Below are 56,753 nucleotides of genomic sequence, written 5' to 3' on the forward strand. Positions count from 1 at the left end.
CCAGTGGCTCGGCGGCGGATACATGAAGGAGATCGGCCCGGACACCGGTTACAACAACCTGACCGTGCTGCTCGGGCTTGCTGGCTGTGCCGCCGTGGTGTGGGGCCTGATGCGCGCCCGGCGGACGGCCGTGCGGATGCAGTCGGAGGTCGACCCGCTATGGGTGACGATCACCAAGATGGTGCTGCTCTGCGCTGTCATCCTCTACCTGACCAACCTCTACGCCACCGGCCGACCAGGCACCTCGTTCCCGATTCCTGGGCTGATCCTGCTGGCCCTCGTCCTGATCTACGCCTTCATCACGTCGCGCACCGTCCTTGGCCGACACGTGTACGCCATCGGCGGCAACCGACAGGCCGCCGAGCTCTCCGGGGTGAAGAGTCGCAAGGTCAACTTCCTGGTCATCATGAACATGGGTCTGCTCGCCGCTGTTGCCGCGATCATGTTCATCGGTCGTTCCACGGCATCCGGACCTGCCGACGGTAACCAGTGGGAGCTCGACGCGATCGCTGCGGTCTTCATCGGCGGCGCTGCAGTCAGTGGTGGCGTCGGGACGGTGACGGGGAGCATGGTCGGCGGCCTGGTCATGGCGACGATGAACAACGGCCTTCAGCTGAAGGGAATCGGCGCTGACGCCACCCAGATCATCAAGGGTCTCGTCCTCTTGATCGCGGTCGCGCTCGACGTGTGGAACAAGAACCAGGGCCGCTTCTCGATCATCGGGCTCCTGACCAAAAGAAGTTCTGGGCAACAACCCGCCCAGGACACCAGCAGCACCACCAGTCCGACCGGCTAGTCATCAACCAGCCGGTCTGTCGTCGACGAATCGGCCTCAAGGAGAAGGAAACTCATACATGCGCACTCACAAGCACCTGAGCGCGGCTGCGGCGGGCGCCGTCGTCCTCGCGCTCTCCCTGTCGGCCTGCGGGGGTCGCGACGACTCCGACGGCGACAAGACCGGATCGGCCCCAGCACCGGGCGCGTCCGGCTCCGGCTCCGCAGCGGCCGGCGGGTTCGCCAAGGACTCGGTCATCGGCGTCTCGCTGCCGCAGAAGACCAGCGAGAACTGGGTCCTCGCCGAGAACCTCTTTAAGACCGACCTCAAGGCCGCCGGCTACAAGCCCAACGTCCAGTTCGCCAACGGTGGGGTGAGCGAACAGCAGAACCAGATCAGCTCGATGGTCACCAACGGCGCCAAGGTCATCGTCATCGGCGCGATCGACGGCTCGCAGCTCAACACCCAGATCAAGCAGGCGCACGACGCCGGCGCCATCGTGATCGCGTACGACCGCCTGCTACTGAACACGCCCAACGTCGACTACTACGTCGCCTACGACAACTTCAAGGTCGGCGAGCTGCAGGGCCAGGCCCTGCTCGATGGCATGAAGGCGAAGAAGCCGAACGGCCCGTACAACATCGAGCTGTTCGCCGGATCGCCCGACGATGCCAACGCGAAGGTCTTCTTCGACGGCGCCATGAAGGTGCTGCAGCCGAAGATCGCCGACGGCACGGTCAACGTGGTGTCCGGTCAGAAGTCGTTCAACCAGGCCGTCACCCAGGGCTGGAAGCCGGAGAACGCGCAGAAGCGTATGGACACCCTGCTGTCGGCCAACTACGGCGGCAGCAAGACCATCGACGGTGTGCTGTCCCCCAACGACACGCTCGCCCGCGCGATCCTGACGTCCACCAAGTCGGCCGGCAAGCCCAACCCGATCGTCACTGGTCAGGACTCCGAGGTCGAGTCGATCAAGTCGATCATGGCTGGGGTGCAGTACTCCACCATCAACAAGGACACCCGCAACCTGGTGAAGCAGGCCGTCAAGATGGTCGGCCAGCTGCAGGCCGGCCAGAAGGTCGACGTCAACGACACCAAGAGCTACAACAACAAGGTGAAGATCGTTCCGTCCTTCCTGCTCCCGCCGCAGATCGTGACGAAGGCCAACGCCAAGGAGGCCTACGCCAACGACCCGACGCTGTCGAAGATCGTCAACGCCGGAGGCTGATCAACCAACCGCACGACACGACGGCCCGGCACCCCGCAGGGGTGCCGGGCCGACATATATGTCGGGAGGAACACGCTGTTAGCAGCTCGTGGAGATCCCGAGCGCGCTGAGCGTTGCAGTGGACGCGACCCGTCCGGCTGAAGCCCCGGCCGGACCTCCCCACAATCCGACAATGGTCGATACCACCGCCACGCTGCAGCCGAACTCCTTCTTAGTCAACGCTCGACCGCGAGGGATGAGATCCGGATAAATGTGGGCTACGTGATTTCCGGAGATGTACTTGTCGAGGAAGCCGTGACAGGCAAACATAGCCTTGTCGTGCCAGTCCATGAATTGCCCATTGGGCCCCTGGCACGTGATGTCGTACTCGCCCGTGCGGAACGATTCCCCTGAGTGCTGAGCAAGTGCCACAGTCGCACTATCCGACATGAGGTCCGGAGTTTCGAATGCCGATGCCTGGGCGCCAGAGGCGATAACGATCGTGCCGGCGGAAAGTACGGCGAAGGCCGCCTTGCTCATTGTTCGCATTTTGAGATCCCCTACTCTTTCGATGCGACCCGCAGCCCGGTCGGACTGGGTTACGTCTCCGACTCTGTCACGCTCCTCGAAAGATCTGGGCGATCCCGGCCCGAGAAAGTTCCGTACCAGAAGTGCAGTTCAAAGGCAACCGTTTGGTCGGAGAGCGGCCAAGCCACGGGGACTCATCTAGTTCCGACAATCGGAAGCATCTCGTGCCGGGCCGTCGTACGTCATGACCCGCCGATCGTCACCTGCTGATCGTCCTCGCACAGCTCGCGGATCTCGGCCGCCTCGCGCCACTCGCCGCGGCGTTCGTGAATGCGTACGGCGGCCATCCAGTGGGCCTTCGCCTCATCGCGCCGTCCCATCCGGGCGAGCGCCACACCGATCCGCCGCCGCAGACTCGGCTCCTGCTGGCCCGGCCCGCTCTCATCGACCAGCGCGAGACCGTCGTTCAGCACCGTGAGGCCGGCCTGCGGGCTGCCGGCGAGCACGTGCCAGTAGCCCAGCTCGTCCAGCGCCTCGGTCTCCAGCGCGCGGTCGTTGATCGAGCGACTGACCTCGACGCAGTCCTCCAGGTGCTGTCGCGCCTCCGGCAGCTCGCCGTGATCACGCAGCATCGCCCCCAGGTTGACCAGAGCCATCGCTACTCCGCGCGGTTCGTGCAGCCTGCGGTAGTACGCCAGCGCCCGCCGCTCCGCTGCGATCCCGGTCTCCAGGTCGCCCTCCTCGGCGAGTAGCAGGCCGAGGTCTCGCGAGGCCATGGCGACGGCGCGCTCGTCGTCCGCGGCAGTGCCGAGCTCGATGCCGCGGCGGCACATCGCGATGGCCTCCTGGGTACGCCTCATGCGGCCCAGCGGGATGGCGGCCGCGACGCAGGCGATCGCCTCTGCTGACGGGTCCGAGATCTCGCCGGCCAGCTCCAGCGCGCGATACGCCTCGATCAGCGCGCGTTCGTGCTCGGCACGGGCGGAGTACGCCATCACCAGGTCTTGGTGCAGCCAAACCCGATCTTGCACGGCCTCCGTCGGGACGTGCTCCAGTGCGAGCTCGAGCAGCTCGGGCCAGCCGGCCGTCTCGGCGAGAGTGACGAAGTAGGTGATCATGCCCAGCGCGAGTCGCGACACGAGTGCGCCGGCCGCGGGGCCGTACGACACGAGGGCTCGGGCGAGCGCGAGAATCTGGTCGGCCTCCTCGACGATGAACTCGATGCACTCCGCCTGATCGACGAGGCTGCCTGAGGCCGCGACCATCTCGGCCTCGTCGATGCCCTGCGGCGTGGCCCGCGAGATCGGCCGCGTGCGCCAGGCGACCGCGGCGTACATCTCGAGCAGCCGCAGCAGCGTGGCCCGTCGCTCGGACTCCGTGAGCTGCTGCGCGGCCCGTTCGCTCGCCACCGCCTGAATGAGGTCATGGATGCGATAGCGGCCGGGACCGGCGACGTCCAGGAGGCTGACGTCGACCAGACGCTCCAGGCCCTCCTGGACGGCCGACGCAGGCGAGCCCGACATGCAGACCATGGCTTCGGTCGACAGGAACGGCGCCGGCAGAATCCCCGCGAGCAGGAGCAGTCGTACGGCGAGGGCATCGGCCGGGTCGTCGCCGTGCTCCAGCTGTTCGATCGAGACGGCCAAGGTGCTGCGTACGGCCAGGTCACCGGAGCGCAGCTCGCTCAGCCTGCTGCTGGTGGACCCGAGGCGTTCGGCCATGTGGTCGAGTGGCCACGACGGCCGCGCCGCGAGCCGTGCTCCGATGATCCGCAGCGCCAGGGGCAGGCCACCGCAGCGGCAGGACAGCTCAGCGGCGGCATCGAGGTCGTCGGCCAGGCGCTCGGGCCCGATCAGCTGACCGAGCAGCTCGACCGATGCCTCGCCCGACAGCACATCGAGCGGCAGGTGCTGGATGCCGAGACGGCCATCGAGAGCGCGCCGACTCGTGAGCAGCACAGCGCAACCTGCTGACCCGGGAACGAGCGGCTCGACCTGCGCGACGTCGGCCGCGTTGTCCAGGACCAGGAGCAGGCGGAGGTCGGAAGTGATCGATCGATAGAACGCCGCCGCATGATCGAGATCGAGCGGGATGTCGTCGACGCCGACCCCGAGCGAGGTCAGCAGGAAGGTCAGCGCCAGATGGCTGGTGACCGGCGAGTCGAGGTCGTGCCCCTTGAGGTCGACGAACAGCTGACCGTCCGGGTAGTGCTCGGCCAGCGCAGCAGCGGCCTCGAGCGCGAGCGCGGTCTTGCCGACACCGCCCATACCGACGATCGCCAGAGCCTGTGGCGTACGTCGTTCGGTCGGGTCCCCGAGCCGCTGCACGATCTCGGCGAGCTCGCCGCCGCGACCGAACAAGGCCGGCGGCCGGGCCGGGAGCTGACGTGGGACGTTGGCATCGGTCGTACGGGGCGCCGATCGTGACTGCGCCGCGGCGTCGACCAGCTCGGCCTCGTCGGTCGCAGACAGGTCAAGGCCGGTCACGAGAAGCCCGATGGTGTCACTGCGCGGACGGCGTCGCTGCCCACGCTCCAGCGCGCTGATGCCCTCGACACTCAGGCCGGAGCGGTCGGCGAGCTCTTCCTGCGTCAGCCCCGCCGCCTTGCGCAACCGTCGAAGGTTTGTCGCGAAGTCCCTGCTCACGGCACCCCCAAAGATCCGTGCATCAGCCTGCGTTGTTCAACGTACTGTCCTCTGACGTCGTGTGGCGTTGTGCGGGTCCGTTGTCCGGGTTGTCCGTGGTGCGCACCCGGGCCGGGTCGAGATGGTGAAGCCGTGGCTCACCGCCACCGGTCGCCGAAATCGTGCGGCCGTCCGTCACTCGGAGAGGACCGACATCATGCAGGCCACCACTCCCCGCACCCTTCTCAGCATCACCGCCGGTGCCGCCATCGTGTGCTCGACGCTCGCCGCGGCACCGTCCCCGGCGTCCGCGAACGAGCTGAATGAGCCGACCGCCAAGATCGCGATGGCCTCAGCCGGCAGCAAGGTCGTCTCGATCGCGAAGGGCCAGGTCGGCTACAAGGAGTCCGGCAACAACTGCACGAAGTACAGCAGCCAGTGCGTCTCCTGGTGCGCGTTGTTCGCCACCTGGGTCTGGAACAAGGCCGGGATCAAGATTCCGCGGTACGCCTTCACCGGCGACCTCTACAACTGGGGCAAGTCCAAGGGCCGCTCGCACTGGGTCAAGGGCAAGCCGCTGGGCAAGGTCAACGCCGGCGACCTCGTCCTCTACGGCTCCGGCCCGTCCTCGCCCAGCACCTCGACGCACGTCGACATCGTGGTGGGCGTCTACAAGGACCACCTGAAGGTCATCGGCGGCAACGTCAGCAACAAGGTGACGATGCGCAACGTCCCCCGCAAGAACATCTACGCCTGGGTCGACGCCCGCTGAGCACTCTCGACGTACGACGGCCGGTCACCTTCTCGGAGATGACCGGCCGACGTACGTCCCGGTCGTCAGAGCTGGCGCAGGATGATCGACGGTGTCGTCGGGACCGCTGCCTGCTCGATCGAGTGCAGCTCCTCGGCCCCGATGAGGCCGAGCTGGTGCAGCTGCTCAGCAGCCTGCCGCCACTCCACCCGAGCGCGGTCGGTCCCACCGAGCTCGTGCATGGATGTCGCCAGCCCCCAACGGTGCTCGGCCTCGTAGTAGGAGCCGATCAGGTCGGCTGCCGCGTCGGCCTCCAGCGCCCGCTCGAACGACATCACGGCGTCGGTGGTCCTGCCGAGGCGGCGACGGAGGTCGGCGATGTTGCCGAGCACGATCGCTCGCTGCCACCGGAAGTCGCCGCTCTCGGTGAGCGTGAGGGCCTCGACATAGATCTCTGCTGCCTGTTCGAGTCGACCGTTGCGCGAGTGCAGCAGGCCGATCGCGACCATGCTGTCCAGCTCGCCGTGCCGGTCACCGAGCGTGGCAAAGAGGCGCGCCGCCTCCTGCGCGGACTCCAACGACTCGGACGTTCGGTCGAGGTGCGACAGGGCCGATGAGCGCACGCGCAGCGCGACTGCCCGCCCTCGGATACTGCCGGCCTCCGCCCACAGGCGGATCGCCTCACCGACGTGCTCAAGGCTGGCGTCGATCGAGCCCAGCAGGCTGAGCGCCCAGGCCAGGTCGTTGTGGAGCAGCGCTCGGTCGTAGCCGCTAACGTCCGGCGAACACGCCTGCAGCGCAACGTCATTGAGCTTCTCGATCTCGCGCCACTGCCCGCGGCTGTTGAGCGGTGCGAACATCGCGGCGGCGAGCTCGCGGCTCAGCCGCGCACCCTCCGCGCCGGCGCTGCTCACCTGCTGAGCGGTGACCAGCACGTTGTCCATGTCGCTCGAGAGCCAGACGCTGACCTCGGCCTCGGAGGTCAGCTCCACAGCCGGAGCCTCGACGGCGAGCCCGTCCGTACGCCAGGTGATGCGGTCACCGACCGCGGACGCTCCGACCGCCGTAGCGAGATAGTGCTCGGCGACGCGGTGCACGGCTGCCTGTCGCGCGCTCTCCGAGGTCACCAGCTCGCGACCGCACAACCGGACGAGGTCGTGCATGGCAAAACGGTCCGGCCTGCTGACCTGCACCAGCTGGGCGTCGCACAACGTGTCCAGCAGATCGCTGGTCTCGGGCTCACCGAGCGCGGCGGCCGCTGCGGCAGCGCTCAACCCGATGTCGCTGCCATCCAGCAGGGACATCGCGCCCAGCAGTCGTCCGGCATCGGCGTCGATCCCGTCATAGCTGAGCGCGAAGCTCATCCGTACCGCGCGATCGTCCTGCGCCAGGACGTCCAACCGCCGCCCTTGATCGTGCAAGCGATTCGCGAGCGTCCGCAGGTCCCAACGCCGTTGGCGCAGCTTGGCGGCCGCGATGCAGATGGCGAGCGGCAGGTCATCACACAGGTGCGCCACCTCCGCCGCCACGGCCCGCTCGTCCGGACTGGGCACGAGACCGGCACGCGTGAGGAGCAGCTCGATCGCCTCGTCGCGGTCGAGCACGCCGACCTGGTGGTGGGCCGTCCCGTCGAGCGAGGCGAGCATGCTGCGGCTGGTGACCAGGACCGCGCTTCCACCACCGCCCGGCAGCAACGGACGAACCTGTGCGACGTCGCTGACGTCGTCGAGAACGAGTAGCAGCTTGCGGTCTGCCGTCATCGATCGCAGCCGCGCCGATGCTTCTTCGAGGTTCGGGGGGATGTCGCCGTCGGCGAGGCCGAGCGAGCGCAGGAGGCGGGCTACCGCGGCGGCCGGCTCCACCGGATGCGCCCCTGGCGTCGCGCCACGCAGGTGGAGGTAGATCTGACCGTCCGGGAAGTCGGCCGCCACGGCTCGCGCGGCGTGCGCAGCAATGGCCGACTTGCCGACGCCGCCAGGGCCGTACAACGCCACCACACCGACTGATGACGCGCTCTGGTCCCGCAGCTCGCGCTGGACGACCGCCAGCTGCTCCTGCCTGCCGGTGAACAAGGTCACGACGGGCGGCAGCTCCGCCGGCACCTGTCGGTGGAGGGTCTGCGTGTCCTCCGCGGGCTCGGCCCGCTCCGTGGACAGAACGGCCGAAAGTGCTTGCTGCAGCTGGAGACCCGGCTCAAGACCCAGCTCGGTCGACAGGACCCGCCGCGCCTCTGCGTACGCCGCGAGCGCCTCGTCGGTTCGGCCGGCGAGACGATGACACGTCACCAGATGCGCCCAGAAGCCTTCGTGCAACGGGTGATCCGTGACGAGCTGGACGAGCACGGGCGTGAGGTCCTCATACCGACCGCCGGCGAGCTGCGAGGCGACCGATCGCTCGGTGACCTCGACGTGGAGGGCGCTCAGTCGTACCCGCTCGCGCTCGACGGGTGTGCTTGCCCCGACGGCGGCGTACGGCTCGCCGCGCCACAACGCCAACGCGTCACTCGGGCGTCCGTCCTGGACCAGACACTCGAACTCTCGGACGTCGAAGTCGTCCTCGTCGAGGACGAGCCGGTAGCCGTCCGAGGCGTGCTCGACCCGGTCCTTGCCATCCTCGCCAAGCAGCAGACGCAGGCGGTGGATGTGGACGTGCATGCTCGAACGGGCCGACCTCGGAGGCTGCTCGCCCCAGAGCGCGTCGATCACCTGGTCGGCCGAGATCCGGGCGCCGTTGCCGGCCAGCAGTGTGGCGAGCAGCACCGTCTGCTTGCCGGGCGCGAGCGGCACCGTGCGACCGGTGTCGTACCGGATCTCAAGGGGGCCGAGCGCGCCGAAGAACACGTCCCGCACGCTAACGACATCCGTGGGCGTGCACGCCGATCAGGCGTCACCGTTCGGTCCGCCCGGTGAGAGGAGCCAGGCGGACCGACGGTGCGCGGCGGATCAGCAGTTGGGAATCGTCGTCCCGTTGTTGTCCTTCGCCTCGTTGTTGCCCCACTTCGACAGGTAGTACGCCGACACCCACTGGCCGGCCGGACCCTCGTCCAGGTCCGTCTTGAGCCACCAGTGGTTGGTGCCGTCGCTCTTGGTCACGGCCGGACCCTGCTTCTTGCAGAAGACGTAGTTCTTGCCGGCGTACAGCGTCCCGGTCTTGGAGCCGCCGGGACTGCTGGAGCCACTCGCGTTGGCAAAGGTGTCCACCCAGTACTTGCCGGACGGTTTCGGGTTGCCGGGAGGAGGCGGCTGGGTGCCGCCACCACCGCAGTTGGTGCTCACCATGTCGATGGGCACGCCCACCTTCATGACGATCGGACCTCGGCCCTGCAGCTTGGGGTTCACCATGTCCTCGGTGTCACCGTCGGTGGCGCCCGGACCGGCGTACAGCTGCTCGTAGTGCAGGTGAACCGCGTGCGTGCCGACGTCGCCCATCTCGCCGATCTTGTCGCCCGCCTTCACCCGGGTACCCGGCTGCACGTGGGACTGCATGTGCAGGTAGACCGTGAACCAGCCGTTGCCGTGATCGATCTCGACACCGCCCGGGTTGAACTGCTCGTGCACCACACCCGCGGCCGACGCCAGGATCGGCGTGCCACGGCCGCTGCCGTAGACCGTCATGTCGATCTTCTTGTCGTCCGGGTTATGGCCCTTGTACGTCTGCAGCAGTGCCTTGGAGTTGCAGGCGAACGGCAGTCGGAAGTCCGGGTAGCCGTCGCTGGAGCGACCGCCGCTCGGGCCGGGGCCGTCGCCGGGCGGGTACATGTGTGGGGTGATGCCGCGCTGAGCATGGCCGCCGGACCGCTGGTCCGCCGATGCGTGGCTGATCTGGTAACCGCCGAGAGACAGGGCAGTCGCCGCGCTCAACGCCGCGATCGACACGGACAGGGTGCGTGTTCGAGTCCTCATCATTTCCCCCTCAGGAAACAGTGGCGACCCCCCGTGGATCGCACGGCCTCGACCGTCGCAAACCCCTCTTGCACGCCACTTGCGCCGCCCTTGCGCGGTGTTCGGTTCCCTCCACGCCGCCCATTTCTTGTCCATATCTGGACGTACGAAAGCCGCCCACCTCCGGGGAGAGGGGCGGCCGTCGTACGTCTGGCGTCAGGAAGCGGTCGGCGTCTGGTGCACGAGCTCGACCTGCTCGCGGCGCACCGGCTCGGTGACCGTGTGCTGCGCGTCGGTCGTCGTCGTCGTCAGGCGGACCCGCTCGACCTGGACGGTCTGCAGGCTGACCACCGGGCGCTCCTCGTGGAGCACCACCTCGGTCGGCCCGGCCGACTCATCCGCACCGAGGGCCGAGCGACGAGCGCGGCGCGAGGTCGGCTCACCGGCGTCCACGGCGCCTTCGGCCGGCGCCGACGACTCGACGGGGGCGCCGTCCTCTGCGGGCAGCTCTTCGTAGACGAGGATCTCGCGGCGGACCTGCACCGGCACCTGGACAGTCTCGGTGACGACCCGCTTGCCGATGCGTACTCTGCTGGAGGCGACCTTGGCCGTCTGCACGTCGAGCCGCTCCTCATGACGCGTGACGGTCTGACCAGCCGAGTCGACCGCATCAGCACCAAGGGGTACGGCTGCGCGGGTCGCGGTCTGATCGGTCAGGTTTACGTCCTGCTGCGTCACTGCACATCTCCCTGCTGGTGGCCTGTGGCCCGCTGCACGGCTGTGGCCGGCATCCCGCTCTGTGCGGGAAGGCCCAGTACACGAGAGTGACACATCCATCGACGCCGTGCGTGCAGGCGCGGCACCCTACCCGGCAGTCCGCAGTTAGACTCGCCCGCGTGGAGCGATCCGACGAGCGGTTGCTGAGCGAGACCCTCGCCGCAGTAGCCCCAGGCACCGAGCTGCGCGATGCCCTCGAGCGCATCCTGCGCGGACGTACGGGAGCCCTCATCGTGCTGGGTCACGACAAGGTCGTCGAGGGGATCAGCACCGGCGGTTTCCCGATCGACATCGAGTTCTCGGCGACGCGGCTTCGCGAGCTGGCCAAGATGGACGGCGCCATCGTCCTTGACCGCGACATCACCCGCATCATGCACGCGGCCACGCAGCTGGTGCCCGATCCCAGCATCGAGACGCGCGAGTCGGGCACCCGGCACCGCACCGCCGAACGGGTCGCCAAGCAGACCGGCTTCCCCGTGGTCTCGGTGAGCCAGTCGATGCAGATCGTCGCGCTCTACGTCGGCAACACCCGCCACGTGCTCGAGGGCTCCAACGCGATCCTGTCCCGTTCGGCGCAGGCGCTGCAGACGCTCGAGCGCTACAAGTCCCGCCTCGATGAGGTCACCGGGACGCTGTCAGCCCTGGAGATCGAGGACCTCGTCACCGTCCGCGATGTCGCCAATGTGCTGCAGCGCCTGGAGATGGTGCGCCGGATCAGCGCCGAGATCGACCAATACGTTGTGGAGCTCGGCACCGACGGACGGCTGATGTCGCTCCAGCTCGAAGAGCTCGTCGGCGGCCTCGGCAACGACCGCGAGCTGGTCATCCGCGACTACATCGAGAGCACCCGCGAGCACCTGACCGTCGCGCAGGCGATGGAGCGGCTCTCGACCTTGTCCTCGACCGACCTGCTCGACTCAGCCGCCGGCGCACGCGCGATGGGCTTCCCGGTGATGGGTGAGGCCCTGGACGCCTCGATCAGCCCGCACGGTTACCGCCTGCTGACCAAGGTGCCGCGGCTGCCGGGCGCCATCGTCGACCGGCTCGTCGACCACTTCGGCACGCTGCAAAAGCTCCTGGCCGCCAACTTCGACGACCTCACCGCGGTCGAGGGTGTCGGCGAGAGCCGCGCCCGCGCTGTCCGCGAAGGCCTGTCACGACTGGCCGAGTCCAGCATCCTCGAGCGCTACGTCTGAGCTTGGTCGACCTGCAGCGCACGATCATCGACTGGTACGCCGGTGCGCAGCGTGATCTGCCCTGGCGCCGAGCCGACTGCTCGCCGTGGGGCATCTTCGTCTCTGAGGTGATGCTGCAGCAGACGCCCGTCGTGCGCGTCGAACCCGTGTGGCACGAGTGGATGTCGCGCTGGCCGACGCCCACCGCCCTCGCGGCTTCGCCGTCGGGTGAGGCCGTACGCGCGTGGGGACGTCTGGGCTACCCGCGCCGGGCTTTGCGTCTGCATGGCGCAGCGACGGCGATGGTCGATCGGCATGACGGCGAGGTGCCGTCGAATCTTGAGGAGTTGCAGGCACTTCCGGGCGTCGGCACCTATACGGCGGCAGCCGTCGCGGCCTTCGCCTTCGGAGCCCGGGTGCCAGTCGTCGACACCAACGTGAGGCGAGTGCATGCCCGGGCCGTCACCGGTGTCGAGCACGCCGCCCCGTCCCTGTCGCGCGCCGAGAGCGACCTCGCTGCCGAGCTCCTGCCCACCGACCCGGACGCGGCCCGCGTCTGGAACGTCGCGGTCATGGAGCTCGGCGCCCTCATCTGCACCGCCCGCGGCCCACGCTGTGACGAGTGCCCGGTCCGGGAGACGTGCGCCTGGGTGCGGGCCGGGCGGCCGGCGTACGACGGACCGCCTCGACGTGGCCAGGCCTGGGCCGGAACGGACCGTCAGGTCCGAGGGCGCCTGCTCCAGCTGCTGCGCGACAGCGCCGATCCAGTGCCGCGCGAGCAGCTGGAACAGGTCTGGGACGACGAGCTCCAACGCGAACGCTGCCTCGATGGGCTCGTCAGCGACGGTCTCGTAGAACCCTTGCAGGACAACAGGTTTCGGCTGCCCGGCTGACCCGGCAAAAGTTGGTGAGCCGCACACGCATACCTGTGCCCGCCATCAACTTTCGCCGGAGTTGCTCAGCGGCGGTAGAGCAGGTACTGCCGACGCGTCCGGTCGAAGTCACGCAGCTCGGGCTGCCACGCCGCCACGATGTCTCGCGCGCTCGCCTTCGCCGTGAACATCTTCAGGAACCGGTCCGAGCCGGTGAGCAGGTTGATCCACCGGCCCGCATCACCGCGCCAGTCGAAGCCTGGGTAGAGGTCGCGCAGTGTGGTCATCATCGTGGTCGCCGTGAGGATGGCGTCCACGCGCTGCGGGTCCTTGATGTGCACCTGCACGCCTCCGCAGACCTTGCCCTCGTTCTTGGAGAACGTGGGGGTGAAGTACGCCTCGCGGAACTCCACACCAGGCACCCGCGCCTTGGCGAGCAGCTGCGCCCAGCGGTAGTCGACGTACGGCGCACCGATCAGCTCGAAAGGCCTTGTCGTTCCTCGCCCTTCGGACAGATTGGTCGCCTCGAACATGCACGTGCCCGGATAGAGCAGAGCGGTATCCGGGGTCGGCATGTTGGGAGAGGGGAGGATCCATGGCCCGCCCGTGTCGGCGTACAGGCTGGATGGCGACCAGCCCTCGACCTGGACGACGGACAGGTCCTCGACCTTCTTGCCGGCCACTCGCGTCATGAACTCGCCGTTGTAGAACCGGGCGAGCTCTCCGGCTGTCATGCCGTGCTGCTGGGCGATCTTGTCGAGCCCGACGCCGGAGGTGAACCCGTCCTTCAGGACCGGCCCTTTCGCTTGTCCCCCAACAGGATTCGGGCGATCCAGTACGACGAATCGCTTGCCGGTCTTAGCGGCTGCGGCCATCGCGTTGTAGAGCGTCCAGATGTAGGTGTAGAACCGCGCGCCGACGTCCTGGATGTCGAAGACGATGGTGTCGACCTTGGCCGTAGCGAAGTAGCCGGCGAACTTGTCGATGGTCGCGCCGTAGGCGTCGTAGACCGTGACGCCGGTGCGCTCGTCGACGTAGGTCTCTTCCGACCCGCCCGCCTGGGCCGTGCCGCGGAAGCCGTGCTCGGGACCAAAGACGCCGCCGACCTCGACCTTGCCGGACTCGACCATGACGTCGACGATGCTGCGCAGCCCGTCCCGGACGACGCCGGTCGGGTTGGTGATGACGCCGATGCGCTGTCCGGCGAACACCTGCCACGAGGCAGCGGCCGCGACGTCGGCGCCGCACCGGAAGCGTCGTCCGCCGGGCCTGCTGTCACCGGGTTGAGCAGCCGCGCTCGCCGCGGTGCCGAGAGAGAGGGCGCCGGCGCCGACCGCCGCCGCGCCCAGCAGGCCGCGTCGGCCTACTCGCCTGTCCGGGAAATCGTTTTCGTTGCCCATGCCGACAGCGTCCCGCAAACCCGCTCGGATTTGTCCAAGACCAGGAGAAATCCTCAGGCGTCGACGTTCTGCAGTCCGAGTGCCGTGAGTGCTTCTTCGAGGACCTCGTCGGCGTCGCCCTCGGCGTGCACGACGACACCGGGCTCGGCCTTCTGCAGCGGCTCGAGGTCGGCGAGCTGGCTGTCGAGCAGAGACGCCGGCATGTAGTGGCCCTTGCGCTTGGACAGCCGCTCCTCGAGCACCGTCCGGTCGACGTCGACGTGGCAGAACCGCACACCTGGACGTCCGTCACGCAGCAGGTCGCGGTAGGTCTTCTTCAGCGCCGAGCAGGTGATGATCGCGCTCCGGCCGCCGCTCTCGTGCTCATCAATCCACGCGCCGATGGCCTTCAACCACGGCCAGCGGTCCTCGTCGGTGAGCGGGTGGCCGCTCTTCATCTTCTCGACGTTGGCCTTGGAGTGGAACTCATCGCCCTCGGCGAAGATCCAGCCCATCCGCTCGGCGATGCCCTTGGCGACGGTCGTCTTGCCCGACCCGGACACACCCATGACGATGATGAACTGCGGCTGCTGCGACGCATCAGACATGCAGCCCACCCTAGAGCCGCGCCTGGGCCGGCTCCGTCGTACGACTCGGGTTGCGGGAGGCGGCGTACGACGGTAAGTTCCTGCGTTTGTGCGTGCCGGCCTCAGAACGTACTGGCGGCTCCTTGTCGCCGGCTTCCGCCAACAGTCCACCTATCGGCTCGCCGCTCTCGGCGGGCTCATTGCCAATGCCACTTTCGGGTTCCTCAAGGTCGCCGTCCTCTTTGCGACGGTGCGCGCTGCTGGTGGCCAGCTGAACGGTTACGACCAAGCCTCGATGAGTGCCTACATCTGGCTCTCGCAAGGCCTGCTCGGATCCGTCAACCTGCATGGACGTAGCGATATCGCCGACCGCATCAAGGACGGTCAGATCGCCATCGACTTCCTGCGCCCGCTCGACGTGCAAGGGGCCAGTGTCGTGACGGAGGTGGGCAAGGCGTTGTTTGCGCTGATCCCTCGCGGCATCCCCAGCGTGCTGCTGGGTGTCGTCTTCGTCGGCATGTCGATGCCCAGCACTCCCCTGCCGTACGTCCTGGGTCTGCTGAGCGTGATCCTCGGCATCACGATCGGCTGCACGTCGGTGTATCTCGTTGCCACTGCTGGGTTCTGGATGATCGAGACCCGAGGCGTCCAGGTGCTCTACATGATCGTGTCGGGGTTCCTCGCCGGCCTGTTCGTGCCGATCTCACTGTTCCCGACGTGGTTGCGAGTGCTCGCCGAAGCCACCCCGTTCCCGTCGATGATGATGTACCCGATCGACGTCTTGTCGGGTCGCGCTGACACGTTCGAGAGCCTCCAGCTCGTCGGGCTCCAAGTGTTCTGGCTCGCGCTCACCGGTCTCGTCGGGCACTCCCTGACGTCCGCCGGTCGCCAGAAGCTGGAGGTGCAGGGTGGTTGACCTTCTGACGCGGGAAGCGGGCGGCACAACGCGGGGGCGGCTCGCGCCGTACACCGCCGTCCTGGCCTCACGAATGCGCGCGCAGCGCAGCTATCGCGCCAACTTCCGGATCGACCTGGGCAGCTCGATCCTGATCGGGTTCATCGAGCTGGCCGAGGTCTGGGTGCTGTTCCACAACGTGCACAGCCTCGGTGGAGTGACCTTCATCCAGGTGTTGCTGGTCTTCGGGATCGCCGACTTCTGCTTCTCGTTGGCCGATCTGGCGTTCGGACACTGCGACAACCTGCCGACCTACTTGCGCGCCGGCACGCTGGACGTGTTCTACCTGCGACCACAGCCGCTGCTGCTGCAGCTGATCGCGAGCGACATCAGTCTCAAGCGCCTCACCCGGGCCGCGGTCGGACTCACCTGCATCGTCATCGCGTTGATCGCCAACGACATCGACTGGAGCGTGGCCAAGGTCGGGCTGCTCGCACTGTCCGTGGTGAGCGGAATCGGTGTGTGCTCAGCGATGTTCGTGTGGGCGGCCGGGTTGCAGTTCTTCCTGATCAATGGCGCCGAGATGACCAACGCGTTCGTCTACGGCGGCCGCTACGCCGCGACCCAGCCGGCCGCGGTCTGGACTCGCCCGCTCAAGGTGGTCTTCGGGTTCTTCTTCCCGATGGCATTCATCGCGTACCTGCCCGTCCTGCAGCTGCTTGACCTGCCCGGTCCCGAGTGGTTGCCGTCCTGGCTCGGCTGGTGCACACCGGTCGCAGCGATCTGGTCCTGGGCGATGGCCCTGATCTTCTGGCGCTGGGGAGTGCGCCACTACCGAGGAGGTGGAGGATGACCGCAATCATCGAAACACGTGGGCTGACAAGGGAGTTCAGCATCCGCAGCGGGCTCACCCGCAAGAAGCTCACGGCCGTCGACGACCTGACCTTCAGCATCGACGCCGGCGAGGCCGTGGGCTACATCGGGGCCAATGGTGCCGGCAAGTCGACCACCATCAAGATGCTCACCGGCATCCTCGTCCCGACAGCCGGCGAGGTGAAGACGTGTGGACTGCACCCGGTCGATGAGCGCCGCCGGCTCGCCCGTCACGTCGGTGTGGTGTTCGGGCAGCGGTCGCAGCTGTGGTGGGACCTTCCGGTGGCGGAGTCGTTCACCATCCTCGCCGCCATCCACCGCCTCTCACCGGAGCGGGAGCGGGAGCGCACCAGCGAGCTGATCGAGCAGCTCGAGATGGGCGAGTACCTCGAGACGCCCGTCCGTCAGCTCTCGCTCGGCCAGCGGATGCGCGCCGAGCTCGCCGCGGCGCTCCTGCACTCTCCGCAGCTGGTGATCCTGGACGAGCCGACCATCGGTCTGGACGTGCTGTCCAAGCAACGGCTGCGCGAGTTCCTGGTCCAGGAGCGGCGTACGCACGGCACGACCCTCCTGCTCACCACGCACGACATGGGCGATATCGAGCGGCTGTGCGACCGGGTCCTCGTCGTCGATCACGGGTCTCTCGCGTACGACGGCACGCTCGTCGGTCTGTCGCGCACCGTGGGTGCGCAGCGGGTCATGGTCGTGGACCTGGCCGAGGCCACGGCCGACCTGGTCGACGTGCCGGACACCCAGCACCTCGGCAGCGAGAGCCGCGGCCTGCAGCAGCGGCTGGCGTTCGACGCCGAACAGACGACCGCAGCCAAGGTCCTGGCGGCCGTGTCGGAGCGGGTCGAGGTGCTCGACCTGTCCATCGAGGAGCCGGACATCGAGGACGTCGTCCGTCGCGTCTACGCCGCTTCCCGCTGAGCCTCCGCTGGTCGAGTAGCCGCGAGGCGCTAGCCGAGCGGCGTATCGAGACCAGGAGCCTTGGTCTCGATACGGCCCTCCGCTGGCGCTCCGGGCCTACTCGACCAGCGGGGTGCGTCAGTTGACGAGCTTGTCCCAGGTCTTCGGGCCCGGGTAGCCGTCGGCACCGCTACCGGTCCAGCCCTGCGCGAGCTGGAAGTCGCGCACGTTGAGTCGGGTCGACTCGGTGAAGGTCTCGCCGGCCTGATAGCCGTTGCCGTCGTTGTGCTTGGTGTAGCCCTTCTTGATGAGGGCCTTGTCGAGGGTGACCACGGCTGGGTCGGACTTGCCGATCCGGAATGCCTGCTCGCCCGGGTAAGGCTCGACAGTCGTACCGCCCTCGAACGGCGGCGCCGCGAAGTCGGCCTGCGCCTCGCCCTCCAGGCGCGGTCCGTCGTTGTTGACCCAGTCCTCCAGGTCCGGTCCGGGGCACTCGGTGCCGAAGTGGTCCTTGTGGCCGGTGATCTGCAGAGCCTTCTTGATCTGCGAGCCGTCCTTGGAGCGGCTCAGCACGCGGTTGGACTCGAAGTAGAGCCACTCGAGCGCCTTCATCGCGTTCTTGCTGGGCGTCTCGCCCTTGCGGATGTGGATCTGCACCGAGATGGACGGGGTGTTGAACTTCTCCACCGCTCCGGCCAGCAGGTCGAATCCGCGGCCCTCCCAGATCTCGCCGTGCTGGGTGATCACGAAGCTGTACTCGATACCCGGGCCGTCGTCCTCCTTGGCGAGCTTGTGCATCTGCTTCGGAGCGCCGGGGCCGTTCTTGATCTCGTCTTCCTTGAACAGGTCCTTGAACCAGTTGCTCTTGGGGCCCTGCCAGTGGACGACGAAGTGGGTGCGCTCACCGCGCGCGACGCTGTCGACCTGCTTGGCCCAGCCATCGAAGTCCCAGTCGGAGCGGGGACGAATGCGCTGACCGTCCTCAGCGCTCGCACCAGGCGCATCAGTGAGGGAGGCACCGACGGCAGCGGCAGCCACCGCGCCAACGGCCATCCCCATCACCGTTCGACGGCTCGGGGTGAATCGGTGTGCTGATGTGCTGGCCTCGGTCGGATGTGCCACGAGGATCTCCTCCTTCTAGGGCGACCCTGCCGCCGCCCTCGCTGGTGTGTTCCAGGTCTACGACTTGGCCAGCAGTGGAGAGGTTCCTTATATCAACGACGAAAAGTCCATAGCACCAACGGATTCAGCCGGACCATCCGGGTGAGTGCCGTCAGTACGGGATCGGTGCCCAGGCGTCGTTCTTGCCGGCCGCGGGATCGCCGATGACCTCATCCGGCATGTCCCGCAGCGACAGGCCAGCCGCCGACGCTGCGTGACGTGACTCCTCGTCGTACGGTCGTTGGCGCCAGGCGTCGACGATGTAGGAGCGGGTCTTGAGGTAGTCGCCGTAACGCTGCGCGTGCTCGTCGTTGGCGCCGAGGTGGACGAAGATCGCGACCCGGTCCCCATCGGCCGGGGCCACCGACCAGCTCGGGTAGCGCGGCTGACGCGACGGCAGCGGGTAGTGCGCGAAGGGCAGCTTGAGCAGCATCCCGTTGCCGCTGTGGGTGATTCGCATGCTCCACACCGCCAGGTCGCCGGGGCGCACCTTGACGTAATGGTTGCGCCCGTCGACCGTGTTGGGGACCTCGTGTGAGCCGACCCGCAGGTTGAGCCCGCCGGTGTGCCGGGTGTGGTCCTGGCAGTAGATCCCGAAGCGCAGCTGCGTATATCTGCCGCGCCAGTCGGGGGCGGCCGGGTCGTCGCGGTCGGCGTTGTCCTTGTGGAACCCGCGCTGCGTGCAGTTGATGGTGAACGAGCTGTCACCGCCGTAGTGGATGTCGCTCGTGCCGAGCAACGTGCTGGCCACCTCGGCCAGCCGTCCGTCGGTGAGTACGTGGCGCAGCCGAGGATTGACCAGCAGGTCTCCCCCGGAGCCGTGCGAGTCGTACGCCGCCTGCCGCAGCTGCGCGATCTCCTCCCCCGAGTAGATCCGCGGCAGAACCTGAAAACCGTTGTGCCAGAACGAATTCACATCAATTGGGCTGGTCCTCATCCCTGCCCCCTGTATCAACCAACTCACTCACTGTAAGCGCTGGCGCCGAAATCAGAGGTCGATCAGCATGCGGGTGTTGCCGAGGGTGTTGGGCTTGACCCGGTCCAGGTCAAGGAACTCCGCAACACCTTCGTCGTACGACTGCAGCAGCTCGGCGTAGACCGTCGGCTCGACGGCCTGCCCCTCGATCTCGTGAAAACCGTGCCGCCCGAAGAATCGGACCTCGAAGGTCAGACAGAACACCCGTCGTACGCCGATCTCCCTCGCCTCGTCGAGCAAGGTCTGCAGGAGCAGGCCGCCGACACCGTGCCCCTTGGCCTCCTCCGCGACGGCCAGCGTGCGTACCTCGGCGACGTCGTCCCACATCACGTGCAGGGCGCCGCAGCCGGCCAGCCGACCGTCGAGCTCGACCAGCCGGAACTCCTGCAGCGACTCGTAGTACGCGACCGCCGGCTTGGGCACGATCGCGCGCCGGTCGACGTACGGCTGCAGGAGCTCGCGGATCCGACGCACGTCGGCGGCGCGCGCCCGGCGTACGACGATGTGCGGCTGCTCCGGGGAGGCTGGGGTCGGGCGCGTGGTCGCCTGGGTGTCGTCCATGTCTTAGAGGTTGCCGTCGCGGAAGGCCGCGAAGTCGGCGCGGGCCCTGCTGGTGAGACGGACGATCGACGCTCCGCCCGGACCGGGGCCGGACTGCCCGTCCGCCACCGTGCGGCCGAGCCGCGATGGGTTGACCTGGTAGGCACTCGCGAGCAGCGTCAGCACCTGCGCGGTGTCGAGGTTGGTCGACAGGTGCGGAGATATCGCGGTCATCAGGGCGGGCAGCTTGGCCGGCCCTTGGCTGCGGACCTTGGCGTAGCCGCTCATCAGGACGAGCCCCTGGTTGGCTGACCGTTCGAAGTCGCCGCCGGGCAGCGACTTGCGCTCGCGAGCCACGGTCAGCGCCTGCGGGCCGGTGAGGTTGTGCGTGCCGGCGGGCACGTCCTTGATCGGGCGCTTGAGGGTGACCGGGATGCCGCCGATCGCGTACACAGCCCGCTCGAAGCCGACGAAGTCGGTCAGCAGGTAGCCCTGCAGCGGGATGCCTATGGTCGACGACACGGTCTTCGCCATCGCGGTCGGGCCGCCGCCGGACATCGCGCCGTTGATCTTGCCGCTGCGACCGCTCGGCAGCCGGACGAAGGAGTCGCGCGGCACCCCGAGGATCCCGCCACCACCGTGTCCGTCGAGGCCGATCACCTGGATGGTGTCCGCCCGGCTGTGCTGGATGTCCTGCCCCTGTCGGGCGTCCGAACCGAGGGCGACGACGTGCCGCTTGCCTCCGAGGTAGGGACCGGGCAGTCCCTTCGATGGCCACCAGCCGCCGACGATCTTCCAGCCCTGCGCATCCTTGACCGTCAGCGAGACGTCCGCACCCTGAGTGAGCGTGCCGATCTGGGTGCCCTTCCAGGTGCCCTTCGCGCCGGCCGCCATCTCCGCGTCGGTCAGGTGCGTCTTGCCGAGCCGAGCGATGACCTGCGGTGTGAGAGTGCCGTTGCCCACCGGCAGCACCGGACCGCTCGAGCCGCTGCTCGAGGCAGCGGCCGAGGCGCTACCGGGGCTGGACGCGCCGGGAGTGCCTGCGGTTGGCGTACGACTGCCCTTGGCGCCGTCGTCGGAGTCCGAGCACGCGACCATCGTCGTCGCCACCAGGAGGGCTGCGACGGTCGTACGGAAAACGACGCGAGACATGGTCACACCGTAAGCGCTGGGCATGGCCACGGGCCGGGTGCGTGGTGCACCCGGCCCGTGTCCTGTCGTACGAGTTGTTGCTCAGCTGTCCTGAACGTCGCTCGGCGCAGCGGTGGCGCCGCCACCGGCTCCGGCCGCCTCAGCGGTCTCGACCGTCTCGACCGGGATCGAGTCCGGAGCGGTGGCCCGCGGCGTGCCCTCGAAGGTGAACTCCGCGGTCTTGCCCTCGCCCTTGACGCCGACCAGCACGATCTCGCCGGCACCGAGCTCGCCGTAGAGGATCTTCTCGGACAGCACGTCCTCGATGTCACGCTGGATCGTGCGACGCAGCGGACGGGCACCCAGCGCCGGGTCGTAACCCCGCTTGGCCAGCAGCTCCTTCGCCGGCTGGGTGAGCTCGATCGCCATGTCCTTGTCCTTGAGCCGCTCGTCGAGGCGCCCGATCATGTTGTCGACGATCTGGACGATCTCGTCCTGGCTCAGCTGCGGGAACACGATGGTGTCGTCGACACGGTTGAGGAACTCAGGCCGGAAGTGCTGCTTGAGCTCGTCGATGACCTTGGACTTCATCTTCTCGTAGCCCGTGCCGGCCTGGTTGCCCGACGAGAAGCCGAGCGAGACGCCCTTGGCGATATCACGCGTACCGAGGTTGGTCGTCATGATGATCACGGTGTTCTTGAAGTCGACCACCCGGCCCTGGGAGTCGGTCAGGCGACCGTCCTCCAGGATCTGCAGCAGCGTGTTGAAGATGTCGGCGTGAGCCTTCTCGACCTCGTCGAACAGCACGACCGAGAACGGCTTGCGGCGCACCTTCTCGGTGAGCTGCCCGCCCTCCTCGTAGCCGACGTAGCCGGGAGGCGAGCCGAACAGCCGCGACACGGTGTGCTTCTCGGAGAACTCCGACATGTCGAGGGTGATCAGGCTGTCCTCGTCGCCGAACAGGAACTCCGCGAGCGTCTTGGCCAACTCGGTCTTACCGACACCGGTCGGACCGGCGAAGATGAACGAGCCGCCGGGACGACGCGGGTCCTTCAGACCAGCGCGGGTACGACGGATGGCCTGGGAGAGCGCCTTGATCGCGTCGTCGTTGCCGACGATGCGCTTGTGCAGCTCTTCCTCCATGTTGAGCAGCCGCGAGGACTCCTCCTCGGTCAGCTTGAACACCGGGATGCCGGTGCTCGCCGCCAGGACCTCGGCAATGAGCTCTTCGTCGACCTCGGCCACGACATCGATGTCGCCGGCCTTCCACTCGCCCTCACGGCGCGCCTTGGCGTCGATGAGCTTCTTCTCGTCGTCGCGCAGGGACGCGGCCTTCTCGAAGTCCTGCCCGTCGATCGCCGACTCCTTCTCGCGCCGCACGGACGCGATCTTGTCGTCGAACTCGCGCAGGTCCGGCGGAGCGGTCATCCGGCGGATGCGCAACCGGGCGCCGGCCTCGTCGATCAGGTCGATCGCCTTGTCCGGCAGGTGCCGGTCGTTGATGTAGCGGTCGGCCATGTTGACCGCGCCCACCAGCGCAGCGTCAGTGATCGTCACGCGGTGGTGCGCCTCGTAGCGGTCGCGCAGACCCTTGAGGATCTCGATCGCGTGGCTGATCGTCGGCTCGGCCACCTGGATCGGCTGGAAACGACGCTCCAGCGCGGCGTCCTTCTCGATGTGCTTGCGGTACTCATCGAGCGTGGTCGCACCGATCGTCTGCAGCTCGCCACGAGCCAGCATCGGCTTGAGGATCGAGGCTGCGTCGATGGCACCCTCGGCGGCACCCGCACCCACAAGGGTGTGGATCTCGTCGATGAACAGGATGATGTCGCCGCGCGTGCGGATCTCCTTGAGGACCTTCTTCAGGCGCTCCTCGAAGTCACCGCGGTAGCGGCTGCCAGCGACCAGCGAGCCGAGGTCGAGCGTGTAGAGCTGCTTGTCCTTCAGCGTCTCGGGCACGTCGCCGCGCACGATGTCCGCGGCCAGGCCCTCGACCACGGCGGTCTTACCGACGCCGGGCTCGCCGATGAGGACAGGGTTGTTCTTGGTGCGTCGGCTCAGCACCTGCATCACGCGCTCGATCTCCTTCTCGCGCATGATGACCGGATCGAGCTTGCCCTCGCGGGCAGCCTGCGTCAGGTTGCGGCCGAACTGGTCCAGGACCAGCGACCCAGCGGGCGAACCCTCCTGGGAGCTCTGGCCACCGACGCCGGCGCCCGCGGGCTCCTTGCCCTGGTAGCCCGACAGCAGCTGAATGACCTGCTGCCGCACGCTGGACAGGTCGGCGCCAAGCTTGACCAGGACCTGGGCGGCAACGCCCTCGCCCTCGCGGATCAGGCCCAGCAAGATGTGCTCGGTGCCGATGTAGCTGTGGCCGAGCTGCAGACCCTCGCGCAGGGAAAGCTCGAGCACCTTCTTGGCACGCGGCGTGAAGGGAATGTGGCCGGACTGGGTCTGCTGACCCTGGCCGATGATCTCCTGAACCTGCTCACGCACGGACTCCAGCGAGATGCCGAGGCTCTCCAGAGCCTTTGCAGCAACGCCTTCGCCCTCGTGGATCAGGCCGAGCAGAATGTGCTCGGTGCCGATGTAGTTGTGGTTGAGCATGCGCGCCTCTTCTTGGGCGAGCACCACCACTCGCCGGGCGCGGTCGGTGAACCGTTCGAACATGTCGTCTCCTCGCGTACCGGGGTCGCACCCACGATGCTACTTGCGCAGCCTGGGCGGCTGAGCATTCCCCAGGTCCTTGCTTCTTGAGCGTGCCAACGCGGCGCCTGATCACAGTGTTCCTACAGGGCGTTCAGCCCAGGGCGAAATCGACGCGTTCGCCGTACGAGACGGGCGGCCGGGCCGCTTCCCCTGAGACCCGGACAAACGGCCCAGCGCCTAGGTTGGGCCGCGTGAGCGAGGTCGTACGGCTGGAAGTCCTGGAAGTGTCGGTCGACGTCCTCGCGTCGCCCGAGCTGGCATCGAGGCTGCAGCGCCAGTGGTCGCGCTGCCTGAGAGGCCGGCCGGCGTACGACGTTCCCGCCGTGACCATCGACCTCACCGGCCGTCTGGTCGCCGAAGACGGAGCCGACCAGACGGAGTACCGCGTCACCACGAGGGTCACGCAGGCCGGGATCGAGGCCCAGTCCGGCCATCGGCTCCTGCTGCACGCCGCCGGCGCCGCCGACCCGCAGACTGGTCGGACGATGGTGCTGGTCGCCGAGTCCGGCACGGGTAAGACCACCGCCGCGGCACGGCTGTGCCGCACGCTCGGCTATGTCACCGACGAGACCGTCGCACTCAGCGAGGATCTGGTCGCGCTGCCCTACGCCAAGCCGTTGTCCGTGGTCATCGACGCCAGCGATCCCTACGACAAGAGCCAGCACGGACCCGACGAGCTCGGCCTCGTGCCCTGCCCGACCCAGCCGGAGGTCGCGCTGCTCGTCCTCCTCGAACGCGTCCCGGACCGCAACGAACCGCCGCACCTCGAGCCCGTGCGCCTGCTCGACGCCCTCGTCGCGCTCATCCCGCAGACGTCCGCGTTGCCCCGCCTGACTCGCCCCCTGCAACGGCTGGCCGCGCTCGCAGAGGCGACCGGCGGCGTACGACGTCTGCACTACCGCGACATCGAGGACGCCACCCAGCTGCTCGTCGACACGCTCCAGACGTCGGAGCCGATGGCAGTCGATCGCACCGCCCACCCGCCGACGGCCAGCCAGGCCCTCGACGAGACGTATGCGGAGGCGCAACCGACCGACGTACGGATCGATCCGACTGCCCTGCTGACGCGTGGGGCGTACACCGACGCGGTCGAGGCCGATGGCGAGGTGCTGGTGCTCATCGGCGCGTCGCCCATCCGGCTCTCGGGGCTGGGTGCCACGATCTGGCTGGCCACGGCCGAGCCGGTCGGGATCGAGGACCTCATACGCCGGTGCGTGTCTGACCACGGATCGCACCCCGACGCCCGCCGACTCATCGAGGACGCGATCGGCGAGCTGGCGGCGTACGGCCTCCTGGTGTCGGCCGCGCCAGGCGTCGGCTAGCTGGCCTTCTTCTTCGCCGTCTTCTTGGCGGGTGCCTTCTTGGCGGCAGCCTTCTTGGCAGGCGCCTTCTTGGCGGGCTTGGCGTCGTCGGTGGCCTCGCCGCGCGACTCCTTGGCGCGGTTGACGCTCTGCTGCAGCGCGGCCAGCAGGTCGACGACCTCGCCACCGGTGTCGGCCTCCTCGGGTGCGGCCTTGACCTCGCCGCCTTCGACCTTGGCCTTCACGAGAGCCTTGACCGCCGCCTCGTAGTCGTCCTCGTACTCATCCGGCTCGTAGTCACCGGCAAGCGAGTCGACCAGCATCTGGGCCATCGCCTGCTCGGCGGGCTTGACCTCGTCACCGGCCTCCTTGAGGACGCCGAAGTCGGGCTGCCGCACCTCGTCGGGCCACAGCAGCGTCTGCAGAGTGATGACGTCGTCGCGGACACGCAGCACGGCGACCGTCATCCGCGTACGCAGCGAAACCGTAACTAGCGCAACGCGATCCGCCTGCGTCAACGCCTCGCGGAGGAGGACGTACGGCTTGACCGCGGCCTTGTCCGGCTCGAGGTAGTAGCACTTGTCGTAGTACATCGGGTCGATCTGGTCGATCGGCACGAACTTGTCGACCGCGATCTCCCGGCTCGTGCTGATCGGCAGGTCGGCCAGGTCCTCGTCGGTGAGGACGACCATCTGGCCATCCTCCGTCTCGTAGCCCTTGGCGATGTCGTCGTACGCGACTTCCGCGCCATCGACACTGCAGGTCCGCTTGTACTTGATCCGCCCTCCGTCCTCCCGATGCACCTGACGGAATGACACGTCATGGTTCTCGGTCGCGGAGTACAACCGCACCGGCACGTTGACAAGGCCGAAGGAGACAGCGCCCTTCCAGATCGCACGCATGTTGCAAGGATGGCCCCATGCGCCCCATGCTCGCCACCCCATCCGACAGGGTGCCCACCGGCGAAGGCTGGTGCCACGAGGTCAAGTGGGACGGATTCCGCGTCCTGGTCGAGGTCAAGGCCGGCTCCGTACGAGTTGCGTCGCGTACCGACCGGGACGTCACGATCGCCTTCCCAGAGCTCGCCCGCGAGGCTGCGGGGCTCACCGCGTACGACGACCTGCTCCTCGACGGCGAGCTCGTCGTCATGCGCGAGGGTCTGCCGTCGTTCAAGCCCCTCGCCGAGCGCTTCAACGTCACCAACCCTCGGGTCGCGGACGAGCTCGCTGTCACGTCGCCAGTGACACTGATGGTCTTCGACGTGCTGCGCGTCATGGGTACGCCGGTGACATCGCGGCCGTTGCGCGAGCGTCGGCAGCTGCTCGAGGGCGCCGGGCTTGGCAGTCCATGGGTGCAGGTTCCGCCCACGTTCGACGACGGCGCGACCCTGCTGGCGGCGACTGGCGAGCAGGGCATGGAAGGCGTGGTCTCCAAGCGATGGACGTCGACCTACACCCCTGGCCGCCGCTCCGCTGACTGGCTCAAGATCGTCAACCGGCACACCGGGTCGTACGTCATCGGCGGGTGGCGCTACGAGAGGGAGAGCCGCGACCGGTTGGGTGCGGTGCTGCTCGGCACGCCGACTCCGGCCGGTGTCATCTTCCGGGGCCGGATGGGCAGCGGCCTGGCCGGCAAGACCGGCGCGAACCTCTTGCCGCAGCTGCAAGAGCTGCCCGACGGTGGCAACCCGTTCGTCGACGAGGTCCCCCGCGAGGACCAGGTCGGCACCACCTGGGTCGAGCCCACCCTCGTGGTCGACGTCGAGCACCACGGCCATGCCGACACCGGTCGGCTACGGCAGCCGAGCTGGCGCGGCGTACGACATGACCTGACCGTCGAGGAACTCATGCGAACGGACACGACGGATGCCTGACACCCAACACGTCACGGTCGAGGTCGAGGGGCGGCGCCTCAAGCTGAGCAGCCTCGACAAGATCATGTTCCCGGGCACGGAGACCACCAAGGGTGAAGTGCTGAACTACTACGCCCAGGTCGCGCCGGTGCTGTTCCCGGTCATCGAGGAGCGGCCGCTGACCCGAATCCGTTGGCCCCATGGGGTTTCGGACATCATGTTCTTCGAGAAGAACATGCCGTCCGGCGCGCCGTCCTGGCTCGACCGGGTGACGATCGAAGGCCACGGCTCACGCGGCGGGGGCGAGGTGACCTACCCGCTGGTGAGCGACCTCGCCTCGCTGACCTACTTGATCAACCTCAACTCCATCGAGCTGCATGTCCCGCAGTGGCGCGTCGCCGATGGCGAGCCGGTCAACCCTGACCGGCTCGTCATCGATCTCGATCCGGGCTCCCCCGCAGGGCTGCACGAGTGCGCCAAGGTGGCCATCGACGTACGCGATCGCCTTGCGACAGAAGGTTATTCGGCCGTTCCAGTCACCTCAGGCAGCAAGGGCATGCAGCTGTACGCCGCCCTCGACGGCACGCGAACGTCGGACGACGTGCGCGAGTGGGCCAAGGGCATCGCCCAGGAGCTGACCAAGGAACAGCCCGGCAGTGTGGTGTGGAAGATGACCAAGTCGTTGCGGCCCGGCAAGGTGCTGCTCGACTGGTCGCAGAACGTCGCCGCCAAGACCACGATTGCTCCCTACTCAGTGCGTGGCAAGGAGCGACCCACCGTCGCAGCTCCGCGCACCTGGGACGAGATCGAGGAGGGCGCCGAAGACCGAGATGCGTTGCGCCAGCTGGACATTGACGATGTGCTCGAGCGCCTCAACGAGCACGGTGACCTCTTCGCCGACCAACTGAACGCCTAGCGGTCCGCGTCGTCCGGCGCAGCGGTCGGGTCGATGCCTGCCAGGAAGTCCCGAGCCCGGGCCGCCACGCGAAGGGCCCCCATCGCGGTCGCCCAGCGCTCGATCTCGGTCGCCAGCGCGACGGCGCCCGCCTCATCGCCCTTGTCGCGGGCCAGCACCGCGAGCAGCATCTGCTGCGACAGGGTTCCGGATGTGTAGCCCGCCCGAGCACCCAGCGCGGTCGCCCGACCCCATCGCTCGAGGGCAAGCTCGTCCCTGCCGTCGTCGTGGTCATGGTCACCGAGGTGCCGCAGCGCCTCTCGAGTCAGCAGGTCGTCGCCGCTCTCGCCCGCGACCAGCGCACGCTCGTAATGCGTTGGTGCCACGTCCCGTTCGCCGTACAGGTTGTCGGCGATGAAGCCGAGGTACTGCTCTCCCCACCCAGTTCGTACGACGTCCGGCGCTCGATCCCGAAGGCTCGCTCCCCGAGACCTGAGCTCGGCGAGCACAGCAGGATCCTTGCCCACCGGACCCGGGCGGAAGGCGCCGCCGTTGAAGATCAGCGTGCTGTAGTCGTACTGAAGGACGAGAAAGTCCAGGTCCCAACGCGACTCGGCGTCTGGGCCAACGGCTGCGGCCGCACGCTCAGCCTCGCGAAGGCGGTCCTGGAAGGTGGCGCTACCCGTGGCGTAGTCCCGCTCGTAAGCGACGGCAGCGCTGGCGAGCGCAAGAGCTGCGGCAGCCTCGGGCGTCGTCGTACGGACCTGGTCGAGCTGGGTCTGTGCGGTCGTCCAGCGTCCTGCTCGGGACAGCTCGCGAGCCGACGCGATACAGGTGTCGAGCGGGACGGTCACTTCGGTGGCGGTCGTCGTAGTCGTCATATCTGCGACGGTAGTAATCTCCAAAACTATCTACAAGGAAACTACTTTGAGGAGGGCATCGTGGAGGACTCCGTCGACCAGCATGTCGCCCGATGGACCCGCGAGCTGCCATGGCTCGATCCGGTCAACGAGGCAGTCCTAGCGCGTATCAGCATCCTCAGCCGGCGGATGACCGCCTCGCGACGGACCGTGCTCGACGAGGACGGCCTGCGTCACGGCCAGTTCAAGCTGTTGCTGATGCTGCGCCGCGGCGGGCCGCCCTATGAAGCGAGTCCGTCCCAGCTGGCCGATCTGCTCGGCCTCACGCGCGGCGCGTTGTCCGCCCGGCTCGGGCCGCTCGAGGACGCTGGGTTGATCGCCCGCTCCCACGGTGACGGTGACCGGCGGCGGGTCCGCGTGCGGCTCACGACGGCCGGGTCGGCGGCGTTCGAGCAGCACGCCAGGAGCGAGGAGAGACACGACACCGATCTGCTGTCCGCGCTCACTGCCGACGAGAAGGTCGCCCTCGCGGACCTGCTGCGCAAGCTCGTCATCGGCGTCGAGTCCGAGCCTCAGCGCTCCTGACGCAGACGAGGGCAGCGCGCGCACTCGTGCGCGCCGGGCAGCGCATAGATGAAGCAGCACGACGCGCGCCACCGATCCGTGGTCGGCCAGCCAAGAGCAGCTCGAGTCGCGGCCGCCCACGCGCTCTGCCAGGCATCCTCGACCGAACCGGCTCGGTGCTGACTGCTCATCTTCACGTCAGCCGCGTAGGTCTCGGCGAACTCGCCCACGTGGAGGTCGTACGCCCTCCGCAGCATCGCTTCGCGGTCGCGCAGCCGCGGCTCGAGCGACACCGGCCCGGGCTGGACACCGACCTCGGTCGGATAGCCACCAGGGGCGCTCAGACCCAGCGAGAGGCGTTCAGGCGACATGTCGAGCAGGTAGCGCGACGCCACGGCGAGGTGCGCCATCGCGGAAGCCACGGCACCGGCGTACCACTGGAGCACGAACGTTGCGCTGACGGCCGGGGACACGCGGGCGCCGTACTGGCGCTGCAGGTCTCGCGCACAGCCGTCCCGCCAGGCGCCGGTCGGGTCGAGGCCGCGTCGCTGCTCCTCGACCACGGTGCTGCAGCGAATCTCCAGCGGTCCGTCCACGGCAACAACGGAGAGCCAGCCGCTGGTGCGGCTGGCTCTCGTGCAGGCGCGCTGGATGATCACGCGCGTTGGTGCAGGCTGTGGGGTCAGTCCTGCGCCTTGTCATAGGCCTCTTGGAGCTCGCGCGAGACGCGACCTCGATCGCTCACGGTGTAGCCGTTGTCACGGCCCCACTCGCGGACCTTGTTGAGGTCCTGACGTGCGCCGGCGGCGGGGCGGCCGCCCGTGGAACGGCGACCACCGGTGCGGCGCGAGTGGCCGATCCACGTGGCGAGCTGGTCGCGTAGACGAGCCGAATTGCCTGTCGACAAGTCGATCTCGTAGTTCACCCCATCCAGGCCAAACGTGACCGTTTCGGTCGCTTCCCCACCGTCGACATCGTCGACGAGCAGAACCTGAATCTTCTGAGCCATAAGTGTGATCTCCTCCGAGAGATGGTGTCTGATCACACTAACGAACGAATGGGCACATTTTATTCGTTCCGCTCAAATTGCTTTGAGGAATTTGACAGAGAATCTTGGTCTGCTTCCCACTGCGCGTGTGCTATTCGCTCGCGCCGGTCGCCCTCCATGATGTGTTTCATCACCAGATAGAAGAGATAGAGCAGTCCGCAGGTGGGTAGGAGCGCGGCAACATAAGGCCAGAGACTGCTCCACAGGTCAGACACTGCACACCTCGAACTGTCGGGAAGGGCGAGGATCAGGATACCCGCGGCCCCGAAGGGCTCGCGGGCGGTCAGACCAGCGTGGCCGCGGCGTGCTCACGTTCAAGCTCGAGCAGGGCCTGCTTGCGCTCCAGACCGCCGCCGTAGCCCGTCAGGCTGCCGTCCGCCCCGATCACCCGGTGGCACGGGACGATCACTGAGATCGGGTTGCGGCCGTTGGCGAGACCGACCGCGCGGCTCGCCGCCGGTGACCCGATCCGGGCCGCCAGCTCGCCGTACGTCACCGTCTCCCCGTAGGGGATCTGCAGCAGCGCCTGCCACACCTTCTGCTGGAACGGCGTGCCGTGCGGCGCAAGGGGCAGATCGAAGTCGTCGCGCTCGCCGGCGAGGTAGGCGCGCAGCTGGATCTCGACCGTCTCGGCGAGGGCGTCATCCTCCACCACGGGCCCGAAGGTCGACCGATCAGGTGCGTGGCGATGTTCGGTCATATAGACCGCGACGAGTCCGTCGCCCTCGAGAACGATCGTGACATCTCCGATCAGCGTGCCCTTGATGAGGTGATGTCTCTTGTTCATGGCCTTCATCACTGCTCCTTCGGCATGCGATTGATCTCGTGGTCGGAGGTCGCCCACAGGTGTTGGGCTGCATATGCCCTCCACGGACGCCAGACGAGGGACTCCTCGAGGATGGACGCAATTTTGTCCGACACGCCTATTTCCTTTATCCCGGCTCTAATGCCGAGGTCGCTCACCGGAAAGGCATCCGGGTCTCCGAGGGCACGCATCGCGATGGACTCCACCGACCACGGGCCGATTCCGGGGAGGGCAAGCAGGGCAGCCTTTGTCACTTCTCGATCGGCGCCGGCCGTGAGGTCGATCGCGTCCTCGGCAAGCGCCTCGGCCATCGCGAGCAGCGTGCGCTGCCGAGACGCCGGCATCGCCAGGTGCTCCGGGGTCGTACGACGGAGCGTGGCCGGCTCCGGGAAGAGGTGCGTCAGACCGCCCACCGGCTCCTTGAGCGGATCGCCGTACGCCTGCACGAGTCGCGCTGCATGTGTCCGTGCCGCTTTGGTCGAGATCTGCTGGCCGAGGACGATGCGGATCGCCATCTCGTCCGCGTCCCCGGACCGAGGTACGCGTCGGCCGGGTGCCGCAGCGACGAGCGGCGCCAGTCGCGGGTCGAGGGAGAGAGCCGCGTCGACAGCCTCCGGATCGGCGTCCAGGTCGAGCAGCCAGCGGCAGCGACTCGTCGCCACCATCAGGTCGCGCAGGTCGGACAGCCACAGCCGGGCGCTGATGTAGTTCGGCTGCGGCGAGAGGGCGATCACCGCCGGGCCGTGGGGCAACCGCAGCGTCCGCCGGTACGCGCCGTCTCGCCACTCCTCCACACCCGGCACGGCCGTCGCGACGAGGTGCCCGAACAGGTTGTCCGGCAGCAGCGGTCGCCGGAAGGGAAGCCGCAGGTGCATCTGATGCCACGTCGCGGACGGCTCGCCGACCGCCGCGGGCGCGCCGCGCCGGACCCGAGCACGCATGTCCCGAGGCGAGCTCGCGAACACTTCACGGACCGTGTCGTTGAAGGCCCGGATGCTGCCGAAGCCGGCGGCGAAGGCGACGTCGGACATCGGCAGGTCCGAGGTCTCGACCAGCAGTCGAGCTGTCTGCGCTCGTTGCGCGCGTGCCAGTGCGAGAGGTCCTGCCCCGAGCTCGCCGCGCACCTGCCGCTCGATCTGGCGAACGCTGTAGCCCAGTCGGCGAGCCAGGCCGACCACTCCCTCGCGATCGACCACGCCATCGGCGATGAGCCGCATCGCCCGAGCGACCAGGTCAGCGCGGCAGTTCCACTCCGGTGAGCCGGGGCTCGTGTCCGGACGGCAGCGCTTGCAGGCGCGGAATCCGCCGGCCTGGGCAGCAGCGGAGCTCGGGTAGAAGACCATGTTGCGCGGCCTGGGGGTGGTGGCCGGACAGCTCGGTCGGCAGTAGATGCCGGTGGTGCGGACGGCGGTGTAGAACCATCCGTCGAAGCGTGCGTCGCGCGAGCTCACCGCTCGGACGCAGGCCTCCGTGTCGAGGTACATGCTGACGAGTCTGACTCACGGCGTGCGAACTTTCTGGCAAAAAAACGACGCGGCGATTTTCTGCCATTCTCGCGGTGAACGGACTCGACGTATGCGCAGGTCAGGGGTTGCCGAGGACGTCCAGGAGAGGCTCGACGAGCTCGGGCGTCAGGGCCTTTCGAGCGATCGCGCGCTCGGCCGTCGCCCGGGCCATCGCGCGGTATGCCGCAGCGACGTCAGGCGTCTCGTCGCGCAGCGCATTGAGGTGCGCCGCCACGGTGCTCACGTCGCCCCGGGCGACCGGCCCGGTGAGCGCGCGGTCGCCGCGCTCGAGGGCGTTGTCGAGGGACGCCTCGAGCAGCAGCCGCAGCACACGAGATGGGTCATCGAAACCGCAGTCACGCAGCACCTGCATCGACTGGCTGACCAGAGTCACCAGATGGTTCGAGCCGTGCGCGAGCGCGGCGTGGTAACGGACGCGGTCCTCCTCGGCGACGTGCACCGGCTCGCCACCGATATCGAGCACGAGCGCCTCGCCCAGCAGGACGGTCTCTGCTGTTGCGGTCACCGCGAAGAGGCAGCCCGCGAGTCGGTCGAGGTCCTTCGCCGTACCCGTGAAAGTCATCGCCGGGTGCAGCGCGAGCGCCACCCCTCCGCGTTCAACGACGGGCTGCAGCGCATCGAGACCCAGCGCGCCCGCGAGATGGACGGCGATCCGCGGCTCGTCCCAGCTGCCGAGCTGCGCGAGTCCGTCGACGACAGAGGCGATCTCGTCGTCGGGCACCGTGATCAGCAGGAGCTCAGCACGGCGTACGACGTCGGGCACCTCGCACACCTCGACGCCCGGCAGCATGGTCGCGGCTCGGTCCCGAGATGCCTCGCTGACGGCCGAGACGGCGACGACGTCATGGCCGGCGGCTCGCAGCGCGGCGCCCATGGTGGCGCCCACGCGGCCGCATCCGATCACGCCGACGCGCAGGGACGGGGGACGGTCTCGCTCTGTCACGCCGCCACGCTACTTCGCCGATCCCGGGACCTACAGTGACGGTCATGCCGAGCCAGCCCTGGGAGAGCGCCTGGCAGCGCGCGTTGTACGGCCCGCACGGGTTCTACCGGCAGGACGCGGGGCCGGCGGCGCACTTCGCCACCTCCGCTCAAGGAGTGCCTGGCGTCGGCAGCCTCCTCGCGCGCGCCGTGAGTCTGCTGGCCCGGCGGTACGACGTCACGCACGTCGTCGAGGTCGGCGCCGGACGGGGCGAGCTGCTCAGCTCACTGCACGCCGTTGACCCTGATCTCCAGCTGCACGGGCTCGATGTCGTCGAGCGGCCGGCGGTGCTCCCGGCCGACATCGCGTGGACGGTCTCGCCGGGCGGCCGCGCTCTCCCAGACACGCCCGCCGATCTCACTGACGTGCTGGTCATCGCGCATGAGTGGCTCGATGTCGTACCGATGGTCGTCGCCGAGGTTGGCGAGAACGGCTCGCTTCGCGAGGTCGACGTCGATGCGGATGGGAACGAGACGCTCGGCTCCTTGGTCGAGGACGCGGATCTGCAGTGGTGCCAACGCTATTGGCCAACCCTCGGCGACGAAACCATCGGACGCCGCGTGGAGGTCGGACGCACGAGAGACGGCGCCTGGGACGACCTCTGCAGTCGCGTCCGACGAGGCGTCGTGATCGGGGTCGACTACGGCCATCGAGAAGGCGACCGGCCGGCGTACGGCACGCTGACCGGGTATCGCGATGGCGGGCAGGTACGACCGGTGCCCGACGGCCGCTGCGACATCACCGCGCACGTCGCGGTCGACTCGTTGGCGACGAGCTGGACGACCACGCAACGCGAGCTCTTCGCCGAGCTCGGCCTCGTTGCAGCGCCGCCCGCGCACGCACTCGCCAGCAGCGACCCGGTCGCCTACCTGATGGCCCTCGCCGAGCGGAGCGCTGCGCTGGCAGCGACCGCGAGTCCCGGACTGGGCGACTTCTGGTGGTTCGCCCGCGAGATCGGGGCCACGCCAACGCTGGTCGAGTAGGGCGAGCCGCTAGGCGAGCCCGTATCGAGACCAAGGTGAGCGCGGTCACCGGGTCTCGATACGCCTCCGCTAGCGCTCCGGCTACTCGACCAGCGGGGCTTCGAACCTGGCTAGGCGTCGGCGAGGACGAGGGACTCGTAACCGCGCAGCACGAAGGTCGGTCGTCGCACCTGGCTGACGACCTCCAGGTGGGACGTACGACCGAGCAGCGTGCTGATGCTGGTCTGCAGCTCAAGACGGGCCAGCGGGGCGCCGAGGCAGAAGTGGATGCCTGCACCAAAACCCAGGTGTGGCGGGCCTGTTCGCGCGCTGCGGAAGGTGTCCGGGTCGTCGTACGCCGCAGGATCATGAGCCGCCGCACCCAGCAGCGCCGCGACCCGCTCGCCCTCGTGGACCGTACGACCGAGGAGCTCGACGTCTTGCGTCGCGGTGCGTTCGAAGTACTGGAGCGGCGGGTCGTGCCGCAGCATCTCCTCGACCAGCAGTGCCGCTTGCGCGGGATCCTGCACGGCGTCGCGTGCAGCCGCTTGCTGACCGGGTGCGGCCAGCAGCGACGCGAGGCCGTTGCCGAAGCCGTTGACCGAAGCCTCATGGCCGGCGTTGAGCAGCAGCACCACAGTCGCCACCAGCTCGGTGCGACTCAGCCGGTCACTGCCGTCGCGGACGCGTACGAGATCGCTCAGCAGGTCTTCGCCGTCACCTCCCACTCGCGAATCAGCAAGCGCCGCAACGTATTCCGCGAACTCCGACGCTGCCTTCCGCGCCTCCTGCTGCTGCTCTTCGGTCGGCGCCAGCTCGTACATCTTGACGATCGCCTGCGACCACGGACGCAGCAGATGGCGGTCGGCCACCGGCCAGTCGAGCAGCTCGGCGATGACGAGAACCGGCAGGGGTTCGGCGTACGACGTCACCACGTCCCAGGTGCCGTCGCCGAGCGCCGGGCCGGCGGGCTCGAGGAGCTCGTCGCACAACGCCTGGATGCGAGGCGCGAGCCGCGCGACGTGGCCCCGCCCGAAGGCGGCAGCGACCAGTCGGCGCAGGCGGGTGTGCTTGGGCGGCTCGGAGTCGAGCACCGAGTCGGCGTGCAGCCAGTTGAAGGTCTCCCACTCCGCCTCGGGCTGCCGCGGCGCGAAGATCCGGCCGAGGCGACGGTCGCGCAGCACCGCGTCGCACGACTCCCGGGTCGTGGCCAGGAGCACGCCGTCGGACGGCACGAGCGGCCCTTCAGCGCGCAGGTCGGCCAGGACCGGATAAGGGTCCGCGAGCGCGGCACCACTCAGGTCGAGACGGTTCACGGGATCGGGCGCGATGAGGCGATGATCTTGGCGAAGACGTCATCGGGGATGGCGTTGGGCGTGCCGACGTCGCGCCCGGCCACCACCGTCGCGGTGTTCGTGCCGCTGGTGAACGAGGTGACGACCAGCTCGAACTTCGGCGGAGGGCACTTCTTCGGATCACGGTTGGTCACGGTGATGGTGGTGCGAGCCTGCACCGCATCGGTCTGGCCGCCGTTGACCTTGATCTGCTTGACCGTCGCCGGGGTGTACTTGTCGAGAGTCTTCTTGTCTTTCTGGAGCGAGAAGGCTTTCGCCCACCGATCGATGTAGTCCGGCACCGCGTCCGCCAGGTCCCGGTTGCTGGAGTTCTGGAACCCGACAAAGCCGGCCGCGTGGTTCTCTCGGTCGAGCAGAAGCCGAGCCGGTAGGTCGCCGTCCTGTCGGATGAGACGACGTGCCCGGGGGCTTCGTCCTCGTTCATCCCGTACGTGTGGTCCCGACCGGTCAGGGTGTTCCAGATCGGATCCCCGCCGTCGCCGACGGTGGAGCCCGGGTTCATCTGCCCGCGAGGCGGTACGTCGACCGCGGCCTTGACGAAGGTGTCGATCGAGTTGACCTGCCATCCGGGCACCAGTGGCGGCGGCCCGCCGAGCGGGTTGGAGCCGCCGGTGGATGTCGGCGCCGACGAGCTCGGCGCCGTGGTCGACGGACTCGGCGCGACGGTCGAGGTCTGGGCCGCGGGCTTTCCGTCACTCTTCAGACCTTGGTACGCCGCGAAGCCGCCTCCGCCGAGCACCACCACAGCCGCGATCCCGGCGGCTGCGAGCATTGTCGTACGACGACTGCCGCCCGACGTCGGCGGCGCAGGTGCGCGGTGGGCAGGCGTCTCAGGCGCCTGCGGCGTCGGCGGGCCTTGCTGCCCGAGGTCGCCGTAGTAGCGCTCCTGACCGTGCCCGAACTCCCGTTCCCGCCACGAGTCGCCGAAGGCTCGGGACGGCTCGTTGCCACTCGAGTCGGGCCGAGGACCTTGGTCGGACATCAGGGCGCGACGGGACGTGCGGAGGCCAAGATCTTCTCCCACGTGGCGTTGTCGAGCGCGTTCGCGATCCCAACCTTGCGTACTCCCACGACGGTCGCGGTCGCATTGCCACTCGTGAAGGAGGTGACGACGAGCTCCATCTTGGGCGCGGAGCACTTCTTGGGATCGGGCTCGGTGTTGGGGATCGTGGTCCGTGTCTGCACGGCCACGGTCTTGCCGCCGTTCACCTTGATCTGCTGGGGAGTCCCCTCGGTGTACTTCTCGTAGGTCTTGTTCTTCTTGTAGGCGATGGCCTTTGCCCATTTCGTTGTTGCGTCGGGAGCAATGTCCACCGGGTCGCGGTCTCCGGAGAACTGGAAGACGAACGTGGCCAGAGACGAGCCCTCGTTGGTCGTGCAGTACCCGTCGCGGTAGTCGGCCGGCTTGCGGCCGGTGGCGGTCGGCACCGACTTGTCGAACAATTCTCCAAAGCCCTCGCTCGTGGTGATCTTCCCGAGCTTCCACTCCGGCTCGGCCGCCTTGCCGACGCCACCGGTCGGCGTGAACGAGCCCGCGGGTGGCACGTCGAATGCCGCGTTGAAGACCAGGTCGCCGTCCTTGTCGGCGTAGTTGGCCTGCCAGCCCGGCACGATCGGCGGGACGTTCTTGGTGCCGATGCCGCCGCCGGAGTCCGAGGTCGGGCTGGGTGCGCTAGTGGGGCTCGACTCAGTGGCAGTCGGGGACGGGGGCTGGGAGCTGGTCTGCGCGGCGGGGTCGGGCTTGTCGTCCTTGCTGCCTTGGTAGAGGGCGTAGCCGCCACCGCCGAGCACCGCGACCGCCGCCACCGCGGCGGCGGCGAGCAGGGCCGTACGACGACCGCCACCACCGACGGAGCCGATCGGACCTGAGGGCGGCGCGCCGTGCTCGACGGGAGCGTCGGCGTACGACTGGGGGCCTTGCTGGCCGATGTCGCCGTAGTAGCGGTCCTGACCGTGCCCGAACTCCTGCTCGCGCCACGACTCACCGAACGAACCACCGAACCGCTGCGCGTCGGTCGGCCCTGCCGTGCCACCGACGTAGCCGTCCTGCCGCTGAGGAGGAGGACCTTGCTGGCCCTGTCCAGGCTGACCCTGTCCAGGCTGGCCCTGCCCGGGCTGGTTCTGGCCACCGCCCTGCGAGGGGGGCCAGCCGTTGCCGTCGTTGTTGCTCATCTCAACTCACCATCACATGTCGGTCGCGCACGAGGCGCGGCTGTGGTCAACTCGCCGGGACACCAGGTGTGGGACGCAGCGAGCGCAGGATTCGGTCCTTGATGTCGTCCGGCAGCTGGTCGGCCACGTCAAGGTCGCGCACCATGACCAGGGTCGCCGTCAGGCCATCTTGCTTCACGGTCGACGTGGTGATTTCGACCCGCGGCGGGATGCAGAGCTCGGCGTTGAGCTCGCTGACCGACACGACCGTGCTGGTCTGTGTGGCCGTCGCGTCGCCCGAGTCGGTCTTGACGGTGCGGCTGACGAACGGCGTGAAGGTGTCGTGGGTCTTGCCGTCCGCACGCAGCGAGACCGCATTGGCCCACGCCGCAGCGGCGGCTCGCGACGTCTCGACGACGCCCGTGGGCGATGCCGAGAAGCCCACCCATGCGCGCGCCACGCCCTTACCGCTCGCGCACGACCCGACCTTGAAGTACGCCGGGTCTTGCGCCTTGGCCAACGCCTTGCCGTGGGCATCGACGTAACCCGCCGTCTCGGCCCCTCCACGGGTCCAACCCTCACGGGCTGCGGGGACGAGGTAGGCGAAGGGCAGCGAACTGGAGGCAATGGTCTGCCAGCGGCCCTCGGCCGGGGTCGCGCTGGAGCCGGGCGAGGACGATGCCGACGACGCGCTCGAAGGCGAGGCGGACGTACTGGATCCGCCGGGCGCTCCCGTTGACTCCGCGGCGCTGGGTGCGTCGTCGTCACGCAGCAGCGCGAACGCTCCGATGGCCACGACCATGACGGCCACGACGGCTGCCACCAGGGCGATTAGACCGCGTCCGCGTCGCCGAGATGGTGGCACCGGTTCGTTCATCACGCGGCCTACCGTACTTAAGGGACGTGCCGCGCTGGTGCCAGCACGGACGGTCAGTCGCGCGCGGACTGACGGGCGCGGTAGGCGGCGACGTTGACCCGGTTGCCGCAGCCGGCATCGCAGTAGCGCCGCGAGCGGTTCTTGGACAGGTCGACGAGTACGTCCTCGCAGTCATCGGCCGCGCACACCTGCAGTCGCGCGACCTCGTCGGCGCGGACGACGTCGGCCAGCGCCATGGCCGCCTCGACGGCCATCCGGGTGGCCAGCGGTGCGTCGGGTGTCGTCGCGTGCAGGTGGTAGTCCCACTCATCGTGCTTGACCAGCTGTGGCAGCGCCTGCGCCTCGGCGAGCAGGCCGTTGACGATGCGGACGACGCCATGGACGTCCGTGCTCCAGACCTCACGCAGCCGTGGTCGCAACGCGCGAACCTGCGCCAGCTCGAGCTCGTCGTGCCGCCGCTCGCCGGTCCAGCCCCACTCATCCACAAGGGCATCGAGCGCGGCGACATCGGGCAGCTCCTCGACACTGCGCGGGCCGTCGGCCTGGGTGTTCACCAGGGCAGCCGCGTAGGCCAGAGCCACCTCGGTGTCATGGGCGAAAAGCATCTTGACTCCTGACCGTGCCCTCTCGTACCGTCATGAGCATAAAGCACTCATGGCCATTACAGGTTCGTTGGTGTCCAGCAACGTCCGAGGAGGTGGTCGCATGACCGACACCCAGCCCATCGCCGTACCCACCGGCCCCGCCGGGGCGACCAGTCCTCGTACGTCCCCGGGGCGCCTTGCGTTGACGCTCGCGCTGGTCTCGGCGGCCGCGTTCGGCACGTCGGGTCCCTTCGGGAAGGCGTTGTTCGAGGGTGGCTGGAGCCCCGCCGCTGCAGTGACCGCCAGGATCGGCATCGCCGCGTTGGTGCTGGCCATCCCGACCGCGTTGGAGCTGCGCGGGCGTTGGCACCTGCTGCGCAAGAACCTCGGTGTCGTGCTGATCTATGGCATGACGGGAGTCGCGGGATGTCAGCTGTTCTACTTCGTTGCAGTCGACCATCTCTCCGTTGGCGTCGCCCTCCTTCTTGAGTATCTCTCGCCCGTGCTGCTGGTGGGCTACGCGTGGGCGACGACTCGGCGCCGCCCCAGCCCCCTGACGATCGCCGGCGCCGGCTGTGCGCTGGCAGGTCTGGCGTTGGTACTCAACGTTTTTGGCGACGTATCGCTCAATCTGATCGGCGTGGCGTTCGGCCTGGCGGCGGCATTCTGCTCGGCCGCCTACTTCGTCGTCGCGTCTCACTCCCACGACGAGTCGCTCCCGCCGCTCGCTCTGGCCGGGGCAGGCATGGCCGCGGGCGTGCTGCCGCTGCTGGCCGTCGGGGCACTCGGACTGCTGCCGATGGACGCCTCGACCGAGGACGTACCGTTCGCCGGCCACCAGGTGAGCTTCCTGGTGCCACTGCTCGGGATCGCTGTGCTGGCAGCGGCTTTTGCGTACGTCACGGGCGTGCTGTCCGCTCGGATGCTCGGCTCGCGGCTCGCGTCGTTCCTCGCGTTGTCAGAGGTGCTCTTCGCGGTGCTGTTCGCGTGGTGGTTCCTGGGTGAGCTGCCCCTGCCCATCCAGCTCTCCGGCGGCGCGCTGATCATCATCGGCGTGCTCCTGGTCCGCGCGTCCGACGACACCGCCGCCGCCTGATCCGCGACTGACGGGTCAGATCTCAGCCCCCATGCCGCGTACGGCAGGATGTCGCCGAGCCATGGAAGGGGCGGCGTGCTGGCACTGACTGGCGTGATGGCTCTGTCAAGCGTCGTGCTATACGGGTGGCTCCGCCGCCTCCGCTACCGCACCGACGACGACGAAGCGACCAGACCGCCGCCACGGCACTGGTGGGTAGTCGTCGCCGTTCCGTTGGGGGCGGCGCTGCTGGCGCACCGGATGGACACCGATCAGCCCGTCGCTGCGACGTGGGTCTACGCGTCGACTCTGATCCCGTTGGCCGCGCTCGTTGCCATCGACGCAGACGTTCAACGTCTTCCTGATGTCATCACGCTGCCCCTGGTGGTCGCTGTGGTCTGCGCGCTGACCACGTGCTCGGCATCGGAAGACCGCTGGAGTTCGCTCACCCGTGCGGCCGTCTGCGGCGGCGGCTGGCTCATCGCCTTTGGAGCGTTGTGGTTCGTCGCCGGCGACCGGGGCGTCGGCCTGGGCGACGTCAAGCTCGCGCCAGCCCTCGGGCTGATGCTGGGCTGGCTGTCGTGGGCGGCTGCCGTCGTCGCGGTCTACGTGATGGTGCTGAGCGCCGCGGCGTACGCGATCACCCTGATCGCAACAGGCAGGGGCGGACGCGGCACGAGGTTCGCCTATGGGCCATTCATGGTGCTGGGTGCCGTGATCGGATTCCTGGTCGGCTGAACCCGATCACGGTCCCCTCAGCGCACGACCAGCGACTGGATCTCGTTGACCTGGACCGTCGTGGTCGCCTGCTTCGTGAAGTTGTTGAGCGGGCTCCAGGTCGAACCACCGTTGGTCGAGTACTCGACGTTCCAGTGCGCCGTGATGCCCGCCTGGTAGCGGTTGTCCGGCTGGCCGTGGGAGGAGTTCTCGTACTCGTACCAGCACGCGTTGGGCTTGGTCGCGCGAGTGTCGGCGGCGGTGACCTGGATGCCGGTCCCCGGACAGCTGATCGATTCGGCTGTCCCCTGTGGGCGAACAGTGATCTTGTCGACTCGAGCGCGGAGCGAGATCGGTCCGGCATCGACGGCGACCTCGCCGTCGGTCCCGTCGAAGAACGCCGCCGCCTGGTTGACCACGGGCGTGGCATCCGGAGACAGTCCCGCAACGGGCGAGGGGATGACCCCGCGCTTCTCCTGGCTGTCGACCAGACGCTTCTGGCGGATCGTCAGGATGGTCGGCCGCGGGTCGCCCTTCTTCGGCGTGTTGGGGAAGACGACGACGCCGTACGTGAACGACACGCCTTCGGGCTTGACCTTCAACGTCTTGGGGTCGATGCCCTTCAGGCACTTGTGCCAGTACCAGGTGTAGCCGCCCGGGCCCGCCACGCTCTGAACTCCCATGGCCTCCTGCTCGTCCGGACCCATCTCCGTGTCCCAGCAGCCCGGCAACGGATCCGGGCCGAGGAGGCCCTTGATCGTGATCGTGCCGCCACCCGAAACGGAGCCGCAGTCGACACCGAGATAGCTCGGACCGGAGATCACGTTGCACGATCCGATCGACCGCTGAACGGTCCCACCGAACAAGCCTGCCTGGCTCGCGGCGAGCCTCGCCTGGTCCTTCGCGCTCTTGTGAGCCACGCCTGGGCCGGGCGTCGGGCCGTCGAACGCGGCCGCGCTGGTCGTACCCGCCGCGCTCAGCACACCAACGAGCGCCACCGTCATCAGACTTCTTTTCACCATGGTCGTCCCTCCACGCGCACCTTGCTACAGGAAGCCTTCATCTCGCCCGCCGTGTCGACCTTCCACTCCCCGTCGACCTTCGACAGCTGGAAGTACATCGGCAGGATGGTCTTCTGCTCCGCAGGAACCCGAGTCTTCGGGTCAACCCCCCAGCCATGGGCCCACACACAGGTATCGACCCAGAGCTTGCCCTTGTGTGAGTGCACCTTGACCGGGGTCAAGGGTAGCGGCCCCGGATAGGACTCCTTGAGCTTGATGTCGTTGGAGACGAACTCAGCCGCCAAGGACTGACCCTGGGCACTCATCGTGTCGAGCCAGGGCTGGTACCGCACCTGCTTCGCATTGACCGCCTTGCCGTACTGCAGGGCGAAGGCTCGAACGGCCTTGACACGAGCGTCGGACTCCAGCGGTGACAACGGCGGCAGAGCGGGTCTGGCGACCGGGCTGCCGGTGCTGTCGGCGGGCGGGTTGCTCGTAGACGTCGCGCTCGGTTCGGTCGGGGCGGCCTCCGGAGTCGAGCTGCCGCTGGACTCCGAGCTGCACCCGGCGACGCTGATGGACAGCGCGACGACCAGTCCGGGCGTACGCCATCTCCTCATCGACCTCTGCACGGTGCTCTCCCCCTAGCGTCGTTCAAGGGCATGCGCCAATGACGCATGCCCTTGAACGTCCCCGTCTGTCAGATCCGCTCGTGCGAACCCGTCGACGCGGCAAGGTCGTTGTGCTGGTTCTTCACATCGCGCTCAGCGTCCCCCAGCGAGGTGTGCAGCTTGTCGAAGACCGGCTTGAACGTGTCCCACGCGCTGCGGAACTTGTCGGCGTTGGGGCCGTCCCACTTTGCGTTGTGGACCACGGTCTCGATGTCCTTCTTAAACTGCGGTGCATCCGCCGCACGCTTCTTGAGCGTGCTGTGCAGGTCCTGCAGGGTCTGGAGATCAGCTCCGACACTGGTCATCTTGGATTCCCTCCTGATCGATCACACTTCGCCTGCTCCCCAGGCAACGCGTCCGACCCTAACCGAGGCCGTTCACACGTGGGGAGTGCACTGGCCGAGAAACTTTGGGATGCCTGCCCACTGCGCCTGGCCGAGCAGTCCTAGCCGCCGAGGAGATCAACGGCGAACGCACCGTACGCACCGGCCTTCTCGCGGGGAGTGCTCGCCAACAGGCTGCTATCGATGGCCGAGCCCAGCACCGCAGCGACAGTGACGTCCAGGGGCGTCGCTGCAGTGCTCCAGCTGAGTCCCACTGCCGCGGACTTGTCCCGCAGAGCGGAGATCACCTTCGGCAACCTGACTCCGGCCAGGGCCTCACCGTCGAGGAGCTTGTCGCCCTCGTGCCACAGATCGATCGTGAGCTCGCCCTCGCGCCGGCCGCGCAGCACGGTCCATTCTCGATCGCGCCAACGCGCAACAACCGAACGCCGCTCGTGAGTTCGGCCTGACCGCAACGGGATTCGACTCCGGGTGATCAGAGTCGCGGTCCCCCTTCGAATCTCGACGCGATCTCCGAGCACGGTGATCTTCGGGAGAGATGTGCTCTCCCACAGTGCGCCTTCACAAGGCTCCAGGCCCGAGGTCGCGGCAACCAGTTCGCCATCCCACATATAGCGCTTGGCCCCTGGCATCTGCTCGTCGCCAACGGTCTGCTCCAGATCGTGTCCGGCAACGGCCCATCGTCGGATCGGCGTGCCGGCTGGAACACCGCCGACTTGCTCATGCCGGACATGCACCGATCCCTCGAGCAGGTTCTCCGCCGCGGCCAGCCCCGGAGAGCCGATCTCGTGCTGATCCATGCGGCGATGATCCCATGCAGGCTTCGCTGTGGCACGATCGCGAGTCGTGAAGGGGACCCTGTATCGCGAGTCTGCCGTCAGCCGTCGCGCCTGGATCGTGCTGGGTGCTGTCTGCGTCGTCGCCTACGTTGGCCTGGTGCTCGTCGTCGGCCACAGACCACTCGATCTGATCCTTGCCCTCGTCCTGATCGGGATGCTCGGCCTGATCGTCGCCAACCTGCTCTACAGCAAGAACCGTTACGGGAGTATCACCATCGCTGACGGCGTCCTGCGGGTGGGGCGCGAGCGGATACCGCTGGGTTCCATTGACCCGCAAAGCATCTCGGCCAACGACCCGCACTCCCCACAGCCGATCGAGCGCCTCGCGGACTCGGCGGGCGCGATCAAGCGGGCCGATGGAACGCTCCTGAATGAAGCCGGCCGGCTCGCCGGCGGCGCATGGGCGATACCGCTCGGGAGCGACTTCATCTCGCTGATCGTGAACGACGAGCGCGTCGCGGTCACGACCAATGATCGGGCAGGACTGCTGGCGGCTCTTCGCGAGGCGTCCGACGCCTAGCCGCTACTTCGTCGGCTGCTTGTGGCCGCTCTGCTTGCGCTTCTCGTCGAGCTCGTGATCGAGCGCTGTCTTCGCCTGCGAGCGGACCGTGCCCGCCTCCAGGCGAATCTGGGTTGCGGCGTTGGTCGCCGACCGGCGATACCCCGCCACTGCCGATCGGATGTCGGTCGCGTTGGGACACTCCCAGAGCGAGCTGGAGGCAGCGGTCGACGCCGCATCCATCGCCTTCTCGATCTTGTTCGCGAGCGCATCAAGGGCTCGAGCCTTCGCGTACAACGTCTCTGAGCTCATCTCGGCCCCCTAGAACCAGTTCGCCGGGTTGACCTTGGACTTCTTGATGTCATCGATCCGGTCCTTCCCCCAGTCACCGACTTCTCCGAGCTTCTTCTTGCCCCAGTCCACGGCCTCACCCATCTTTTCCTTGACCTCCGGCCAGTGCTCGACGAGGCGAGCACCGCCGTACACGAGGCCGGTGATCGCCACGGCACCGAGCGTGTAGGGGTTCGGCGCAACCATCGCTGCGGTCATCGAGGCGTTGAAGCCGACCTCGGCGAAATCGCCGATGACCTTCGCCTTGCCCTGGGTCCCGGAGTTCCAGTTGTCGTCGATCTTGTCCCAGTCGGTGACCAGACCGTGAATGCTGTCGGCGGTCGCAAGGGCTCCTCCGGCAACCCCGAGCACACGGAGACCGCCGGCTGCGCCGGCCATCTTGGTGAACCCACCGGCCCGCGCCATCGTGATCAGGTTGCCGGCATTGCGCCCGTAGGTCACCGTGGTGCCGTTGATGACACCTGTCCACGGCTTGCCGAAGATCACGTTGGTGACCTTCGCGCCCTTGACGAGGAGACTTCCACCCGACGTGCCGAGCGACCGCGTGATCCAGTCCTTGGCGGCCACGCCATAGCGAGACTCGAGGATCCTCGCGAACGCCGTGGGTTGTCCTGGCGGCCCATGTGGCTTGGTCTTGGCGGCCGCGGTGCTGTACCAGGACTCGAAGTCCGTCACCTTGGGCGCCACCATCAGACCGAGCTTCTGGGCGAGGTTGAACTTCCAGGATCCAGGAGCGAGGAACTGGATCTTGCCTCGCACGTAGTAGTCGTTGGCCGCGCCGAGCGCGGTCTGCATCGCGTTAGCGGCGCCCACGCGTCCCGTTTGAACCAGACGGTTCGTCGCGGGGTCGATCAGGTGCTTCGTCGCCATCCAGTTGAGCAGCGCGGGGCCGCCCTTGGTCATGATCTGGGTGAAGGCAGCCACCGAAGCGGCTCCGTAGGTCACCAGGTTGCGGAACTCGCCGATGCCGTGGAGCGCCGCCTGGATCTGAGCCTGCCGGTCCGGCGAACCGATAGCAGTCGCACCGGCTTTGGCGGTGATCCGCTCAAGATAGGAGCTGAAGTTCTCGTTGCCCGGATCCCACTGCCAGGACGTGTCGACCGTCCCGTCCTTCTTGTACTTCAGGACATCGGCGACGGACACCGCCGCCATCTGATCGGAGACCGGCATCGAGGCGGCAGCGATCTGCTGCACGAGAGCCTCGGGCAGCTTCATGCCTCCGAAGTCCAGCTTGCCCTCGGTGAGGCGCTGTACGAGGCCGACTCGGGCGCGCAGATCCGTGGCATTGGTCTGGGCCCAAGCAGGCGCACCGCGAAGGCCGCCAACCAGGTCTCCGACGCCGAGGCCGTTGGCCTCCGTCAACATGCCCGGGAGCTGCTTGTGGACTGTGTCCAGGGCAGCTGCGGTAGCAGCCAGGACTTCCTGGTCAACCTTGACCATCGGAGCCCTCCGGCACGGTGATGGAGGCGCGCAACTCATCGCTGCTCGGCAGCAGGTCGGCGAACGCCTCCCACAGCTGTCCCGCGTCACGAGGCTCGTAGGTCGCCACAACGTCCTTGCCCAAGTCCTCGACGCTCAACGGCTCGGCAGGCGTCGTACGAACCCAGTAACCTGCGGCCCCGCAGTCCCAGACCGCGAAACCGCGAACGTGACCTTTGGCCAGCGGATCCGCGCCCCACCCGCACGTCACTCGCCAGGTCGCTTGGATCGACCCGATCACACCGATGAGCAGTGCGCGGTCCTCGTCGGGCATGTCCGGAAAGGTCTCGTCGAGGCCCGTGAGGGCGGCGGCACGTAGGTCATCCCAGCCCGACCCCGTCTGCCCGCCCATCAGCAGCAAGATGTCGCTCAACGCCCCGAACGGCACCTGGAACGGACGAGCCACACTCGGCACCTCCCGACGGCGAAGACCGGTGAGGGCCTTGAGGATCCACAGCAGCTGCGGCAGCTCCTCGCGCTGATAGACCAGCTCGTCGGTCTCCGGATCGGTGCCCGGCCAAGGGTCGGTGAACCAGATGTCTTCCTCGTGGAGGGCGAGGGTTGAGTACGTCGGTCCGTGGGCGCTCGTCGTCTCGATCGTGATCTGCATCATGGGTTGCGTCATCACGCGAGCGAGATCCAGCACCAGCGGATGCGGAACCTCGCCTTCGACGAAGAGCTCGCTCTTGACCAGGGTGGTCAGCACCCGCTTGTCGGCATCGACCAGCTCTCCGGTGGTCGATCGCCGCAGGACGTCGAGCTGGGTCGGGCTCAGCCGTACCCGCTGACGCAGCGCATCGATGCTCGGCACACCTACCTCCATCACATGAGTTGGTTCAGGTTCTACACATGGTGCGGCCGCATGCCCGCACCCCTCACCGGACGGAGCGAGCCGTCCTCGGCGTTCCCTTGGCGGTCAAGATCGTGCGACAGCGGTCGAGGACGTCGTCATCGCTGACGCTGACATATCGCACCGCTGCACCTCCGTCGGCATCCTCAGACACCACCACGCGCTGCTCAGACACGAACGCCGCCAGGTCCGCCACACCCGTACCGCCGATGGACGAGGCCACCACCGCATCAGAGAGGGGTACAAGGACCTCGTCGTCCTCCGCGATCTGCGCACGGGTCAAGGTGAGATCCAGAGAACCGCTGTGGTCGCTGGGGATCGGGACGAGCCAGTCGGCAAGACGCAGCGCTGTCTCCTCGGTCGGGGCGAGGGTGAAGGTGTGCATGCCGTCCGGACCGATCTCCTCGGCCAACCACACGCCGCCGGGCTGCTCGAACAGCACCAGCCAGTCGCCGTCCGACTGAGTGTGTCGCTCACCCGTCCGCAGGGACTCAGCTCCGCGTCGCAGGGTGACGAGAGCGAGCAGCGAGGGGTCCGGACGGTCGGCCTGGGGAGCGCGCGCGGTCAACGTGCGCTGCACGCTGGCCAGCACCGCGGTCCGCTCATCGGCAGACAACGCCGACAGCCAGGGATGCGGCAGACCGAGCGCTGAGGGATCACCATCCAGAACGGCCATCTCCTCGTCCGTGAACGTGCCGAGTCCGAGCGCCTCGTGGGAGGCACGCTCGAGGAGCTCGACGCGCACGGCGGCGACTTCAGGATCGGTGGCGAGCGCAAGGACGTCGTCGGGTACGTCGTCGTGCTGGGCAAGTGTGGACGTCACGTCGCGATGGTGCCTTCGATCACGGACCGAACCCCGTCGGACCCCAACGGCCCGCCGATGGCGACGGTCGAGTGGCCGCCGCCGGCCATGACCTCGAGCTTGCGCGGCGGGTGCGGCTCCAGACCCGGCATCCGCGCCAACGTGCTCCCCTTGCTGCTGCCAGCGTCCAGCTCGGCGCGCCGCGCGGGCTCGGGACAGATCACGTAGTGCGGCGAGCGATGGCCCTCGGGTGCGGTTTCTGGGGGCGTACGTTGATAGATCGGCATGTCTGCCCGCGGCGCGCTCTGACCACTCTGGGCTGAGTGGAGGGCGGCGCTCCACGCTTGCACTGGCGACATACCGTCCGCGCCCGGCACCCAGTCGTCACTCAGCCTGTTGAGAGTCGTGACGCAGGCGTGCTTGGCCTGCCGGAGGTTGAACAAGGCGGTCTCCAGGTCGAGCGGCTGACCATCAGCGCCAACCGGACGAATGGTCGCGCGTAGATCGCCCGCCGGGCCGTGTGGTGGGTCCGCGATCATCTTGCGGTCGTCCCAGAGGTGTTCGCGCATCGGACCCACGCCCTTCGGTGGGTTGGCGACCATGCGTGGACCATCATTGCCGCCAATCTCGGCGTGGATCGGGTCGGCGGTCATCCGCGGCCCATCGGCCGGGAGACTGTGACGGTCGGTGGCGATCGGCATGCGGACCGGGCCACCGATCTTCTTGTGGTGATCCTCCTCGGCGTCGAAGGCGAGCTGCGCGTCTTCGAGAGCATCGGCGTACCGGCGAACGGCACCCGCGATGTCGCCGATCGACCCGCTTGCCCGGCGCAGCCGCCTCGTCGTGCCTGATGAGAGGAGCGCGAAGTCATGGATGCGCGACGTCGGAAGGTGGCCAATGGCCGTGCTCGTCGCCCGTCCCATCGCGATCATGTGCCGCCCTGTCGGCTCAACCAGATTGCCGATCGCTCGGGCGACATCGCGCAGCTGTTCCGGATCGCCCGGCGGCCGCTGTCCGTCGACCATCAGATCTGTATCCCTACTGCTCGGCCGAGCTGCTCGCCTTGAGTCTGCGCGCCGCGTTGCAGCACACCCGAGGCTCCCGCTGCGGAGCTGACCACACCTGCCAGCACGCTGGAGGCACGCTCGACCGCCTCCGCCACCTCGTGGTCACCTGCTGCCGCTCCAGCATCTCTGCCCTTGCGCAGCAGCGCATCAGCGACGCCCGCGAAGTCACCGCGCCTGCGACCCAGGGACCGCGCCTGCTCGAGCAAGATCAGCGGGTCTGCGATGTACGCACCATCACCAGGACCACCCATCGAACGGCCTCCCATCCGTCGTCACATACCGCGTCAAAACCTACGCGACGTCAAACCATCGTGGGGCTGCCCCCGTCGTACCGATCCTTTGCCCGGGTTCCGTATGCATCAATCGGGTACGACCACCTGCACGCGCTCGTACTGGCCCGCCCGTACGAGGTATCCGCCACCAGGCGGCAACGTCAGTCCGATCGACGATCGCGGGATCATGATGTTGAACATGTCCGTGTCCGAGGACGACTGGGGCGCCAGCATGATGCCGCTCCCCGAACGCTTCAGTGAGGAGGCGAGCCCCCGGTACTGACTGCTGAGCTCGACCGGGGAACCGGCAGCCAGCAGGACGGACCCGGTGTCGCGCAAAGCCTCAAGGTGCTTGTCCAGGGCTTCCGCGAGCCAGCTGTCGATGTCGATCAGCTCCAGATCGTCCACGACCACGATGTTCGGGCGGTCCACCTCCGCCATCGTCGTCAACAGCTCTTCAACCTCGTCCCGATCACTGTCCGGGGTGAAGTATCCGTGCACTCCAGGGCGGCCCACCAGATCTCGCAGCGGACTGATGCGCGGCGTGAACAACACGACATCCCAACCGGATTCGAGCTGCAGCTCCGCAACGGACAACAGCGTCGTGGACCGGCCGGTGCCTCGGCCACCCGTCACCAGCAGACCCGGCCCGTGCTTCAGCGCGTCCAGACCCTTCAGCTCGAGGGTGTCGCCCCCGACGGCCATCGGGACCAACGTGTCCGCCATCTCGTTGCCCAGTGCCCGGGCTTCGGTGATCGTGACGCGAGGCGGGAGGATGTCCAGCCGGAACGGCCGATGCTGCGGCGCGACGTCGGCGTACCTCGCCTTGGCTTCTCGAGAGATCTGCTGGAGCGCAGCGACCTGTGCCGTACCGGACGGATCGGGACCGTGAAGGACCGTCTGCAGCTCCTGAGCGCCGTTCTGCGCGCGGAACGCCCGGCCATCAACCATCGTGTCGGGCACCTCACGCCGACCCAGACCCACGAGAGAGAACTCCTGCGGATCGAGCATCCGCAGCATCACCTTGTCCTCGAGCAGGGTGCTCACCCTGCCGACGGTCAGCGAACGATCACCGGAGACGACCATCTTGATCCCGACACCAGCGCCCTCTTGGAGGATCTGCATCCATCCGTCGACGATGCGACCGTTCTCGATGCTCTCGTACGCCTGATAGAAGCCCTCCCACCGGTCGAACAGGACGACGAGGTAGGGAAGCCGTTCGTCCGGATCGACGTTGGCGCGCTGCTCCGCGATGTCGGCGTAGCCCTGCACCGCCAGCTGCTGCTGGCGGTGAGCCAGAGTGTCCTGGAGCCGGCGGAGCAAACGGCCCATGCGGTCGACCTGATCACGCGTCACCACAGCGCCGGTGTGCGGTAGCCCGACCAGAGGCAGCAGTGCGTTGTTACCGCAGTCGACGCCGTAGATGTGTACGTCACGTGGATCTGTCAGTCGACCGATCGAACCGGCGATGGCGCGCAGCACATAGGACCGTCCCGATCGGTTCGCGCCGACAATGCTGAGGTGGCCGTCGTGTGCCAGGTCGTACGCCGCCACGTCCCGTCGCTGCTCACGCGGTACGTCGGCCAGCCCGAAGGGGATCTTCAACGACTCCGATGTCGGCACGGCATCAGAGAAGTCGTCGAGGAGCTCATCGAGCGTGACCACCTCGGGCAGCGCTGGGAGCCACGGAGGCGGGGGCGACGTCACTCCCGACTGCTCGGAGGCCTGCCGCATCGCCACGACCAGGGAGGCCAAGTCGCTCGGGACGGTGGCGTCCTCCTCGGCCTCGATCACCTGGCCGTCGACAGGAGTGCCGAGCTCGCCGAACGCCATCCGACGCAGGGCGATGCCTGCCTTCGTGTCGGCGCCGCGTGGGCGCCCACCGACTCGCGCGGACTGGAACGGGGTGAGGCTGGAGTGGCCCAGACGCGCGTACGCCCGCCCCGGCGTCGACTTCATGATCTGGGCCGCGACGGGAGACTCCAGAACGTCATCGGAGTCGGTCGGGTCCGTTACTCGCAAGGCGATACGCAGGTTGGTGTTGGACTTGATCTCCGCGCTGACGACACCGGCCGGGCGCTGCGTCGCGAGGATGAGATGGACGCCCAGGGAACGACCACGGCGGGCGATGTCGACCAGACCTGTGACGAAGTCTGGGAGCTCGGCCACGAGGGCGGCGAACTCGTCGATGACGATCAGCAGACGTGGCATCGGCTCATCGTCGGGGCCTTTGGTCGCGAGGTAGTCCTCGATGTCCTTCGCGTCAGCACCGGCCAGCTGGTGCTCGCGTCGACGCAGCTCAGCACCCAGGCTCTCGAGCGCCCGGGTCGTCAGGTGGCCATCGAGGTCGGTGACCATGCCGACCGTGTGGGGCAGCCGGTTGCAGTCCTTGAACGCCGCGCCGCCCTTGTAGTCGACGAGAACGAAGTTCATCTCGTCCGGGCGGTTGTAGACCGCGAGCGAGGCGATGATCGTCTGGAGCAGCTCGGACTTACCGGAGCCAGTCGTACCGGCGACCAGTCCATGAGGACCGTCCGTACGGATATCGATCGCGAACGGCCCCTCAGCGGCCTCCCCGATGACGGCCTCCGTCGTACGACCGACCTGCTGCCAGCGCTGCAGCACAACCTCAGGATCGGGGGCACCGATACCGAGGACGTCCAGGAGTCGTGATGATCCGGGAAGTGTCGAGCTCTCGTCGCCATCCGTCACGTCACGAACGGGAGCCAGCGATCGCGCGACTCGCTCAGCCCACCCCGCCGTCACCAGGTCAAGGCGGACTTCTTCAACAGCCGGCTTGCCGGTCTGCGTGACGGTGGCGACCGGCCCATCCTCAGCCTGGCCGAGGTTGACGACGGCCTGACACTCCTCGGGCAGCAGACGAGCGTCGTCATCGAGACAGAGGAACAAGATGCCCAGGCGCGGGCCCTCCTGCAGCAACGTGATCATGCCTGGGATGAGGCGTAACGCCCGGGAGCCGTCGAGGACGACCAGCACGGGAGGTCCGAGTCCACCAGCACTCTGCTGAGAGAAGCCGCCGCCTTTGGCAGCCGCCGCCCGGGCAGCCATGAGCTGCGACAGCTCCCCGATACGGCGAGCCCAGGTCTGGTCATCCGTACCGATGTGCGCGAGCTCGCTGTCTCCGGGGTCGGAGCGCAGGTGCGGCATCCACCGCACCCACGACCACTCGTCCTCCGCGTCGCGGGTGGTCAGCATCACCATCGACAGCTGCGTGGGCGAGTGGAGGACCGCGGTCTGTGCCACCACCCAGCGTGCCAGTGCCATCCGCTCAGCCCGCGGGCCGGCGATGCCGGTGACGCCCGCATCACGCAGTCCAACGGTCACCGGGACGTCCGGTGCGGTCCACTCCACTGACCCCTCGTGCTCCTCGAGCTCGGGGTCCTTGACCTGGACGTCGGACACCTGGTCAGCTGTGCCGAGTCGAGCGGCGAGCCAGTCAGGGTCGGTCGGGCGCCGTTCCCACAGTCGTGCTCGCGGACCTGTCGCCATCATCAGCACTTCGCCCGGATCGGCGAAGTCGCGCCGCCGCGCCGTACGCTCCTCGACCAGGCCGTCGAGCGCCTGACTCTGAATCTTCTTCATCCGCTCGGTCCACGTCTTCATGTCCGTGGCGTAGCGGGTCTTGTTCATCCGGCGCTGCGTCGAGTAGCCACCCAACGCCATCAGCGGTGACAGCGCGATGATCAAGAGGGAGTACGGGCTCTTGGTCATCATGTACATGCCACCGCCCATAGCCACCGGGATGAGCATCATCAGCAGCGGAAACGGCACCTTCTCGCTGCGCTGCGGCTCGGGCGGCAGAGTGAAGTGGGTCCGACGATCCGGCGGGAGCAGTCGAGGCGGCCGGTTGAAGTCGAGCGTGGCCCCACTGGGCGATGGCGACAAAGACGCATCCGGAGCCGTCCGATGCGCGAGGTGGAGCAGCCGTGACCCGACGCTGAGCGTCTCGTCAGGGTGCCATGTCGTCAGGCCGCGCAGCGGGCGCCGCTCGAGGTGAATCAGCGGAGCGGGCTCGTTCGGATCCACCGTCTGTGTGCCCTCAGGCAGCACCCGGCCGGCTGACGCGTGGGCGCCACGTCGATGCCACCAGCGCCGACGTCGTACGACCGGAGCAGGCATGTTCTCGTCGTGCAGGACGACCGGTCCGCGCAATGGGCGAAACCGCTGCGGCGTCCGCCGAAGGCTGTCGGACAGCCCGCTGACCGCCTCGACCTGCACGCGGGCATCTGCGGACACGGTCACGACTGCGGCTGCGGCTGGCAACGACGGGTCGTCGAGCACGAGGTCACTCGCCGGGTCGGATCCCACGGTGTACTGACCGGGGTCCCAACGCACCACCTGGCCGGAGTCCGCTCCACCTGTCACGCGGATCTCCACCAGGCCGTCCGGCTCGTGCAACGGATTGCCGATCGGCTCGCGCAATCCGATGATCGCCCCGTGCCGAACAGCGCTCTCCTGCAACGGCGCTGCGGGATCGAGCAGCTCATGACCGAGGTACAGATCTGGCGGCGGCCCCGTTGGCGCCGTCGCCGGGCTGCTCTCTCGGACGAGGGTCAGTGACGGCCGCGTGCCTGCGACGACGGCAGGGAACTGCGCGGCGAGCGCGGTCTGCAAGTCGGCGACGACGCCGTCCTGCTCCACATCGACCGCGACGTCGTGCGGCTGCCCTTCAACGACGACGGTGACGAGCATCCTCATCGGAGGACCGACCAATCTGCGGCGCGACTGTGCTCAGGCAAGGGCGGTGAGCTCATCGTCAGGTACGTCCGGCAACAGGTGGCGGACGAGGCTGTCGGTCTCGGCCTCGAGGCTCTGACCGCGGAGGGCGAGGTGCATGGCGCGGACGCGCTCGACCAGCACAGAATGGCCATCGTCTCCGACGAGCTTGAGCAGCTCCCGCCACAGCACCTGGGCCGTGGGTACGCCGAGTAGACCACGCTCGAGGGCGGCCACCGCCTCAGTGCTCCGCCCACTGCGTACGAGGGCGAAAGCGTGATTGCGAGCGCTGACGGTGATCGCCGCGCGCGCATCACGAGCGCCGCGGTGGAAGGCCAACCAGGTGTAGCGACCAGCCGGTGCACCCGAGTAGACCTCGCCGCTGACGAGGGCGAGTACGCCAGGCTCACTGTCCGGACGTTCGAGCTCGCGTACCAACGCTGCGTGATCGACGTAGACATCGGTCGACAGGTGCCAGAGACCGTCGTCGCCCAGCTGCAAGCGCTCACCCTGGGGCCCGCGGCCGAGCCAGGCTTGTGCCTCGGCCAGCACCTGATCGATCACTGTGTCGTCCACGCCGCGGGGCCAGAGGCTCGAGGACAGCACCGAATGGTGCAGGCCCTGCGGGTGCAGGGCCGCCATGACGACAAGCTCTGTGAGCAACGCGCGGTGTGCGGGCACGGCTCCGGGGGCGGTGACCTCGACCGGACCGAGCAGACGGACCCGCACGGCGGCGTCCTTCATGGCGAGGCCGCGGCTCGCGTAGGCGGCACGTTCGTCGGGTCGTTGCTCCAGGACACCGCGTCCCGTGCCTGTTGCCACGGCCTTGGCAGTCCGCTCGGACTCCTCCCCGGCGCGGCGCAGCAGCTCACTGACCCGGTCGGTAGCCGTACGCGTCCACCGCACGGCCTGCCCGGACACCCCGAGGACTCCGAGGTCGATGGCGCCTTCGTGGGTGACCACGAATCGCCACCGCGCGGCCGGTGTGTCACCCAGGACGAGAACAGTCAGCACGCTTCGAGCGGCGCGCTGCAGGTCTCGAATGCGAACGGCTTGCTCGGCCGTCGGCGCGGCCGAGAGCACGAGGACGTGTGGCCCAAGATCCGCGTGGCGCGTCCGAGCGCGGCCGGCCAGCACGCCGTCCACGCCGAGACGGCCGAGGAGCTGATGGGTCTTGCCCAGCCGACTCTCCACATCTGCCAACGCCTCGTCCACGCGGTCGGTGGTCCGGATCCGTCCCTGGGTCAGGTCTCCGAGGTCCTCGGCAAAGCCGACCAGAGTGACCTCGACAGTGTCCGACCACAGGTGAGTTGCGAGATCCGCGACGCACGACATGACGACTTCGCGAGCGACCTCGTCGTCGCCGCTCACGCTGACCATGCCGGCGGCGTACTCGAGGTCGACCAGCAGGTCGTAGCCGTGGGTGCGAGCGATCGCGACCAGAGCCGGATAGGGCGCGGGCGCCGACGAGGTCGCAGCTCCGAGATCGCCACGGCTGACCATCCAGGACTTGCCGTCAACAGCAGCGGCCCACGGTGCCTCCGGCGCCAACGCATCGCCTACGACATGGAGGATCAACTGGTTGTCATCGACGTAGGCCGCCGAGACGTCCGGCATCGGGAGACCCACTGCGAACCGCTGCTCGGCGAGCAGGCGGAGCGCTCCGTCCAAGAACTCGGCACGTCGGGTGTTGGCCGCGAGTCGGAGCTGACCCTCACCTTCGTCAGGTGCGGCATACGGGCCGCGACGAGAGGCAAGCGCGAGTGCGATCCCGGCCAGAACCAAACCAGCACCTCCCGCGAAGTCGCCGATTCCCAGCGAGCCGTCCTGCTCGACGTGACCGTCCTGCGCCGCACTGTCACGGAACGCCTGCACGAGTGCGGGTGTCTGTGTCGCAGTCGGAGCCTGATCCGGTGCAACAACGTTGCCGCTGCTCACCGTTGCCGCCTCCGGAGTGACCGGCGCCGCCTCGACTGTGCGGATACCGGGTCCGGTCGCATCGGCTGGCATCACCAGCTCCCAGCCGGAATGGATCAGGTTGGCATCCACGACGCGGCGTCCGTCGGGCTGAACCTTGTGCTCGTTGAGAGCGAAGATCTCCTTGTACCGCAACGGATCTCCGAGATGGCGGTCCGCGATGTCCCACAGGGTGTCGTGGTGACGTCCGCCCGGAGGCTCGACCGTGTAGTACTTGGTCGCCGGCGCGGGCGACGTCGCCTGCGTGTAGTCACCCTCGAAGCCGGCGTCCATGGTCTGGCTGGACTGCTTCAGCGCGAGATCGGCCGGGAGGGTCAATCCCGACTGTGCGGTCGCGGTGGCGACTGTCGTGGGCGCCAATGACGACGGCGCGCTGTTGGCGGTGAAGGTCTGGGCAATCGATGCCGTGCCCGACAAGAGCAGCACCGTGGCAACGAGGCGACGCGCGACGAGCTGTGCGCCACCACCGAACGGCATCGCCCCGGGGACTCGGCCCGCGCGTACGGCACGCCACTCGGCGATCGTGCACACCACGAAGTGCGCCCACACGATCCAGACGA

53 protein-coding genes (2 of these 53 cut by a window edge) are annotated in these 56,753 nt (G+C 67.9%); 17 read left to right on the forward strand and 36 right to left on the reverse strand.

The genetic code is table 11. The features are described from left to right. A protein-coding gene (mmsB, locus tag VV02_RS22660; protein ID WP_281177321.1) for a multiple monosaccharide ABC transporter permease crosses the window boundary here: on the forward strand, positions 1-796 show its 3' portion. 530 nt of this gene lie to the left of the window's left edge; 796 of the gene's 1,326 nt are visible here — the last part of the coding sequence; the start codon falls outside the window, past its left edge; its stop codon occupies positions 794-796. A 58-nt stretch (positions 797-854) separates the two neighbouring features. Then, positions 855-2,003 carry a substrate-binding domain-containing protein gene (locus VV02_RS22665; RefSeq protein ID WP_052595325.1) on the forward strand — a complete coding sequence of 383 codons (1,149 nt, stop codon included), beginning with the start codon at positions 855-857 and terminating at the stop codon, positions 2,001-2,003. Between the two features lie 78 nt (positions 2,004-2,081). On the opposite strand, the gene VV02_RS22670 is transcribed toward VV02_RS22665, so the two are convergent. Both VV02_RS22670 and VV02_RS22675 read right to left on the reverse strand, forming a co-directional pair. Continuing rightward, complete coding sequence (locus VV02_RS22670) at positions 2,082-2,522, reverse strand: hypothetical protein (RefSeq protein WP_052595327.1); 441 nt, start codon at positions 2,520-2,522, stop codon at positions 2,082-2,084. Positions 2,523-2,752: 230 nt separating this feature from the next. Beyond that, positions 2,753-5,155 carry a helix-turn-helix domain-containing protein gene (locus VV02_RS22675; RefSeq protein WP_083450366.1) on the reverse strand — a complete coding sequence of 801 codons (2,403 nt, stop codon included), beginning with the start codon at positions 5,153-5,155 and terminating at the stop codon, positions 2,753-2,755. A 196-nt stretch (positions 5,156-5,351) separates the two neighbouring features. On the opposite strand from VV02_RS22675, the gene VV02_RS22680 reads away from it, so the two are divergent. Next, positions 5,352-5,906: a CHAP domain-containing protein gene (locus tag VV02_RS22680; RefSeq protein WP_169787737.1), complete on the forward strand. Its 555-nt coding sequence runs from the start codon at positions 5,352-5,354 to the stop codon at positions 5,904-5,906. A 65-nt stretch (positions 5,907-5,971) separates the two neighbouring features. Here VV02_RS22680 and VV02_RS22685 read toward each other — a convergent pair whose 3' ends face one another. From VV02_RS22685 to VV02_RS22695, 3 genes are all read right to left on the reverse strand, one after another. Then, a complete protein-coding gene (locus VV02_RS22685) occupies positions 5,972-8,725 on the reverse strand; it encodes an AfsR/SARP family transcriptional regulator (RefSeq protein WP_169787738.1) in 2,754 nt (917 codons plus the stop codon). 102 nt (positions 8,726-8,827) lie between these two features. Next, positions 8,828-9,787 (reverse strand): M23 family metallopeptidase, encoded by a 960-nt coding sequence (locus VV02_RS22690; RefSeq protein ID WP_169787739.1) that lies wholly within the window; start codon positions 9,785-9,787, stop codon positions 8,828-8,830. A gap of 195 nt (positions 9,788-9,982) precedes the next feature. Beyond that, entirely contained in the window at positions 9,983-10,504 is a 522-nt protein-coding gene (locus VV02_RS22695) for a YsnF/AvaK domain-containing protein (protein WP_052595336.1), read from the reverse strand. A gap of 158 nt (positions 10,505-10,662) precedes the next feature. Between VV02_RS22695 and disA the strand changes: the two genes are divergently transcribed. After that, positions 10,663-11,739, forward strand: coding sequence for a DNA integrity scanning diadenylate cyclase DisA (disA, locus tag VV02_RS22700; protein ID WP_052595338.1), 1,077 nt, complete (start codon positions 10,663-10,665; stop codon positions 11,737-11,739). Positions 11,740-11,741: 2 nt separating this feature from the next. Next, the gene (locus VV02_RS22705) at positions 11,742-12,611 is read left to right on the forward strand and encodes an HhH-GPD family protein (RefSeq protein ID WP_281177322.1); all 870 of its coding nucleotides are present in this window, start codon (positions 11,742-11,744) and stop codon (positions 12,609-12,611) included. A 65-nt stretch (positions 12,612-12,676) separates the two neighbouring features. Here VV02_RS22705 and VV02_RS22710 read toward each other — a convergent pair whose 3' ends face one another. Both VV02_RS22710 and VV02_RS22715 read right to left on the reverse strand, forming a co-directional pair. Further along, positions 12,677-13,990 carry an exo-beta-N-acetylmuramidase NamZ family protein gene (locus VV02_RS22710; RefSeq protein WP_052595342.1) on the reverse strand — a complete coding sequence of 438 codons (1,314 nt, stop codon included), beginning with the start codon at positions 13,988-13,990 and terminating at the stop codon, positions 12,677-12,679. A gap of 53 nt (positions 13,991-14,043) precedes the next feature. Next, complete coding sequence (locus VV02_RS22715; RefSeq protein ID WP_052595343.1) at positions 14,044-14,577, reverse strand: gluconokinase; 534 nt, start codon at positions 14,575-14,577, stop codon at positions 14,044-14,046. 88 nt (positions 14,578-14,665) lie between these two features. Here VV02_RS22715 and VV02_RS22720 point away from each other — a divergent pair, with 88 nt between their 5' ends. Genes VV02_RS22720 through VV02_RS22730 form a run of 3 tightly spaced genes read left to right on the forward strand, consistent with a single transcriptional unit; the run spans position 14,666 to position 17,254 of the window. Beyond that, entirely contained in the window at positions 14,666-15,472 is an 807-nt protein-coding gene (locus VV02_RS22720) for an ABC transporter permease (protein WP_052595346.1), read from the forward strand. Continuing rightward, complete coding sequence (locus VV02_RS22725) at positions 15,465-16,304, forward strand: ABC transporter permease (RefSeq protein WP_245633168.1); 840 nt, start codon at positions 15,465-15,467, stop codon at positions 16,302-16,304. The genes VV02_RS22720 and VV02_RS22725 overlap by 8 nt, the downstream gene beginning before the upstream one ends. After that, positions 16,301-17,254 (forward strand): ABC transporter ATP-binding protein, encoded by a 954-nt coding sequence (locus VV02_RS22730; RefSeq protein ID WP_052595347.1) that lies wholly within the window; start codon positions 16,301-16,303, stop codon positions 17,252-17,254. Before VV02_RS22725 ends, VV02_RS22730 begins: the two co-directional genes overlap by 4 nt. A gap of 117 nt (positions 17,255-17,371) precedes the next feature. Here the strand turns inward: VV02_RS22730 and VV02_RS22735 are convergent, their stop codons facing one another. From VV02_RS22735 to VV02_RS22755, 5 genes are all read right to left on the reverse strand, one after another. Further along, the gene (locus VV02_RS22735) at positions 17,372-18,355 is read right to left on the reverse strand and encodes a peptidoglycan-binding protein (protein ID WP_083450369.1); all 984 of its coding nucleotides are present in this window, start codon (positions 18,353-18,355) and stop codon (positions 17,372-17,374) included. Positions 18,356-18,506: 151 nt separating this feature from the next. Beyond that, positions 18,507-19,331: a phytanoyl-CoA dioxygenase family protein gene (locus VV02_RS22740; RefSeq protein ID WP_083450370.1), complete on the reverse strand. Its 825-nt coding sequence runs from the start codon at positions 19,329-19,331 to the stop codon at positions 18,507-18,509. 51 nt (positions 19,332-19,382) lie between these two features. Then, positions 19,383-19,931: an amino-acid N-acetyltransferase gene (locus VV02_RS22745; RefSeq protein WP_052595352.1), complete on the reverse strand. Its 549-nt coding sequence runs from the start codon at positions 19,929-19,931 to the stop codon at positions 19,383-19,385. A 3-nt stretch (positions 19,932-19,934) separates the two neighbouring features. Beyond that, entirely contained in the window at positions 19,935-21,062 is a 1,128-nt protein-coding gene (locus tag VV02_RS22750) for an LCP family protein (protein WP_169787740.1), read from the reverse strand. A gap of 81 nt (positions 21,063-21,143) precedes the next feature. Further along, positions 21,144-23,711, reverse strand: a complete 2,568-nt coding sequence (locus tag VV02_RS22755; RefSeq protein WP_052595356.1) for an ATP-dependent Clp protease ATP-binding subunit — start codon at positions 23,709-23,711, stop codon at positions 21,144-21,146. A 230-nt stretch (positions 23,712-23,941) separates the two neighbouring features. Here VV02_RS22755 and VV02_RS22760 point away from each other — a divergent pair, with 230 nt between their 5' ends. After that, entirely contained in the window at positions 23,942-25,072 is a 1,131-nt protein-coding gene (locus VV02_RS22760) for a hypothetical protein (RefSeq protein ID WP_052595358.1), read from the forward strand. On the opposite strand, the gene ku is transcribed toward VV02_RS22760, so the two are convergent. Further along, positions 25,069-25,953 (reverse strand): non-homologous end joining protein Ku, encoded by an 885-nt coding sequence (gene ku, locus VV02_RS22765; protein ID WP_052595360.1) that lies wholly within the window; start codon positions 25,951-25,953, stop codon positions 25,069-25,071. The genes VV02_RS22760 and ku overlap by 4 nt on opposite strands. Positions 25,954-25,970: 17 nt before the next feature. Here ku and ligD (VV02_RS22770) point away from each other — a divergent pair, with 17 nt between their 5' ends. Continuing rightward, positions 25,971-26,924: a non-homologous end-joining DNA ligase gene (gene ligD / locus VV02_RS22770; protein ID WP_052595362.1), complete on the forward strand. Its 954-nt coding sequence runs from the start codon at positions 25,971-25,973 to the stop codon at positions 26,922-26,924. Further along, entirely contained in the window at positions 26,917-27,819 is a 903-nt protein-coding gene (ligD, locus tag VV02_RS22775) for a non-homologous end-joining DNA ligase (protein ID WP_052595364.1), read from the forward strand. Before ligD (VV02_RS22770) ends, ligD (VV02_RS22775) begins: the two co-directional genes overlap by 8 nt. Here ligD (VV02_RS22775) and VV02_RS22780 read toward each other — a convergent pair. Next, a complete protein-coding gene (locus tag VV02_RS22780; RefSeq protein WP_052595367.1) occupies positions 27,816-28,679 on the reverse strand; it encodes a hypothetical protein in 864 nt (287 codons plus the stop codon). The genes ligD (VV02_RS22775) and VV02_RS22780 overlap by 4 nt on opposite strands. Positions 28,680-28,739: 60 nt before the next feature. On the opposite strand from VV02_RS22780, the gene VV02_RS22785 reads away from it, so the two are divergent. Then, the gene (locus VV02_RS22785; RefSeq protein WP_052595368.1) at positions 28,740-29,243 is read left to right on the forward strand and encodes a MarR family winged helix-turn-helix transcriptional regulator; all 504 of its coding nucleotides are present in this window, start codon (positions 28,740-28,742) and stop codon (positions 29,241-29,243) included. Here VV02_RS22785 and VV02_RS22790 read toward each other — a convergent pair. From VV02_RS22790 to VV02_RS22810, 5 genes are all read right to left on the reverse strand, one after another. Then, complete coding sequence (locus tag VV02_RS22790) at positions 29,231-29,881, reverse strand: (2Fe-2S)-binding protein (RefSeq protein ID WP_052595370.1); 651 nt, start codon at positions 29,879-29,881, stop codon at positions 29,231-29,233. The two genes, VV02_RS22785 and VV02_RS22790, sit on opposite strands and share 13 nt — an antisense overlap. Positions 29,882-29,904: 23 nt before the next feature. After that, positions 29,905-30,231 (reverse strand): histone-like nucleoid-structuring protein Lsr2, encoded by a 327-nt coding sequence (locus VV02_RS22795; RefSeq protein WP_052595373.1) that lies wholly within the window; start codon positions 30,229-30,231, stop codon positions 29,905-29,907. Between the two features lie 322 nt (positions 30,232-30,553). Further along, complete coding sequence (locus VV02_RS22800) at positions 30,554-31,066, reverse strand: methylated-DNA--[protein]-cysteine S-methyltransferase (protein WP_083450372.1); 513 nt, start codon at positions 31,064-31,066, stop codon at positions 30,554-30,556. Then, positions 31,066-32,559, reverse strand: coding sequence for an AlkA N-terminal domain-containing protein (locus tag VV02_RS22805; protein ID WP_052595375.1), 1,494 nt, complete (start codon positions 32,557-32,559; stop codon positions 31,066-31,068). Before VV02_RS22805 ends, VV02_RS22800 begins: the two co-directional genes overlap by 1 nt. Before the next feature lie 100 nt (positions 32,560-32,659). Beyond that, complete coding sequence (locus tag VV02_RS22810; protein ID WP_052595376.1) at positions 32,660-33,544, reverse strand: Rossmann-like and DUF2520 domain-containing protein; 885 nt, start codon at positions 33,542-33,544, stop codon at positions 32,660-32,662. Positions 33,545-33,588: 44 nt separating this feature from the next. Between VV02_RS22810 and VV02_RS22815 the strand changes: the two genes are divergently transcribed. Then, positions 33,589-34,566 carry an SAM-dependent methyltransferase gene (locus VV02_RS22815; protein ID WP_052595378.1) on the forward strand — a complete coding sequence of 326 codons (978 nt, stop codon included), beginning with the start codon at positions 33,589-33,591 and terminating at the stop codon, positions 34,564-34,566. A gap of 110 nt (positions 34,567-34,676) precedes the next feature. Here VV02_RS22815 and VV02_RS22820 read toward each other — a convergent pair whose 3' ends face one another. Then, entirely contained in the window at positions 34,677-35,861 is a 1,185-nt protein-coding gene (locus tag VV02_RS22820; RefSeq protein ID WP_179945368.1) for a cytochrome P450, read from the reverse strand. Next, the gene (locus VV02_RS27520) at positions 35,858-36,466 is read right to left on the reverse strand and encodes a DUF8017 domain-containing protein (RefSeq protein WP_483806979.1); all 609 of its coding nucleotides are present in this window, start codon (positions 36,464-36,466) and stop codon (positions 35,858-35,860) included. Before VV02_RS27520 ends, VV02_RS22820 begins: the two co-directional genes overlap by 4 nt. Between VV02_RS27520 and VV02_RS22830 the strand changes: the two genes are divergently transcribed. Next, on the forward strand, positions 36,443-36,778 hold the full coding sequence (locus tag VV02_RS22830; protein WP_157063506.1) for a hypothetical protein: 336 nt from the start codon (positions 36,443-36,445) through the stop codon (positions 36,776-36,778). The two genes, VV02_RS27520 and VV02_RS22830, sit on opposite strands and share 24 nt — an antisense overlap. 103 nt (positions 36,779-36,881) lie before the next feature. Here VV02_RS22830 and VV02_RS22835 read toward each other — a convergent pair whose 3' ends face one another. Genes VV02_RS22835 through VV02_RS22845 form a run of 3 tightly spaced genes read right to left on the reverse strand, consistent with a single transcriptional unit; the run spans position 36,882 to position 39,533 of the window. After that, entirely contained in the window at positions 36,882-38,072 is a 1,191-nt protein-coding gene (locus VV02_RS22835) for a DUF8017 domain-containing protein (protein WP_052595384.1), read from the reverse strand. 46 nt (positions 38,073-38,118) lie between these two features. Then, complete coding sequence (locus VV02_RS22840; RefSeq protein ID WP_483807004.1) at positions 38,119-38,928, reverse strand: DUF8017 domain-containing protein; 810 nt, start codon at positions 38,926-38,928, stop codon at positions 38,119-38,121. A gap of 53 nt (positions 38,929-38,981) precedes the next feature. Beyond that, positions 38,982-39,533 carry a CGNR zinc finger domain-containing protein gene (locus VV02_RS22845; protein ID WP_052595387.1) on the reverse strand — a complete coding sequence of 184 codons (552 nt, stop codon included), beginning with the start codon at positions 39,531-39,533 and terminating at the stop codon, positions 38,982-38,984. Between the two features lie 100 nt (positions 39,534-39,633). On the opposite strand from VV02_RS22845, the gene VV02_RS22850 reads away from it, so the two are divergent. Next, the gene (locus VV02_RS22850; protein WP_083450373.1) at positions 39,634-40,608 is read left to right on the forward strand and encodes an EamA family transporter; all 975 of its coding nucleotides are present in this window, start codon (positions 39,634-39,636) and stop codon (positions 40,606-40,608) included. Positions 40,609-40,704: 96 nt separating this feature from the next. Then, a complete protein-coding gene (locus VV02_RS22855) occupies positions 40,705-41,325 on the forward strand; it encodes a prepilin peptidase (protein ID WP_169787741.1) in 621 nt (206 codons plus the stop codon). Positions 41,326-41,342: 17 nt separating this feature from the next. Here the strand turns inward: VV02_RS22855 and VV02_RS22860 are convergent, their stop codons facing one another. The 4 genes from VV02_RS22860 to VV02_RS22875 all read right to left on the reverse strand — a co-directional run bounded on the left by VV02_RS22860 (position 41,343) and on the right by VV02_RS22875 (position 44,120). After that, positions 41,343-42,308: a hypothetical protein gene (locus VV02_RS22860; protein WP_052595391.1), complete on the reverse strand. Its 966-nt coding sequence runs from the start codon at positions 42,306-42,308 to the stop codon at positions 41,343-41,345. A gap of 11 nt (positions 42,309-42,319) precedes the next feature. Next, on the reverse strand, positions 42,320-42,937 hold the full coding sequence (locus VV02_RS22865; RefSeq protein ID WP_157063508.1) for a hypothetical protein: 618 nt from the start codon (positions 42,935-42,937) through the stop codon (positions 42,320-42,322). Positions 42,938-43,005: 68 nt separating this feature from the next. Next, positions 43,006-43,281, reverse strand: coding sequence for a hypothetical protein (locus tag VV02_RS22870; protein ID WP_052595394.1), 276 nt, complete (start codon positions 43,279-43,281; stop codon positions 43,006-43,008). A gap of 140 nt (positions 43,282-43,421) precedes the next feature. Next, positions 43,422-44,120: a hypothetical protein gene (locus VV02_RS22875; RefSeq protein WP_052595396.1), complete on the reverse strand. Its 699-nt coding sequence runs from the start codon at positions 44,118-44,120 to the stop codon at positions 43,422-43,424. A gap of 46 nt (positions 44,121-44,166) precedes the next feature. Between VV02_RS22875 and VV02_RS22880 the strand changes: the two genes are divergently transcribed. Continuing rightward, a complete protein-coding gene (locus VV02_RS22880; protein ID WP_052595398.1) occupies positions 44,167-44,679 on the forward strand; it encodes a hypothetical protein in 513 nt (170 codons plus the stop codon). 3 nt (positions 44,680-44,682) lie between these two features. Here VV02_RS22880 and VV02_RS22885 read toward each other — a convergent pair whose 3' ends face one another. The 8 genes from VV02_RS22885 to VV02_RS22920 form a co-directional block, all read right to left on the reverse strand. Continuing rightward, positions 44,683-44,970 (reverse strand): hypothetical protein, encoded by a 288-nt coding sequence (locus VV02_RS22885; protein ID WP_052595400.1) that lies wholly within the window; start codon positions 44,968-44,970, stop codon positions 44,683-44,685. Positions 44,971-44,979: 9 nt separating this feature from the next. Beyond that, positions 44,980-46,449: a hypothetical protein gene (locus VV02_RS22890; protein ID WP_052595402.1), complete on the reverse strand. Its 1,470-nt coding sequence runs from the start codon at positions 46,447-46,449 to the stop codon at positions 44,980-44,982. Next, entirely contained in the window at positions 46,436-47,299 is an 864-nt protein-coding gene (locus tag VV02_RS22895) for a hypothetical protein (protein WP_052595404.1), read from the reverse strand. The genes VV02_RS22890 and VV02_RS22895 overlap by 14 nt, the downstream gene beginning before the upstream one ends. A gap of 64 nt (positions 47,300-47,363) precedes the next feature. After that, positions 47,364-48,161 carry a hypothetical protein gene (locus VV02_RS22900; RefSeq protein ID WP_052595405.1) on the reverse strand — a complete coding sequence of 266 codons (798 nt, stop codon included), beginning with the start codon at positions 48,159-48,161 and terminating at the stop codon, positions 47,364-47,366. Next, positions 48,158-49,165: a hypothetical protein gene (locus VV02_RS22905; protein ID WP_052595407.1), complete on the reverse strand. Its 1,008-nt coding sequence runs from the start codon at positions 49,163-49,165 to the stop codon at positions 48,158-48,160. Before VV02_RS22905 ends, VV02_RS22900 begins: the two co-directional genes overlap by 4 nt. Continuing rightward, positions 49,165-49,458, reverse strand: a complete 294-nt coding sequence (locus VV02_RS22910; protein ID WP_052595409.1) for a hypothetical protein — start codon at positions 49,456-49,458, stop codon at positions 49,165-49,167. The genes VV02_RS22905 and VV02_RS22910 overlap by 1 nt, the downstream gene beginning before the upstream one ends. Before the next feature lie 108 nt (positions 49,459-49,566). Next, positions 49,567-54,198: an FtsK/SpoIIIE domain-containing protein gene (locus VV02_RS22915; protein WP_052595411.1), complete on the reverse strand. Its 4,632-nt coding sequence runs from the start codon at positions 54,196-54,198 to the stop codon at positions 49,567-49,569. Between the two features lie 33 nt (positions 54,199-54,231). Then, positions 54,232-56,753: the 3' portion of a LysM peptidoglycan-binding domain-containing protein gene (locus tag VV02_RS22920; protein ID WP_052595413.1), read on the reverse strand. 247 nt of this gene lie beyond the right edge of the window; the window shows 2,522 of its 2,769 coding nt (coding positions 248-2,769); the start codon falls outside the window, past its right edge; it ends in the stop codon at positions 54,232-54,234.

Source organism: Luteipulveratus mongoliensis (genome assembly GCF_001190945.1).
Lineage (GTDB): Bacteria > Actinomycetota > Actinomycetes > Actinomycetales > Dermatophilaceae > Luteipulveratus > Luteipulveratus mongoliensis.

Bases quoted from the DNA above. Each gene is read 5' to 3' on its own strand.
- VV02_RS22905 (WP_052595407.1), bottom strand. From the start codon at position 49,165: ATGGTCGACGGACAGCGGCCGCCGGGCGATCCGGAACAGCTGCGCGAT.
- VV02_RS22805 (WP_052595375.1), bottom strand. From the start codon at position 32,559: ATGTACCTCGACACGGAGGCCTGCGTCCGAGCGGTGAGCTCGCGCGAC.
- VV02_RS22680 (WP_169787737.1), top strand. From the start codon at position 5,352: ATGCAGGCCACCACTCCCCGCACCCTTCTCAGCATCACCGCCGGTGCC.
- VV02_RS22745 (WP_052595352.1), bottom strand. From the start codon at position 19,931: ATGGACGACACCCAGGCGACCACGCGCCCGACCCCAGCCTCCCCGGAG.
- VV02_RS22845 (WP_052595387.1), bottom strand. From the start codon at position 39,533: ATGCTTTTCGCCCATGACACCGAGGTGGCTCTGGCCTACGCGGCTGCC.
- VV02_RS22875 (WP_052595396.1), bottom strand. From the start codon at position 44,120: ATGGATCAGCACGAGATCGGCTCTCCGGGGCTGGCCGCGGCGGAGAAC.
- VV02_RS22870 (WP_052595394.1), bottom strand. From the start codon at position 43,281: ATGACCAGTGTCGGAGCTGATCTCCAGACCCTGCAGGACCTGCACAGC.
- VV02_RS27520 (WP_483806979.1), bottom strand. From the start codon at position 36,466: ATGGCAGGTCAACTCGATCGACACCTTCGTCAAGGCCGCGGTCGACGT.
- ligD (WP_052595362.1), top strand. From the start codon at position 25,971: ATGCGCCCCATGCTCGCCACCCCATCCGACAGGGTGCCCACCGGCGAA.
- ligD (WP_052595364.1), top strand. From the start codon at position 26,917: ATGCCTGACACCCAACACGTCACGGTCGAGGTCGAGGGGCGGCGCCTC.
- VV02_RS22730 (WP_052595347.1), top strand. From the start codon at position 16,301: ATGACCGCAATCATCGAAACACGTGGGCTGACAAGGGAGTTCAGCATC.
- VV02_RS22740 (WP_083450370.1), bottom strand. From the start codon at position 19,331: ATGAGGACCAGCCCAATTGATGTGAATTCGTTCTGGCACAACGGTTTT.
- VV02_RS22800 (WP_083450372.1), bottom strand. From the start codon at position 31,066: ATGAAGGCCATGAACAAGAGACATCACCTCATCAAGGGCACGCTGATC.
- VV02_RS22780 (WP_052595367.1), bottom strand. From the start codon at position 28,679: ATGACGACTACGACGACCGCCACCGAAGTGACCGTCCCGCTCGACACC.
- VV02_RS22690 (WP_169787739.1), bottom strand. From the start codon at position 9,787: ATGAGGACTCGAACACGCACCCTGTCCGTGTCGATCGCGGCGTTGAGC.
- VV02_RS22855 (WP_169787741.1), top strand. From the start codon at position 40,705: ATGGCTCTGTCAAGCGTCGTGCTATACGGGTGGCTCCGCCGCCTCCGC.
- VV02_RS22890 (WP_052595402.1), bottom strand. From the start codon at position 46,449: ATGGTCAAGGTTGACCAGGAAGTCCTGGCTGCTACCGCAGCTGCCCTG.
- ku (WP_052595360.1), bottom strand. From the start codon at position 25,953: ATGCGTGCGATCTGGAAGGGCGCTGTCTCCTTCGGCCTTGTCAACGTG.
- VV02_RS22840 (WP_483807004.1), bottom strand. From the start codon at position 38,928: ATGAACGAACCGGTGCCACCATCTCGGCGACGCGGACGCGGTCTAATC.
- VV02_RS22885 (WP_052595400.1), bottom strand. From the start codon at position 44,970: ATGAGCTCAGAGACGTTGTACGCGAAGGCTCGAGCCCTTGATGCGCTC.
- VV02_RS22755 (WP_052595356.1), bottom strand. From the start codon at position 23,711: ATGTTCGAACGGTTCACCGACCGCGCCCGGCGAGTGGTGGTGCTCGCC.
- VV02_RS22850 (WP_083450373.1), top strand. From the start codon at position 39,634: ATGACCGACACCCAGCCCATCGCCGTACCCACCGGCCCCGCCGGGGCG.
- VV02_RS22815 (WP_052595378.1), top strand. From the start codon at position 33,589: ATGCCGAGCCAGCCCTGGGAGAGCGCCTGGCAGCGCGCGTTGTACGGC.
- VV02_RS22670 (WP_052595327.1), bottom strand. From the start codon at position 2,522: ATGAGCAAGGCGGCCTTCGCCGTACTTTCCGCCGGCACGATCGTTATC.
- VV02_RS22915 (WP_052595411.1), bottom strand. From the start codon at position 54,198: ATGAGGATGCTCGTCACCGTCGTCGTTGAAGGGCAGCCGCACGACGTC.
- VV02_RS22710 (WP_052595342.1), bottom strand. From the start codon at position 13,990: ATGGGCAACGAAAACGATTTCCCGGACAGGCGAGTAGGCCGACGCGGC.
- VV02_RS22750 (WP_169787740.1), bottom strand. From the start codon at position 21,062: ATGTCTCGCGTCGTTTTCCGTACGACCGTCGCAGCCCTCCTGGTGGCG.
- VV02_RS22665 (WP_052595325.1), top strand. From the start codon at position 855: ATGCGCACTCACAAGCACCTGAGCGCGGCTGCGGCGGGCGCCGTCGTC.
- VV02_RS22910 (WP_052595409.1), bottom strand. From the start codon at position 49,458: ATGGGTGGTCCTGGTGATGGTGCGTACATCGCAGACCCGCTGATCTTG.
- VV02_RS22715 (WP_052595343.1), bottom strand. From the start codon at position 14,577: ATGTCTGATGCGTCGCAGCAGCCGCAGTTCATCATCGTCATGGGTGTG.
- VV02_RS22860 (WP_052595391.1), bottom strand. From the start codon at position 42,308: ATGACGGTGGCGCTCGTTGGTGTGCTGAGCGCGGCGGGTACGACCAGC.
- VV02_RS22835 (WP_052595384.1), bottom strand. From the start codon at position 38,072: ATGAGCAACAACGACGGCAACGGCTGGCCCCCCTCGCAGGGCGGTGGC.
- VV02_RS22795 (WP_052595373.1), bottom strand. From the start codon at position 30,231: ATGGCTCAGAAGATTCAGGTTCTGCTCGTCGACGATGTCGACGGTGGG.